The 56,535-nt window shown below is 61.5% G+C and carries 54 protein-coding genes (2 of these 54 running past the window's edge); 23 read left to right on the top strand and 31 right to left on the bottom strand.

From position 1 onward, the window contains the following. Positions 1-5,987 carry the start of a non-ribosomal peptide synthase/polyketide synthase gene (locus ACA065_RS12740; RefSeq protein WP_497694817.1) on the bottom strand. It extends 8,062 nt beyond the left edge of the window, so only the first 5,987 of its 14,049 coding nucleotides appear in the window; it begins with the start codon at positions 5,985-5,987; its stop codon lies off the left edge, out of view. A 209-nt stretch (positions 5,988-6,196) separates the two neighbouring features. On the opposite strand from ACA065_RS12740, the gene ACA065_RS12735 reads away from it, so the two are divergent. Next, entirely contained in the window at positions 6,197-6,448 is a 252-nt protein-coding gene (locus ACA065_RS12735; RefSeq protein WP_177076869.1) for a type II toxin-antitoxin system HicA family toxin, read from the top strand. After that, the gene (locus ACA065_RS12730; protein WP_497694816.1) at positions 6,445-6,810 is read left to right on the top strand and encodes a type II toxin-antitoxin system HicB family antitoxin; all 366 of its coding nucleotides are present in this window, start codon (positions 6,445-6,447) and stop codon (positions 6,808-6,810) included. Before ACA065_RS12735 ends, ACA065_RS12730 begins: the two co-directional genes overlap by 4 nt. Here ACA065_RS12730 and ACA065_RS12725 read toward each other — a convergent pair whose 3' ends face one another. Continuing rightward, positions 6,811-7,983 carry an MFS transporter gene (locus ACA065_RS12725; RefSeq protein ID WP_497694815.1) on the bottom strand — a complete coding sequence of 391 codons (1,173 nt, stop codon included), beginning with the start codon at positions 7,981-7,983 and terminating at the stop codon, positions 6,811-6,813. It abuts the gene before it with no gap. Positions 7,984-8,124: 141 nt separating this feature from the next. Here ACA065_RS12725 and ACA065_RS12720 point away from each other — a divergent pair, with 141 nt between their 5' ends. The 3 genes from ACA065_RS12720 to ACA065_RS12710 all read left to right on the top strand — a co-directional run bounded on the left by ACA065_RS12720 (position 8,125) and on the right by ACA065_RS12710 (position 10,268). After that, positions 8,125-8,733 carry a TetR/AcrR family transcriptional regulator gene (locus tag ACA065_RS12720; RefSeq protein WP_497694814.1) on the top strand — a complete coding sequence of 203 codons (609 nt, stop codon included), beginning with the start codon at positions 8,125-8,127 and terminating at the stop codon, positions 8,731-8,733. 41 nt (positions 8,734-8,774) lie between these two features. After that, positions 8,775-9,740 (top strand): GlxA family transcriptional regulator, encoded by a 966-nt coding sequence (locus ACA065_RS12715; RefSeq protein ID WP_497694813.1) that lies wholly within the window; start codon positions 8,775-8,777, stop codon positions 9,738-9,740. A 216-nt stretch (positions 9,741-9,956) separates the two neighbouring features. Then, positions 9,957-10,268, top strand: a complete 312-nt coding sequence (locus ACA065_RS12710; protein WP_497694812.1) for a hypothetical protein — start codon at positions 9,957-9,959, stop codon at positions 10,266-10,268. On the opposite strand, the gene ACA065_RS12705 is transcribed toward ACA065_RS12710, so the two are convergent. The 11 genes from ACA065_RS12705 to urtA all read right to left on the bottom strand — a co-directional run bounded on the left by ACA065_RS12705 (position 10,269) and on the right by urtA (position 21,051). Beyond that, on the bottom strand, positions 10,269-11,624 hold the full coding sequence (locus tag ACA065_RS12705) for an MATE family efflux transporter (RefSeq protein ID WP_497694811.1): 1,356 nt from the start codon (positions 11,622-11,624) through the stop codon (positions 10,269-10,271). A gap of 25 nt (positions 11,625-11,649) precedes the next feature. Further along, positions 11,650-12,222, bottom strand: a complete 573-nt coding sequence (locus ACA065_RS12700) for a DUF2239 family protein (protein ID WP_497694810.1) — start codon at positions 12,220-12,222, stop codon at positions 11,650-11,652. A 67-nt stretch (positions 12,223-12,289) separates the two neighbouring features. Then, positions 12,290-13,246 (bottom strand): AAA family ATPase, encoded by a 957-nt coding sequence (locus ACA065_RS12695; protein ID WP_497694809.1) that lies wholly within the window; start codon positions 13,244-13,246, stop codon positions 12,290-12,292. Between the two features lie 3 nt (positions 13,247-13,249). Then, a complete protein-coding gene (locus tag ACA065_RS12690; protein WP_497694808.1) occupies positions 13,250-14,293 on the bottom strand; it encodes an aliphatic amidase in 1,044 nt (347 codons plus the stop codon). Positions 14,294-14,308: 15 nt separating this feature from the next. After that, positions 14,309-14,656, bottom strand: coding sequence for an FmdB family zinc ribbon protein (locus ACA065_RS12685; protein ID WP_497694807.1), 348 nt, complete (start codon positions 14,654-14,656; stop codon positions 14,309-14,311). Between the two features lie 2 nt (positions 14,657-14,658). Next, entirely contained in the window at positions 14,659-15,888 is a 1,230-nt protein-coding gene (gene fmdA, locus ACA065_RS12680; RefSeq protein WP_064452754.1) for a formamidase, read from the bottom strand. Positions 15,889-16,106: 218 nt separating this feature from the next. Then, the gene (urtE, locus tag ACA065_RS12675) at positions 16,107-16,796 is read right to left on the bottom strand and encodes an urea ABC transporter ATP-binding subunit UrtE (protein WP_497694806.1); all 690 of its coding nucleotides are present in this window, start codon (positions 16,794-16,796) and stop codon (positions 16,107-16,109) included. A 10-nt stretch (positions 16,797-16,806) separates the two neighbouring features. Beyond that, positions 16,807-17,565, bottom strand: a complete 759-nt coding sequence (gene urtD / locus ACA065_RS12670) for an urea ABC transporter ATP-binding protein UrtD (protein ID WP_025855702.1) — start codon at positions 17,563-17,565, stop codon at positions 16,807-16,809. Continuing rightward, the gene (gene urtC, locus ACA065_RS12665; protein ID WP_497694805.1) at positions 17,562-18,725 is read right to left on the bottom strand and encodes an urea ABC transporter permease subunit UrtC; all 1,164 of its coding nucleotides are present in this window, start codon (positions 18,723-18,725) and stop codon (positions 17,562-17,564) included. The genes urtD and urtC overlap by 4 nt, the downstream gene beginning before the upstream one ends. A gap of 10 nt (positions 18,726-18,735) precedes the next feature. Further along, positions 18,736-19,653, bottom strand: coding sequence for an urea ABC transporter permease subunit UrtB (urtB, locus tag ACA065_RS12660; RefSeq protein WP_497694804.1), 918 nt, complete (start codon positions 19,651-19,653; stop codon positions 18,736-18,738). Between the two features lie 189 nt (positions 19,654-19,842). Next, positions 19,843-21,051, bottom strand: a complete 1,209-nt coding sequence (gene urtA, locus ACA065_RS12655) for an urea ABC transporter substrate-binding protein (RefSeq protein WP_369303273.1) — start codon at positions 21,049-21,051, stop codon at positions 19,843-19,845. Positions 21,052-21,364: 313 nt separating this feature from the next. Between urtA and ACA065_RS12650 the strand changes: the two genes are divergently transcribed. Continuing rightward, positions 21,365-24,748: an ATP-binding protein gene (locus ACA065_RS12650; protein ID WP_497694803.1), complete on the top strand. Its 3,384-nt coding sequence runs from the start codon at positions 21,365-21,367 to the stop codon at positions 24,746-24,748. Next, entirely contained in the window at positions 24,723-25,388 is a 666-nt protein-coding gene (locus ACA065_RS12645; RefSeq protein ID WP_497694802.1) for a response regulator, read from the top strand. The genes ACA065_RS12650 and ACA065_RS12645 overlap by 26 nt, the downstream gene beginning before the upstream one ends. A 282-nt stretch (positions 25,389-25,670) precedes the next feature. Here ACA065_RS12645 and ACA065_RS12640 read toward each other — a convergent pair whose 3' ends face one another. Next, positions 25,671-26,501 (bottom strand): IclR family transcriptional regulator, encoded by an 831-nt coding sequence (locus tag ACA065_RS12640; protein ID WP_497694801.1) that lies wholly within the window; start codon positions 26,499-26,501, stop codon positions 25,671-25,673. 242 nt (positions 26,502-26,743) lie between these two features. Here ACA065_RS12640 and ACA065_RS12635 point away from each other — a divergent pair, with 242 nt between their 5' ends. Genes ACA065_RS12635 through ACA065_RS12605 form a run of 7 tightly spaced genes read left to right on the top strand, consistent with a single transcriptional unit; the run spans position 26,744 to position 33,182 of the window. Next, positions 26,744-27,772, top strand: a complete 1,029-nt coding sequence (locus ACA065_RS12635; RefSeq protein ID WP_497694800.1) for an ABC transporter ATP-binding protein — start codon at positions 26,744-26,746, stop codon at positions 27,770-27,772. Continuing rightward, positions 27,769-28,614 (top strand): ABC transporter permease, encoded by an 846-nt coding sequence (locus tag ACA065_RS12630; RefSeq protein WP_497694799.1) that lies wholly within the window; start codon positions 27,769-27,771, stop codon positions 28,612-28,614. The genes ACA065_RS12635 and ACA065_RS12630 overlap by 4 nt, the downstream gene beginning before the upstream one ends. Before the next feature lie 4 nt (positions 28,615-28,618). Beyond that, the gene (locus ACA065_RS12625) at positions 28,619-29,413 is read left to right on the top strand and encodes an ABC transporter permease (protein WP_016974527.1); all 795 of its coding nucleotides are present in this window, start codon (positions 28,619-28,621) and stop codon (positions 29,411-29,413) included. After that, positions 29,413-29,703, top strand: coding sequence for a (2Fe-2S)-binding protein (locus tag ACA065_RS12620; protein WP_169366978.1), 291 nt, complete (start codon positions 29,413-29,415; stop codon positions 29,701-29,703). Before ACA065_RS12625 ends, ACA065_RS12620 begins: the two co-directional genes overlap by 1 nt. After that, positions 29,700-31,043 (top strand): FAD/NAD(P)-dependent oxidoreductase, encoded by a 1,344-nt coding sequence (locus tag ACA065_RS12615; RefSeq protein WP_497694798.1) that lies wholly within the window; start codon positions 29,700-29,702, stop codon positions 31,041-31,043. The genes ACA065_RS12620 and ACA065_RS12615 overlap by 4 nt, the downstream gene beginning before the upstream one ends. After that, entirely contained in the window at positions 31,040-32,137 is a 1,098-nt protein-coding gene (locus ACA065_RS12610) for an NAD(P)/FAD-dependent oxidoreductase (protein ID WP_497694797.1), read from the top strand. Before ACA065_RS12615 ends, ACA065_RS12610 begins: the two co-directional genes overlap by 4 nt. Before the next feature lie 13 nt (positions 32,138-32,150). Further along, complete coding sequence (locus tag ACA065_RS12605; RefSeq protein ID WP_497694796.1) at positions 32,151-33,182, top strand: ABC transporter substrate-binding protein; 1,032 nt, start codon at positions 32,151-32,153, stop codon at positions 33,180-33,182. Positions 33,183-33,292: 110 nt separating this feature from the next. On the opposite strand, the gene nadE is transcribed toward ACA065_RS12605, so the two are convergent. Genes nadE through ACA065_RS12590 form a run of 3 tightly spaced genes read right to left on the bottom strand, consistent with a single transcriptional unit; the run spans position 33,293 to position 35,983 of the window. Next, the gene (gene nadE, locus ACA065_RS12600; RefSeq protein ID WP_497694795.1) at positions 33,293-34,105 is read right to left on the bottom strand and encodes an NAD(+) synthase; all 813 of its coding nucleotides are present in this window, start codon (positions 34,103-34,105) and stop codon (positions 33,293-33,295) included. Position 34,106: 1 nt separating this feature from the next. Next, a complete protein-coding gene (pncB, locus tag ACA065_RS12595) occupies positions 34,107-35,324 on the bottom strand; it encodes a nicotinate phosphoribosyltransferase (RefSeq protein ID WP_497694794.1) in 1,218 nt (405 codons plus the stop codon). 11 nt (positions 35,325-35,335) lie between these two features. Beyond that, positions 35,336-35,983, bottom strand: a complete 648-nt coding sequence (locus ACA065_RS12590) for a nicotinamidase (RefSeq protein ID WP_497694793.1) — start codon at positions 35,981-35,983, stop codon at positions 35,336-35,338. Positions 35,984-36,129: 146 nt separating this feature from the next. On the opposite strand from ACA065_RS12590, the gene ACA065_RS12585 reads away from it, so the two are divergent. Further along, positions 36,130-36,822, top strand: coding sequence for an NUDIX hydrolase (locus ACA065_RS12585; RefSeq protein ID WP_497694792.1), 693 nt, complete (start codon positions 36,130-36,132; stop codon positions 36,820-36,822). 136 nt (positions 36,823-36,958) lie between these two features. Here the strand turns inward: ACA065_RS12585 and ACA065_RS12580 are convergent, their stop codons facing one another. Continuing rightward, complete coding sequence (locus ACA065_RS12580) at positions 36,959-37,732, bottom strand: L-iditol 2-dehydrogenase (protein ID WP_497694791.1); 774 nt, start codon at positions 37,730-37,732, stop codon at positions 36,959-36,961. A gap of 18 nt (positions 37,733-37,750) precedes the next feature. Continuing rightward, entirely contained in the window at positions 37,751-39,010 is a 1,260-nt protein-coding gene (locus tag ACA065_RS12575) for an ABC transporter substrate-binding protein (protein ID WP_497695337.1), read from the bottom strand. A 261-nt stretch (positions 39,011-39,271) separates the two neighbouring features. Between ACA065_RS12575 and ACA065_RS12570 the strand changes: the two genes are divergently transcribed. The 3 genes from ACA065_RS12570 to ACA065_RS12560 all read left to right on the top strand — a co-directional run bounded on the left by ACA065_RS12570 (position 39,272) and on the right by ACA065_RS12560 (position 42,355). Beyond that, on the top strand, positions 39,272-40,210 hold the full coding sequence (locus ACA065_RS12570) for an AraC family transcriptional regulator (protein ID WP_497694790.1): 939 nt from the start codon (positions 39,272-39,274) through the stop codon (positions 40,208-40,210). A gap of 154 nt (positions 40,211-40,364) precedes the next feature. Beyond that, a complete protein-coding gene (locus ACA065_RS12565) occupies positions 40,365-41,312 on the top strand; it encodes a nucleoside-specific channel-forming protein Tsx (protein WP_497694789.1) in 948 nt (315 codons plus the stop codon). Positions 41,313-41,326: 14 nt separating this feature from the next. Further along, a complete protein-coding gene (locus tag ACA065_RS12560; protein ID WP_497694788.1) occupies positions 41,327-42,355 on the top strand; it encodes a purine-nucleoside phosphorylase in 1,029 nt (342 codons plus the stop codon). A 129-nt stretch (positions 42,356-42,484) separates the two neighbouring features. Here ACA065_RS12560 and ACA065_RS12555 read toward each other — a convergent pair whose 3' ends face one another. From ACA065_RS12555 to ACA065_RS12540, 4 genes are all read right to left on the bottom strand, one after another. After that, positions 42,485-42,820 carry a DUF6124 family protein gene (locus ACA065_RS12555; RefSeq protein WP_497694787.1) on the bottom strand — a complete coding sequence of 112 codons (336 nt, stop codon included), beginning with the start codon at positions 42,818-42,820 and terminating at the stop codon, positions 42,485-42,487. 1,497 nt (positions 42,821-44,317) lie between these two features. After that, positions 44,318-45,277 (bottom strand): quinone oxidoreductase family protein, encoded by a 960-nt coding sequence (locus ACA065_RS12550; RefSeq protein WP_497694786.1) that lies wholly within the window; start codon positions 45,275-45,277, stop codon positions 44,318-44,320. 30 nt (positions 45,278-45,307) lie between these two features. After that, a complete protein-coding gene (locus tag ACA065_RS12545; protein WP_145166095.1) occupies positions 45,308-45,481 on the bottom strand; it encodes a DUF1427 family protein in 174 nt (57 codons plus the stop codon). Positions 45,482-45,570: 89 nt separating this feature from the next. Further along, positions 45,571-46,335 carry an AraC family transcriptional regulator gene (locus ACA065_RS12540; RefSeq protein ID WP_497694785.1) on the bottom strand — a complete coding sequence of 255 codons (765 nt, stop codon included), beginning with the start codon at positions 46,333-46,335 and terminating at the stop codon, positions 45,571-45,573. Positions 46,336-46,454: 119 nt separating this feature from the next. Between ACA065_RS12540 and ACA065_RS12535 the strand changes: the two genes are divergently transcribed. Next, entirely contained in the window at positions 46,455-46,727 is a 273-nt protein-coding gene (locus ACA065_RS12535; RefSeq protein WP_497694784.1) for a hypothetical protein, read from the top strand. 35 nt (positions 46,728-46,762) lie between these two features. Here the strand turns inward: ACA065_RS12535 and ACA065_RS12530 are convergent, their stop codons facing one another. The 3 genes from ACA065_RS12530 to ACA065_RS12520 form a co-directional block, all read right to left on the bottom strand. Further along, positions 46,763-46,933, bottom strand: a complete 171-nt coding sequence (locus ACA065_RS12530; RefSeq protein WP_497694783.1) for a metallothionein — start codon at positions 46,931-46,933, stop codon at positions 46,763-46,765. Positions 46,934-47,020: 87 nt separating this feature from the next. Further along, positions 47,021-47,476, bottom strand: coding sequence for a DMT family transporter (locus ACA065_RS12525; protein ID WP_094952966.1), 456 nt, complete (start codon positions 47,474-47,476; stop codon positions 47,021-47,023). A gap of 4 nt (positions 47,477-47,480) precedes the next feature. Beyond that, on the bottom strand, positions 47,481-47,969 hold the full coding sequence (locus tag ACA065_RS12520; RefSeq protein WP_497694782.1) for a DMT family transporter: 489 nt from the start codon (positions 47,967-47,969) through the stop codon (positions 47,481-47,483). A 117-nt stretch (positions 47,970-48,086) separates the two neighbouring features. Between ACA065_RS12520 and ACA065_RS12515 the strand changes: the two genes are divergently transcribed. Both ACA065_RS12515 and ACA065_RS12510 read left to right on the top strand, forming a co-directional pair. Next, the gene (locus tag ACA065_RS12515) at positions 48,087-49,019 is read left to right on the top strand and encodes a LysR family transcriptional regulator (RefSeq protein WP_497694781.1); all 933 of its coding nucleotides are present in this window, start codon (positions 48,087-48,089) and stop codon (positions 49,017-49,019) included. Between the two features lie 128 nt (positions 49,020-49,147). Further along, complete coding sequence (locus ACA065_RS12510) at positions 49,148-49,402, top strand: type II toxin-antitoxin system Phd/YefM family antitoxin (RefSeq protein WP_497694780.1); 255 nt, start codon at positions 49,148-49,150, stop codon at positions 49,400-49,402. A gap of 14 nt (positions 49,403-49,416) precedes the next feature. Here ACA065_RS12510 and ACA065_RS12505 read toward each other — a convergent pair whose 3' ends face one another. From ACA065_RS12505 to ACA065_RS12495, 3 genes are all read right to left on the bottom strand, one after another. Next, on the bottom strand, positions 49,417-50,736 hold the full coding sequence (locus tag ACA065_RS12505; protein WP_497694779.1) for an Nramp family divalent metal transporter: 1,320 nt from the start codon (positions 50,734-50,736) through the stop codon (positions 49,417-49,419). A gap of 41 nt (positions 50,737-50,777) precedes the next feature. Beyond that, complete coding sequence (locus tag ACA065_RS12500; protein WP_497694778.1) at positions 50,778-52,331, bottom strand: DUF726 domain-containing protein; 1,554 nt, start codon at positions 52,329-52,331, stop codon at positions 50,778-50,780. Between the two features lie 87 nt (positions 52,332-52,418). After that, positions 52,419-53,201: an AraC family transcriptional regulator gene (locus tag ACA065_RS12495; RefSeq protein WP_497694777.1), complete on the bottom strand. Its 783-nt coding sequence runs from the start codon at positions 53,199-53,201 to the stop codon at positions 52,419-52,421. A 99-nt stretch (positions 53,202-53,300) separates the two neighbouring features. Between ACA065_RS12495 and ACA065_RS12490 the strand changes: the two genes are divergently transcribed. After that, positions 53,301-54,173: an EamA family transporter gene (locus ACA065_RS12490; protein ID WP_497694776.1), complete on the top strand. Its 873-nt coding sequence runs from the start codon at positions 53,301-53,303 to the stop codon at positions 54,171-54,173. A gap of 81 nt (positions 54,174-54,254) precedes the next feature. Continuing rightward, positions 54,255-54,656, top strand: coding sequence for a RidA family protein (locus ACA065_RS12485; protein ID WP_497694775.1), 402 nt, complete (start codon positions 54,255-54,257; stop codon positions 54,654-54,656). Here the strand turns inward: ACA065_RS12485 and ACA065_RS12480 are convergent. Both ACA065_RS12480 and ACA065_RS12475 read right to left on the bottom strand, forming a co-directional pair. Continuing rightward, positions 54,646-55,542 (bottom strand): LysR family transcriptional regulator, encoded by an 897-nt coding sequence (locus tag ACA065_RS12480; RefSeq protein ID WP_497694774.1) that lies wholly within the window; start codon positions 55,540-55,542, stop codon positions 54,646-54,648. The genes ACA065_RS12485 and ACA065_RS12480 overlap by 11 nt on opposite strands. Positions 55,543-55,741: 199 nt before the next feature. After that, on the bottom strand, positions 55,742-56,535 hold the final stretch of the coding sequence (locus ACA065_RS12475) for an autotransporter-associated beta strand repeat-containing protein (RefSeq protein ID WP_497694773.1). The gene runs 9,706 nt beyond the window's last position; the window shows 794 of its 10,500 coding nt (coding positions 9,707-10,500); its start codon lies beyond the right edge, outside the window — the gene reads right to left on this strand; the stop codon is at positions 55,742-55,744.

Raw genomic sequence — 56,535 nt, 5'->3', positions numbered from 1 at the left:
TGGGCCTGGGCGGCGATGCGCTCATGCACACGCAGATGATGCGGGCCGGGCCCGGCGGCTTGGCTCAGGGTGAGCACGTCGTGCTGTGCGGCGGCGTCCAGCAGTTGCAGGTTGCCCAGCGGCGCACTGGCGTCCGCCACCAGCTGCACCAACAGGTGACACAGGTTGGCGCCCAGCCGCGTGACCTGTTGCTCACTGAAGTGCGCGCGGTCGTAGCTGAAGTCCAGGCGCAGGCCGGCACCCAGCTCCACGCCCAGGGTCAACGGGTAGTTGGTGCGTTCATGGTTGTGCATCCGGCCGAAGCTCAGGCCTGCGGGCGCGCCTTGCTTCAACGCTTCGGCCACCGGGAAGTTTTCGAACACCAGCAAGGTATCGAACAACGCCGCACCTTGCTGACCGCCCCACGCCTGGATGTCGTAGAGCGGTACGTGTTCATGGTCGCGCAAGCTCAGGTTCAGGGCTTGCAGCTCACTGAGCCAAGTGCTGGCCGACTGAGCCGGTGAAGCCGCGCTGATGATCGGCAAGGTGTTGATGAACAAGCCCAGTTGCTGCTCGATGCCCGGCAACGGCGCCGAACGGCCGGCGACGGTGGCGCCGAACGCCACGCAATCCTGGCCGCTGTAACGCTGCAGCAACAGGCTCCAGGCGCCTTGCAGCACGGTATTGAGCGTGACTTTTTGTTGACGGGCAAATTCGCCGAGGGCCTGGGTAAAGTCGTTGCCCAGCAGCACTTGATGGTCAGCCATACCCTCGCCGTCGACCGGCGTACGCAGTGCTTGCGCCAGTAAGGTCGGCGCTTGCAACGGCGCCAGGGCATTTTTCCAGAACGCCTCGCCCGAAGGCTGCCGTTGCAGCCAGCCCAGGTAATCGCGGAACTGCCCCAGCGGGGCCGGCAAGGCCTGGCCTGCATAGTGGGCAAGCACTTCGCCGAGCAACTGCGCGTTGCTCCAGCCATCCATGAGGATGTGGTGGCTGGTGAACATGAAGTGCCAGGCAGAGCCCGCGCCGCGCACCAGCATCAGCCGAAACAGCGGTGCGGTATTGAGTTCAAAGCCACGTGAACGCTCGGCATCGGCCAGCGCATCGAGGTCGGCATGTAGGTCTTCAATCACTTGCAACTGCACGTCGACCTGACGCTTGATCACCTGATGGGCGCTGTCCAGGCCCAGCCAGTGGAAGCTGCTGCGCAAGATGTCATGGCGGTCCAGCGCCGCTTGCCAGGCACGGCCGAAGGTCAGCAGGTCCAGGCCATCGATGTCCAGGCGCAGTTGGTTGATATAGGCCTGGGCCTCGGGCGCGTACACGGTATGGAACAGCATGCCCTGCTGCATCGGCGACAGCGGGTAGAGGTCAGCGATATCCGGACCCGCTACCGGCAGCGCATCCAGCTGCTGCTGGGTCAGGCGCGCCAACGGGAAGTCCGACGGCGTCACCTGCCCTGCCGGCGTTGCGCAGCAATGCTCGATCACGGCCTTGAGTTCGGTGGTGTAGTCGTCGGCCAGGCGCTGAAGGGTGGCGGCGTTGAACATCTCACGGCTGAAACCCCATTGCAGCGACAACTCACCGCCATACACCTGCCCTTCCACTGTCAGCCAGTTGGCCAACGGCGCTTCAGGGGCCTGGGCCTGGCCGCTGCCCTCGGCTGCCGGAATGAACAGCGCCGCCTCGTTGAACTGGCGGTCGAACTGCCCCAAATAGTTGAAGGTGATACGCGGCGCGGCCAGGCCGGCCAAGGTTTCGCGCGATTGCGGGTTACCCAGGTAGCGCAGCAGGCCGTAGCCCAGGCCCTTGTCCGGGACGGCGCGCAGTTGCTCCTTGACCGACTTGATCGCGGTCGACAGTTCGCCGTCTGCCTGCAAGCGTACTGGGAACAGGCTGGTGAACCAGCCGACGGTACGGCTCAGGTCAACGGCGTCGAACAGGTCTTCACGACCGTGCCCTTCCAGCTGAATCAAGGCGGCTGATTGGCCGCTCCAACGGCTGATCACCCGCGCCAGCGCCGTCAGCAGCAGGTCGTTGACCTGGGTGCGATAGGCCGCCGGGGCGTCCTGCAGCAGTTGGCGGGTGTGCTCGGCGTCGAGGCGTGTTTCGAGTTTGCTGCCCAGGTGGTTTTGCAGGCCGCCCTGAGGGTTGTCGCACGGTAATTCGGCGTCGCTGGACTGGGCCAGCCAGAAAGGAAGCTGATCGTCGAGGGTGTGTGCGTGGGCCTGTAACTGCTGCGCCCAGTGCTGATAGCTGCTGGTCTTGGCCGGCAATGTGGCTTCGCGGTAAGCCTGTTGCAGGTCTTCGAGCAGGATGCGCCAGGACACGCCGTCGACTGCCAGGTGATGCACCACCAGCAGCAGGCGTTGGGTGCCATCGGCCATCTGCACTAACGCTGCGCGCACCAGCGGGCCTTGTTGCAGGTCCAGGCTGCGTTGGGCTTCATCGCACAGCGCGGCCAATTGCGTGTCGTCGGCCGCCTGGGTTTGCCACAGCGCCGACTCGGCGACGGGCGCGCCGTGGGCTTGCTGCCAGATATCGCCCTGCTGCACAAAACGCAGGCGCAACACATCGTGGTGGTTGATCAGTTGCGTCAGCGCCGCCTCCAGGCGCGCAGGCTGCAGCGACTCGCGCGGGGTCAGCAGCAACGACTGGTTCCAATGGTGCCGTGCCGGGATTGCCTGGGCGAAAAAACTTTGCTGCACCGGCGTCAGGATCACCTCACCCATGACCGGTGCTTGATCGATAACCGCCGCCTGTTCAAAGGCGGCTACCAGCGCCAGGCTGCGCACGCTCTGATACTGGAACAGGTCGCGCGGGCTGAGACGAATGCCTGCCTGACGCGCGCGGCTGACCACCTGGATGGAGATGATCGAGTCGCCGCCCAGCTCGAAGAAGTTGTCGTCCAGGCCGACCTGTTCCACGCCGAGCACGTCACTCCAGATCGCCGCCAAGGCCTTTTGCAATTCGCTGGAGGGCGCGACAAACGCTTGTTGCGGAGCCGCATCTGGCAGCGGCAGCGCCTTACGGTCGAGCTTGCCATTGGCGGTGACTGGCAGCTTGGCCAGGTGCACCATATGGGTCGGCACCATGTACTCCGGCAGGCTGCTGAGCAGCCACGCCTTGAGGTCGGTCGGCGCTTCGCCGTCGATCACCAGGTACGCCACCAGTTGCTTGCCGCCCTGCACCAGCACCACCGCTTCACGGACCGAAGGATGTTGCATCAGGCGCGTTTCGATCTCGCCGAGTTCGATGCGCAAGCCGCGCAGCTTCACTTGATGGTCGAGACGACCGAGGTATTCGATCACGCCATCGGCGCGCTGGCACACGCGGTCGCCGGTGCGGTACAAGCGCTCGCCGTGGATAAATGGGCTGGGCACAAAACGCTCGGCCGTCAGCGCCGGGCGGCGGTGGTAACTGCGCGCCAGGCCCGTGCCACCCAGGTACAACTCGCCGGACACGCCCGCAGGCACCGGGTTGAGCTGAGCATCGAGCACGTAGGTGGCAAGGTTGGCGATAGGCCGGCCGATCGGCACGCTGTCGGCGCCTTCATCGACGCAGGTCCAGTGGGTCACGTCGATAGCGGCTTCTGTCGGGCCGTAGAGGTTGAACAAACCCGCCTGTGGCAGCTTGGCGAAGACTTGCAGCTGCGCATCCAATGGCAAGGCCTCACCACTGCACACAATACGTTTGAGGCCGGTGCACGCTTGTACGCCCGACTCATGAATAAACGCCTGCAACATCGACGGTACGAAGTGCAAGGTGGTGATGGCATGGCGGCCAATGGTTTCGATCAGGCGTGCCGGCTCGCGATGTTCGCCAGGCGCGGCGATCACCAGGCGGGCGCCGGTCATCAATGGCCAGAAGAATTCCCATACCGACACGTCAAAACTGAACGGGGTTTTCTGCAGGACCGCATCGCTGGCATCCAACCCATAGGCCCGTTGCATCCAGCACAAGCGGTTGGCCAGCGCACGATGGCTGTTGCCGGCGCCTTTGGGCTTGCCGGTGGAACCTGAGGTGTAGATCACATAAGCCAGGTTGAGCGCGTGGATAGCCACGGCGGGCGATGCACTGCTGTAGGCGTCGAGCCAGGTTGGCGCCTGGTCCAGGGCAATCACCTGGATGCCTTCGGTTGGCAGCAACGCCAGCAGGCTGTGTTGGCTGAGCAGCAACGCGATGCCGCTGTCTTCAATCATGTAGGCCAGGCGTTCCTGCGGGTACTCCGGGTCCAGCGGCACGTAGGCACCGCCCGCCTTGAGAATCGCGAGCAGGCCCACCACCATTTCGACGGAGCGCTCTACGCAGATGCCCACCAGCACATCCGGGCCCACGCCCTGCTCGCGCAACGCATGCGCCAGTTGGTTGGCACGGGCGTCGAGCTGGGCGTAGGTCAACGTGGTGCCACCAAACACCAGGGCTGGCGCGTGCGGCGTGCGTTGCACCTGGTCTTCGATCAGTTGATGGATGCCGCGCTCGGTCGGGTATGCCTCGGCCGTCTGGTTCCAGGCATGGGTCAACACTTGCTGGTCTTCAGCAGCCAGCATCGGCAACTCACCGATGCGCTGTTCGCCATCGGCCACCATGGCCTGCAACAGGCTGATCCAGTGCTCGGCCATACGCGCGATGGAGGGCGCATCAAACAGGTCGTTGGCGTAGGTCAGCGCGGCGTGCAAAGTGCCGGATTTTTCATAGGTATCGAGGGTCAGGTCGAATTGGGTAGTACGGCCCTGCCACTCCACCAAGGACAGCTCCAGGCCGGACGCGGTGCTGACCGAGGCGATGTCCGCCACCACCGGTTGATGGTTGTACATGACTTGGAACAGCGGCGTATGGCTGAGGCTGCGCTCAACCTTCAGGGCTTCCACCAAGCGTTCGAAGGGTAATTCCTGATGGTCCTGGGCACCCAGCGCGTGCTCCTTGATGCCTTGCAGCAGCTCGGCAACGCGGGTCTGCCCGGTCAGTTCGGTGCGCAGCACCTGGGTGTTGACGAAGAAACCGATCAGCCCTTCGACTTCACTGCGGTTACGGTTGGCGATGGGCACGCCGACGCGGATATCGCCCTGGCCGGTGTAGCGATGCAACAGCACGTTGAAGGCGCCCAGCAGCCACATGAACAAGGTGACGTTGTGCTGTTGCGCGCAACTGCGCAGTTGCGCGGCCAGGCCTGAATCAATCGCAAAAGTGTGGCGCGTGCCTTGGTAGCTGGGCATGGCCGGGCGCGAGCGATCCGTCGGCAGTTCCAATACCGGATGCTCATCGCCCAGACGTGCCTGCCAGTATTCCAGCTGCCGAGCCTGTTCCCCTGCTTCCAGCCAGCGGCGCTGCCACAGGGCATAGTCGCTGTACTGGATCGGCAACGCTGGCAATTGCGGCGCCTCGTTGCGCTCATGGGCGTCGTAGCAGCGGATGAACTCGTCGATCAGCACGTTCATCGACCAACCGTCGGAGACGATGTGGTGCAAGGTCAGCAGCAGCACGTGCTCTTGCGCGTCGAGCTTGAGCAATTGCACGCGCAGCAGCGGGCCGTGTTCGAGGTCGAACGGCAGCAGCGATTGACGCGTCGCGGCTTCGTTGACGGCCTGCTCACGCGCAGCGGGGCTCAAGGCACTGAAATCCAGGTGCTCGACGGCCAGCGATGGCTCTACCGCAACTTGAGTCAGGCGCTCATCGACCTGGCGCTGGAACACCGTACGCAAGGTTTCATGCCGCGCCACCAGGCTGGCGAACGCTTGCTCCAGCGCGCGCAGACTGAGTGCACCCTTGAGCCGCACCGCGCCGGGCAGGTTGTAGGCGCCGCTGGCCGGGTCCAATTGCCACAGAAACCACATGCGCTGCTGCGCGTAGGACAGTGCCTGACGGTCCTCGGCCTCCACCCCTGCCGGAATCGGAAACCGGGAAAAATCCACGCCTTCTTTCTGCAGGGCTTGCAGGAACACTTGGCGTTTTTCCAGGGGCAACCCGATAAACCGGCGAGCAAGTTTCAAGGAGTCTTCAGCATTCATTTCTTGGAGTCCGGAGCAATAGGCAGGAAGCACAAAGGCACGTCGTCCCTATAAAACGAACCGGGCGGGGAAAAATTAGCGGGGGATGAAAGGCTTGGAGCGAGCTGTCATCAAGGGTTACATCAATGTCGGGAAAGACACACCAAGACGAGCTAGCATTGACGAACACCACATTTTGCAACTACATTTAGTTACACGCAGGGAACGCCGTGTCCAAAAATGAAAAGCTGCTCGCCAAACTGCTCAACGAGCACATGGCCTTTACCTGGCCTGAGCTCGTAACGCTGCTGCATCGCCTTGGCTACACACAGATTGAAGGGGCTGGAAGCCGGGTCAAGTTCGACATCGGCGACCCCAGTGCAATGATCACCTTGCACAAGCCTCACCCCGGCAACGAACTGAAACACTACATTCGGCGCCAGATCATCGAACAATTGAAATCAGGAGAACTGATTCAGTGAACAACCAACTGAAACACAACGGCTACATCGGCTCCATCGAAGCCAGCCTCGAAGACAACTGCCTGTTTGGCAAAGTGCTGTTTATCAAGGCGCTGGTCAGCTATGAGGGCAAAACTGTTGCGGAGCTCGACGTGGCCTTTCGAGAGGCCGTGGAAGACTATCTCGCTACGTGCCACACCCTGGGGCAAACGCCGGAAAAGCCTTGCAAGGGCTCATTCAACGTACGGGTCGGCCATGACCTGCATCTGGCTGCGGCCCTGGCAGCGACCCGTAAGAAAGTGACGCTCAACGACCTGACACGCCAGGCGTTGAACGAGTTTTTGCAACATCATTGTGCCGAAGCTGTTCCGGCGATCGGTTGATCAGCCTAACTTTCGATAGCCCAGCACGGCCGAGCCCAACACCACCGCACCTGCCACCAACGCCACCCAGAACCCGCTGGTGGCGCCGAAATGGTCGATCATCCAACCGGAGCTGGCGGCGCCAATGGCCACGCCGATGCTCAGGCCGGTGATCAGCCAGGTCATGCCTTCGGTCAGGCGGCTGGGCGGGACGATTTGCTCCACCAGTGCCATGGACACGATCAGCGTCGGGGCGAAGAACAGGCCCGAGATGAAGATCGCCACGGCCAGCCCGGGAATATTGCTTACCAGCAGCAACGGCAAGGTGGTCAACGCCGTCGCTACGCCGCAGAACAGGAATTGTCGGGGCAACGGCGCCTTGAGCTTGAGTGTGCCGAACGCCAACCCCGCCAGGCACGAACCGATGGCGTACACCGACAAAACAATGCTTGCCGCTGCCGGTTGGCCCTGATGCTGGGCAAAAGCGACACTGACCACATCGACCACGCCGACGATCACGCCCATGGCCAGCAGCAGCGTCATCAGGATCAGCACCGAAGGTGAGGCGATCAGCCAGCGGCCGTGGTGGCCCTGATGTTCATGCACCGGCGGCTCAGTCGCGCGTTGCAACACGAAGGTAGTCACGCCCACCGCCAGCAGCAGCGCTGCCACCAAGGGCCCGGCTTCAGGGAACAGCACTACGCTCAGACCGACTGAGATCGGTGGGCCGATGATAAAACACACCTCGTCCAGCACCGACTCAAGGGCAAACGCGGTCTGCAACTTGGGCTGGCCGCGGTACAACTCGGTCCAGCGCGCGCGCACCATGGCCGACATATTGGGCATGCAACCGGCCAGGGCGGCGAACACAAACAACGTCCAATTCGGCGCCTGCAACCGAGTGCACAACAGCAACAGCAACAGCGCCCCACCGCCCATCAGCGCCGCTATCGGCAGCACCCTGCCCTGGCTATAGCGGTCCACTAACCGTGACACCTGCGGCGCGCAAAACGCCGTGGCCAGGGCAAACACCGCGGCCACCGCGCCCGCCAGGCCATAGCCACCATGCACTTGCGACAGCATGGTGATCACACCGATACCCGTCATCGATATCGGCATGCGCGCAAGCATGCCGGCCAGCACAAAAGCCCTGCTACCGGGCGCCTGGAATAACTCGGCGTAAGGGTTTGCCATCCTGCTTGACCTCTTTTTCGGCGCCCTGAAACTTGCTATCTGCAGCGATCAAGGCAAAATACATACGGTGCGTATGTGACAAAGCATGCGCAACATACGCACCGTATGTCAATCACTCAAAATACCCTTGCGAGCCTTATCATGAGCCGAGCCCGTGCCGAAATGATCGAAGACACCCGCGCCCGGCTGATCGCCAGCGCCCGCCAGGCCTTCGCCACGCAAGGCTACGCCCACACGTCGATGGACGACTTTACCGCCCGCGCCGGTTTGACACGGGGCGCGTTGTACCACCACTTTGGTGACAAGAAAGGCCTGTTGGCGGCAGTGGTGGCCCAACTCGACGGCGAGATGGATGCGCGCTTGCAGCTCATCACCGATCAGGCAACCGACCTCTGGGACGGATTCCGCGAACGCTGCCGTGCCTACCTGCGCATGGCACAGGACGCGGAAATTCAGCGCATTGTTTTACAAGATGCACCTGCGGTTCTAGGCGCCACTGAATCAAGCCATCAGCAACACTGTGTGGATTCCCTGGCCGCCGTGCTGGAACACCTGATGCGTGAGCGTATCATCGAACCGGCTGCCAGCCAGGCGCTGGCGCGCCTGATCAATGGCAGCCTGGTCAGTACCGCCTTGTGGATCGCTGCCGATGAAGACCCGGACCAGCGACTGGAAGAAAGCCTGCAAGGGCTGGAACTGTTCCTGCGGGGGCTGAAGCAGCCACCGGCAGCCCTTCCAGGCAAAACCTAAACACTCGAGACAGCCCGCCAGCCCTTTTCCCGGAGCCCATCATGCAGCGCATCGGTTTCATCACCTTTCCCGGCTTCGGCGTCATGAGCTTCGCTGCGCTGTCCGTCTTCGAGAGTGCCAACAGCGCCGTGGGCAAGGCCCATTACGATGTCAGACTGCTCTCCGAACAGGGCGGGCCGGTACACAGCTCCCTGGGCGTGGTGGTGCACACCGAACGCTTTGATCAGACCGCGTTCGACACAGTAATCATCGGCGGCGGCAGTGACCGCGAATTCACCGCGCCGCTACTGGCCTACCTGCGCCACGCCGCCGGCCACACGCGTCGTCTCGCGGCCACCTGCTCCGGTACCTTTTTTCTGGCACAGGCGGGCTTGCTCGACGGCGTACGGGCGACCACCCACTGGTTCTTTGCCGACGAATTTCGCGCGCGCTATCCCAAGGTCCAGCTGAAAGAAGAGCGGTTGTTTGTGATTGACGGGGCAATCTGGACCAGCGCCGGCATGACCGCCGGCATTGATCAGGCATTGGCGATGGTTGAAGCCGATCTGGGGCCAGCAGTCGCCCGCGCCGTGTCGAAAACCTTCATTCTTCAGAGCCGTCGCGTCGCAGGCCAGCCACAACGCTCGGTGCTGCTGGATATGGAACACAAGACCGACCGCATTCAGGCCGCCATGACGTACATGCGCAATAACCTGCATCGCGCCCTGCCGTTGAGTGAACTGGCAGACGCCGCGCACCTGAGCCTGCGCCAGTTCAGCCGCGCGTTTCACGCACAAACCGGGCTTTCACCGGCCAAGGCCGTGGAAAAGCTGCGGATCGAGGTGGCCGTGGCGTTGATCCAGGATGGGCGCCACCCCCTCGACAACATCGCCCGCCAGACCGGGTTTGGCGACAGCGAGCGTATGCGCCGGGCCTTCATTCGCCAATTCGGCGAGCCGCCACGGGTGATACGACGCACGGCGCGAAACCCCGACGATGCGAGCTCAATGTCCAGAAACGAGGGTTAAATGGCCTTTGCCGTTGTTTGAGCTGGCCTAAGCTTGACCTCAGCGACCATCCCCTGAGGAACCCTTATGAAACGTTGTGCACTGGCCGTTGGCGCCCTCTTCTCATTACTTGCTCTCACCCCTGCTTTCGCGACCCCGCAAGAGGACGAAACCCGGGCGTTCTTCACGCGATTTGTCGCAGCGCAAAACGCCCATGACCTCACCCGGATCAGGGCCATGCTCTGGGATTCACCGAAGATGCTCTGGTTTGCCCGGGGCGAAGCCAACTGGGGCCCGGATGCCGTCGTCAGCAAACTCAAGGAGTACTACAAGGGCACCTGGCAGCTGCAACCCGACATGAGCCACTTCAGTGTGGCGATGCTGAACGACGACGTGGCCCAACTGATGGTGCCGGTCGCCTTTACCCGAGGCCATCCAGGCGAGGCCGCTCAGGTGGATACCTTCCTGATCAGCCAGACGTTATTGAAAGGCAAGGACGGCTGGCATGTCGCAAGCATCATGCCGCTGGCCGATACCCACTTCAAATAATCACACCAACCGCTTGATCTGCTTATGCCGCCACACCAGGCGGTAGTAGGCAGTCTGCAGCGCCAGCATCGCCAGGTAGGTCACCGGAAACGCCATCCACACGCCTTCCAGACCGAAGTGCGCGTTGAGCAGGTAGGCCATCGGCAGCTCAACACACAGTACGCAGAAAATCGAGATGGCGACCGGCATCAGCACTACGCCGCTGGCGCGCATGATCCCGCCGACCACCGCCTGGAAGCCGAAGACCAAAACGCTCCACAGCATGATGTGCAGCAGGTGTTCGGCATTCAGTCGCGCCGCATCGTCGGTAATGAACAGCCCCAGCAACCAACGCGACAGCACGTAGCCGAGCACAATCAGGCCGCCGGTCAGGCAGGTGTTGATGACCAGCCCCGTGCGCAGGATCGGCCCGATACGCTCCAGGCGCCCGGCACCAATCGCCTGGGCACCGAGAATCGAGGCGGTGATCGCAATCGACAGCGCCGGGAACTGCACGTAATTGACGATCTGCGTCACCGCGCCATACGCCGCCGTGGCTTGCGAGCCGTGGCTGTTGACCAGCGCGAGGATGACCAATTCCGACAGCGACAGCACCACCATCTGCAAGCCGGTCGGCAGGCCGATACGCAGGACTTTGCCGAGGATCGCGCGGTCCAGGCGCAAGGCGGCGAGCAGCTCACGGTCCGGTGCCATCACGTGGTTTTTGTGGCGCAGGCGCAGTATCAGAAACAGCATCGCCGAGGCGTTGCCCACCAGCCCGGCATACACCGCACTCTGGATGCCCATGGGCGGCAAGCCGATCCAGCCGCGAATCAGTGCCGGGGTCAACAACAGGCCAACCAGGGTCGAAACCATCAGTGCCAGCAACGGTGAAACCGTATCGCTGACGCCGCGCAGCAACTGGGTGTAGAGAATGAAGACCAGCAACAGCGGCATGATCAGCATCATCACCTGGGCGTAACCCACGGCATCGTCGAGCACATCTATCGGGGTGCCCAACGCCTGTAAGGCCGGGCGCGCGAACAGGCTGCCGAGCACGGCCGCGATCAAGCCCACCAGCGCGCCCAACGTCAGGGTCGCGCCGGTGATCACCTTGACCAAGCCGGTTTCCTGGGCGCCCCAGGCCTGGCCGATCAGCACCGAAGCACCGGCGCCAAGGCCGATCACCAGGGCGATAAAGAAAAACACGATGGGAAACATCCCCGACACCGCCGCCAGCGCCTGGGTGCCGAGCATTTGCCCGACATAAATGCCGTTGAGCGTGCCGGAAAAGCTTTGCAGAAAATTCGACAGCACCATCGGTGCCAGAAAAACCAGGTAGATCTGCCACAACGGCCGTTGTTGGGTGACTTGCATGGTGGTTCGAGTCCCGGAATTATTGTTAGACGGGGAAAGCATTGCGCGACAGCCACGCCAGGTAGGCCTGCACGTCGATGGGCCAGTGCGCGATCTTAGTTGCAAAAGCCGCCGCCTCCTCAGCGAACAGCGCACGCGAGGCCTCTTCAAAACCGGGCAAGTCGCCGCCAATGGCACTCATGAAACGATAGCTGGCTTCTTTGGCCTGGCGCGCCTGATCACGTGCCGCATGGGCATTGCGCGCTTCATCCACCAACCGGCGCAAGGCCGCCGAGGCGCCACCGCGCTGTTGGCCCAGCCACTCCCAGTGACGCGGCAGCAGGGTGACTTCCCGCGCGACCACGCCCAGCTTTGGCCGCCCAACCGAAGGGGCTGCAGGCGGTTCTTCATCGATTGGCACTTGTGCAGGTTGCTCAGGCGCATAGCCGCTTGGCCACGGGTAATCGACCTGGGTGCCGGTGGCGTCATCAAAGACCAGAAAGGTGCCCGCCGTCAGGTCCAGAGCTGCCAGGGTAACGGCCACATCCGAATAAGGACCGGCCGCCACGCGCTGGTGACGAACAAAGGCAGTGCACGAGGGCGCTTTTTGCGTAGGCATGATTTATTACCCGGATGTTATTTGTTTTACCCGGGTTATATTAGCCGCAATTTCGGAGCATGCAAGCCTATTGTGGTGAAACGTCCAAGCGCTCACCGCGCATCGCCACGTGCATGCCTTGCACTGTCGGGTCACGCAGCACGCATTCAGCAATCGCCGGTTCCAGCTCGACCCGCAAGCGTCGGCCCAACGCCCGTGCACCGAAGCGTGCATCGTGCTGGCGACACAGCCACGCTCTTGCCGGCTCATCCACACTTAACCAGCGTTGCTGCGCCGCCAAGCGCTGATTGAGCTTGCCCAGCTCAACCTCCAGCAACGCCTCCAGCCAGTGGCTGTCGATGGGTTCGAACATCAAGATGCGGTCGATGCGATTAAGAAACTCCGGCTCGAAATGACCGTGCAGCGCCTCCTCCAACACCGCCGCCTCACCCCGTACAAACACCCGCAACAGCCGGCGCCAGCCCTGGGCGAAACGTTGGCGATGCCGCCGCGCCTGTTGCGCGCCGATATTGCTGGTCATGAAGATCAGGCTGTTGCGAAAGTCCAAGGTGCGCGTACCACCCGCCAAGGTCAGTTGGCCGTTTTCCAGAATGCCCAGCAGGCTGCGCACCACTTCCTGGCTGGCTTTTTCCAGTTCATCGAACAACACGATGCCAGGGCGACTGTAGCTGCCCTGGATCAATTCGCTGTTGAACAGGCTGATGCCCTCCTTGCTGCCCACGTACCCCGGCGGCGCGCCAGTCAGTGCGGCGGCGTAGTGCTCCTGGGCCAAGGTGTGCATGTCGATACGGCAAAACCCGTCAGCGCGGCCATGCAGCGCCTGGGCCAACAGGCGCACCACTTCGGTTTTGCCCACACCGGTCGGCCCCATGAACAGGTTGACGCTCAATGGCCGGTCGCGCTCACCGATGTCCGCCTTGACCACCTTGAGCAAGCCCTCCACCTGGGCCAGCGCCGCCTCCTGGCCAACGATGCGGCTGCGCAATAACGCCATCACCTGCGCCGGTTCAAAGGTAAAACGCATGCCCTACTCCGCCGTTTTTTCTTTACCGCCATGGGGCAGTTGCCCCACCGGGCACTCGGCGACACCCACGGTGCTGCGGGTGATTTTCTCGACATTCTCCTGGGCCTTTTGCGCATCCAACACCCAGGTGCGGTAGAACTCGAACGGGCAGTCGGCCACGCCCTTGTCGCCGTCGCCCGAGGCGTGCAGGCCGGTGTAGCCACGGTGCAGCAACTTGAACAGGTGATTTTGCGACTGGTCATTGGCCCGCGCATCGCGAATCTGCGACACCGACAACTGCGCGTACTGAATGCCCATCTCCTCCTCGCCGCACTCGCCCAGGGTGCGCCCGTCAAAGCCGATGATCGCCGAGTGGCCGAAGTACGAATACACACCGTCGAAACCTGCCGCATTCGCCACCGCCACATAGCAGTTATTCGCCCAGGCCATGCTCTTGGACATTTGCACCTGCTGCTCCTTGGCCGGGTACATATAGCCCTGGCAGCGCACGATCAACTCGGCGCCTTTCATCGCGCAATCACGCCAGATTTCCGGGTAATTACCGTCATCGCAGATGATCAGGCTGATCTTCATGCCCTTGGGCCCGTCGCACACATAGGTGCGATCACCGGGATACCAGCCTTCGATAGGGCACCAGGGAATGCACTTGCGGTAGCGCTGCACGATTTCGCCGAGGTTATTGATCAGCACCAGCGTGTTGTATGGCGCCTTGTGCGGGTGCTCCTCGTGACGCTCGCCGGTCAGCGAGAACACGCCCCAGGTGTTCGCCTGACGGCACGCCGCCGAAAATATCGCGGTCTCGTCGCCTGGAATACTCGCGGCAGTCGCCATCATCTCATCGTGGTCGTACATGATGCCCATGGTGCTGTATTCCGGGAACACCACCAGGTCCATGCCGGGCAGGCCTTGCTTCATGCCGAGAATAATCTCGGCAATCTTCTTCGCGTTGTCGATGACCTCGGCCTTGCTGTGCAGGCGCGGCATCTTGTAGTTCACCACCGCGACACCGACGGTGTCCGGGCTGCTGGAAATGTCGCCATGACGCATAACATCGCTCCTGGTCTAGTGACTGATCATCCACGGCCGAGGCCCGGTTTTGGTTTTGAGGCCCAAGGGGTTGGCCTTGCTCGGTTCGACTTTCCTGGTGGTGCCGCAACAGCTGCAACCCGCCGGGTGCCGGCGATTTTCCTGGTACTCGCCCACCGTCTGCGGCGCATGGGCGCTGCGCTCGTTGCCGGCGATGGCTTTGCGCTGGTTGGTCGACAGCGTTTGCAGTGCCGGGGCCGAGACCATCAGTTGCCCACCCGGCCCTTCGCAGTACGGGCATTGGCTGGGTTCATTGCGCTGGGCAATCGGGCGCAACATAGTGAAAGTGCCGCACGTCTGGCAGGCGTATTCGTAGGTCGGCATGGCTACAGGTCCGGGGCGATGGGCAGGTCGATGCTGCCGTCGAGAAATTTGGTCGGCCCGTTGGCATTGGGGTTGATATCGAACTCGAAGATTTCCGTAGGCAACCACAACGTGGCGCAGGCATTCGGAATATCCACCACGCCGCTGATGTGCCCCTGCACCGGCGCCGAACCGAGCAACGCATAGCCCTGGGCTGGCGAATAGCCGAACTTGGTCAAGTAGTTGATCGCATTGAGGCAGGCCTGGCGGTAGGCGACATTGACGTCCAGGTAGTGCTGCTGGCCCTGTTCGTCCACCGAGATGCCTTCGAAGATCAGGTAATTCTTATAGTTCGGGGTGATCGGGCTTGGCTTGAACACCGGGTTTTTGATCCCGTACTTGGCCATGCCACCCTTGATCAGCTCGACCTTCATGTGCACCCAGCCAGCCATTTCGATGGCGCCGCAAAAGGTGATTTCGCCATCGCCCTGGCTGAAGTGCAGGTCGCCCACCGACAGCCCGGCGCCGTTGACGTAGACCGGGAAGAAAATCTTCGACCCCCGCGACAAATCCTTGATATCGCAGTTACCGCCATGCTCACGCGGCGGCACCGTGCGCGCGCCGGTTGCAGCGGCGTCGTCACGGGCCTGGCCCTTGAGCTTGCCCATATGCGCGGTGGCGGCCAGCGGCGCGTTGGCCAGCGGCGGCACGCGGGTGGGGTTGGTGTCGATCAGTTCCTGCTCGCGGCGGTTCCAGTCGGCGAGCATCACCGGGTCGGGCAGGCAGCCGATCAGGCCGGGGTGGATTAACCCTGCGAAGTTAACCCCTGGAATGTGCCGCGAGCTGGTGAACATGCCCTTGAAATCCCAGATGGCTTTTTGTGCGCTGGGGAAATGGTCAGTGAGAAAGCCGCCGCCGTTCTGGCGCGAGAAGAAGCCGTTGAAGCCCCATTGCGAGTCGGCCTTGGCGCCGATGTCGAGCAGGTCCACCACCAGCAAATCACCCGGTTCGGCGCCGTGCACACCCACCGGGCCCGACAGGTAATGCACGGTGGACAGGTCCACGTCACGCACGTCACTGGCGTCGTCGTTGTTCTTGATCGCGCCGGCGGTCCAGTCGTAGGTTTCCAGGATGAAGTCATCGCCAGGCTTCACCCAGCACGCCATCGGGATATCCGGGTGCCAGCGGTTATGGATATTTTCGTTTTCGGTGACGGGCTGGTTGAGGTCGACTTTGATCAGCGTTTCGGTCATGGACTGGCTCCTGAGCGGATGGTGTGGCGCGTTGAATCCAGTCTCGGCGAGCCGGGGGAAACGGGGAATACGTTGGATGACGTATGAGTTTTTCAGAGCAGACGTAAAACAACTGTGGGAGCGGGCTTGCTCGCGAATGCGGTGTGTCAGTCAACAGCTATGTCGACGGGTACACCGCATTCGCGAGCAAGCCCGCTCCCACATTGGACTGTGTTGTTTTAGACGGACAGGTAACGGCTTATGGTCGCCTCATCCACGCGGTCGCGGGTCTCTTCGATCACGAAGCGGCCCTTCTCGATCACCAGAAAGCGGTCGGCGATTTCCAGGGTGAACGACAGCACTTGCTCCGACACCACGATGGTCAAATCGCGCAGGGTGCGAATCTCTTTCAGCGTGCGCGCAATGTCCTTGATGATCGACGGCTGAATGCCCTCCGTCGGCTCATCGAGCAACAACACCTTGGGGTTCGTCGCCAACGCCCGCGCAATCGCCAACTGCTGTTGCTGCCCACCCGACAGGTTACCGCCCTTGCGCGACTGCATGTCATGCAGCACCGGAAACAGCGCGTACAGATCCTCCGGCACCTTGCCGCGAGCCGACGCCGGCAGCCCGGTCTGGATATTCTCCAGCACCGTCATGCTCGGGAAAATCATGCGTCCCTGGGGCACATAGGCAATCCCGCGCGCCACCCGTTCATGGGTTTCCAGCGCCGACACATCGTGGCCGTCCACACTGACCTGGCCTTTCCACTGCGGCAAAATACCCATCAGGCTCTTGAACAGCGTGGTCTTGCCCATGCCATTGCGGCCCATCACCGCGACGATTTCGCGCTTGGCCACATTCAGCTGCAGATCGTGGAGGATCTGGCTCTGCCCATAACCACAGGACAACTGGTCGATCTTGAACATGCCGGATTCCTCAGTGGCCCAAATACACTTCGATGACTTTAGGGTTGCTTTGCACCGACTCCATGCTGCCCTCGGCCAGCACCTTGCCCTGGTGCAGTACCGTGACTTTGTGGGCGATGCTTTTGACGAATTCCATGTCGTGCTCGATCACCAGCACCGAGCGGCCCTGGCTGATGCGGTTGAGCAACTCGGCAGTTTGCGCGCGCTCGTTGACGCTCATGCCGGCTACCGGCTCGTCAAGCATCAGCAGCTCCGGGTCTTGCATCAGCAGCATGCCGATCTCCAGCCACTGCTTTTGGCCGTGGGACAGCAGGTCGGCCTGTTGTTGCAGCAAGTCGCCGAGGAAAATCTCCCGCGCCACTTCTTCCACCCGCGCGATCACCTGGGCATTGCGCTTAAAGAACAGCGCGCCCCAGACCTTGCGCCCGGCCGGGTAAGACATCTCCAGGTTCTCGAACACCGTGAGGTTTTCGTAGATCGACGGGTTCTGGAACTTGCGCCCCACACCTGCGCGCACGATGTTGTACTCGCGCATCTTGGTCAGTTCCTGGCCGTCGAACTGGATGCTGCCGCTGGTGGCGCGGGTCTTGCCGCAGATCAGGTCGAGCACCGTGGTTTTGCCGGCGCCATTGGGGCCGATCACCACGCGTACTTCGTTGCGGTCGATGTACAGGTTGAGGTTGTCGACTGCCTTGAAGCCGTCGAACGACACGGTGAGGCCTTCGATGGCCAACACCGGTTTTTTCATTTCAAAGCCGACGGCGGTCATGGTTGGGTCTCCAGGATTTTGCTTTTGGCCTTGGCTTTAACCGGCGGGTTCGCCGGGGTTGCGGCGAGGGGTTTGCGTCGCAACAATTTAGCCAACGCCTGGCGCCCATGGCTGTCCCACAACCCGGCCAGGCCATTGGGGAAGTACATGACCACAGCGATAAACAGCCCGCCCATCAAGTACAGCCACAACTCCGGGAAAGATTCGGAAAAGTAGGTCTTGCCATAATTCACCAGCAACGCGCCATACACCGCGCCGAGCAGCGACATACGCCCACCTACTGCGGCAAAAATCACCATCTCGATCGACGGCACGATGCCGACGAACGACGGCGACATAAACCCCACCTGCAAGGCAAACATCGCCCCGCCAATCGCCGAAAACGCGGCGGCCACACAGAACACAAAAATCTTGAAGCTGGCCACGTCATAGCCGGAAAAGCGCACGCGCTCTTCCTTGTCGCGCATCGCCATCAGCAGCCGGCCGAGCTTGGACGCGAGGATAAAGCGGCCGATAAAGATGCAACCGAACAGCAAACCAGCGTTGATGAAGTACAGGATCATCTTCGCGCTATCGGTGCGCAGGTCCCAGCCGAGCAGGGTCTTGAGGTCGGTGATGCCGTTGACGCCACCGGTCAGGCCCTGCTGGCCGACGATCAGCACCGTGAGGATCAGCGCAATCGCCTGGGTGACGATGGAGAAATACACATCGCCCACACGCCTTTTGAACAGCGCCATGCCGATGATAAACGCCAGCAGCACCGGCACCGCGATCACCGCGAATACGGTAAAGCTGAAACTGTGAAACGGCTGCCACAGCCAGGGCAACTCGGTGATCTGGTTCCAGTCCATAAAGTCCGGGATGCCGGGTGTGGACTGGATTTTGGTGCTCTCAGGGTCCGAGGCTTCCAACTTGAGGAACATCGCCATGCAGTAGCCGCCAACGCCAAAGAATACGCCCTGCCCCAGACTGAGAATGCCGCCATAGCCCCAGCACAGCACCAGCCCCACCGCGACGAACGCGTAAGTCAGGTACTTGCCGACCATGTTCAAGCGGAACGCGTCGAGCGTCAGAGGGAACACCACCAGGATCAGCAGTGCCAGCAGCACAATGCCGATCAGGTTTTGCTGGCCGCCCAGCAGCTTATCTAAAGCCTTCATCCGGTCGCCTCTACTTGCGCACTTTGATGGAGAACAGCCCTTGCGGGCGCAGCATCAGGATCAGAATTACCGAGGACAATGTGAGAACCTTGGCCATCGAACCGCTGAGGAAAAACTCCGACAGCGATTGGGTCTGGGCAATCACGAACGCCGAGGCGATGGTGCCGAACAGGCTCTGCGCACCACCGAACACCACCACCAGGAAGGTGTCGACGATGTACTGCGAACCCGCCGTCGGCCCGGTGGAACCGATGGTAGTGAACGCCGCCCCCGCGACCCCGGCCACGCCACAGCCGAGGGCGAATGTCATGCGGTCGACCTTGCGTGTATTGATGCCCACTGCACGGCTCATCAGGCGGTTCTGCACGGTGGCGCGCACCTGCAGGCCCCAGCGTGAGCGGTACAGCATCAGGAAGATCGTCGCCGTCAGTACCAAGGTCAGGCCCATCATGAACAGGCCATTGCGTGGGATTTCGATGGCGTCGGTGAAGTTCACCGAGCCCATCAGCCAGGCTGGCGGTTCGGCACTGACTTCACGCGCGCCGAACACCGAGCGAAAGGTTTGCTGCATCACCAGGGACAACCCCCACGTAGCAAGCAACGTATCCAGCGGCCGCTTGTACAACCGGCTGATCATCGCCCACTCCACCAGCCAGCCGACGGCGCCGGCCACCAGGAATGACAAGGCGATGGCAAAGAAAAAGTAATAGGGTTGAAAGCTCGGCGCAAAGTGCGCGGTGAGGCTGGAACACACGTAAGTGGTGTAGGCGCCGATGGTCAGGAACTCACCGTGGGCCATGTTGATCACGCCCATCTGGCCAAAAATGATCGCCAGCCCCAATGCCATCAGCAACAGCACGCAGAACACGGACAAGCCGTTGAACCCCTGCATCGCCGCGATGGCTCCAAATTCCGATAGCCATTCCATGATGATGGTCTCCTGAGCGGGAGGTGATGAATGAAATGCGCTGTGCTTTTGTTCTGCTTTATGTGGGAGCTGGCTTGCCTGCGATGCTGGCGACTCGGTCTTTCAGTTACACCGAGGTGATGCCAGCGCAGGCAAGCCAGCTCCCACACAAAGCCAGTTCCCACATTCAGATCGATGCCAGACCTGAAGTTACTGGTAGCCTTTAGGGAAAGGATTCGGCTCGATCAGATCCGACTCGTAGATCACCTTGAACTGGCCGTTGGGCTGCACTTCGCCGATGCGCGACTTGCTCCACAGGTGATGGTTCTCGTGGATCTTCACGTAGCCTTCCGGCGCGTTTTTCAGCTCGATGCCTGGGGACGCAGCAACCACTTTATCCACGTCAAAACTGCCGGCCTTCTCCACCGCCGCTTTCCACAACCAGGGGCCTAGGTAGGCGGCCTGGGTCACGTCGCCGATCACTGCGTCCTTGCCGTACTTGGCCTTGAAGGCTTCGACGAAGGCTTTGTTGTTCGGGTTGTCCAGGCTCTGGAAGTACTTCATCGAGGCATAGAAGCCGGCCATGTTTTCGCCGCCGATGCCGAGCAGTTCGTCTTCGGTGACCGACAGGGTCAGCAGGGTTTGTTTGGACGAGTTCACACCTGCCGCATTCAACTGTTTGTAGAACGCCACGTTGGAGCCGCCCACCACCGCCGCGAACACCACGTCAGGCTTTTTCAGCTTGACCTTGTTGATCAGCGAGCCGAACTGGGTGTTGCCCAGCGGGTAATAGTCTTCGCCGACCACCGTGCCGTGCAGCACGTTTTCAATGTGCTTGCGCGCGATCTTCATCGAGGTGCGCGGCCAGATGTAGTCCGAGCCCACCAGGTAGAAGGTCTTGGCGCCCTTGGTCTTGGCGATCCAGTCGAGGCTGGCGAGGATTTGCTGCGTGGCTTCCTGGCCGGTGTAGATCACGTTTTTCGACTGTTCCAGGCCTTCGTAGAAGGTCGGGTAGTAGAGCAAGCCGTTTTCTTTCTCGAAGATCGGCAGCACGGCTTTACGCGAGGCCGAGGTCCAGCAGCCAAATACGGCGGCGACCTTGTCGTTGACCAGCAACTTCTTGGCTTTTTCAGCAAAGGTTGGCCAGTCGGAGGCGCCGTCTTCCTGGATCACCTTGATCTGGCGGCCCAGGATCCCGCCCGACGCGTTGATCTGTTCGATGGCCAGGCGTTCGGCCTGGATCGAACCGGTTTCGGAAATCGCCATGGTGCCGGTGGCCGAGTGCAACTGGCCGACGGTGACTTCGGTGGGGGTCACGGCCAGGCCTTCGTTATCGGCCAGCACGCCCTGGCTGAACAGAGCGGCCGCCAGTAAGGACAAGGCCAACAGCGGTGTGGAGCGGATCAATCGTGGTGCCATGGGGCGACTCCTCTGCAATGAGGGGTTCAGCATGGCGGCAGCGGCCCCGTGCGGGTATACGCAGCCTGACGTAACGGCGTACGTCATTTGACGTATGCCGTTGCGCACCAATGCAGGGCAGGATCGCGTCCGCCCAAACACCACAAGCCCATGTGGGAGCGGGCTTGCTCGCGAAGGCGGTGCATCAGCCACAGATGTCCAAGCTGACCCACCGCATTCGCGAGCAAGCCCGCTCCCACATTTGGATCTGCGGCGCCTGTCAGGGCATGGAACTTGCTCATTCAACCTCGACCCTTCTGCGGAGTCCTCCACCGTGCACCCCACCTCTGGCACCCAGCGCATCGTCAAGATCCGCCGCGACTACAACACCTGGGTCGCCGACGAGACCATGGAAGACTACGCCCTGCGCTACACGCCCAAATCCTTTCGCAAATGGTCGGAACTGCGCATTGCCAACACCGCGCTGGGCGCCGTTTCATTTCTGGCCCTGGAAGCCATCGGCGGCGTGCTGGCCTTGAGTTACGGCTTCACCAACACCTTCTGGGCAATTCTGACCGTCAGCCTGGTGATCTTCCTCACCGGCCTGCCCATCAGCTATTACGCCGCGCGTTACGGCGTAGACATGGACCTGCTGACCCGTGGCGCCGGCTTCGGCTATATCGGCTCGACCATTACCTCGCTGATCTACGCCAGCTTCACCTTTCTGTTTTTCGCCCTGGAAGCGGCGATCATGGCCCTGGCCCTGGAGTTGTATTTCCATATCCCGCTGGCCATCGCCTACGTGATCTGCTCGCTGCTGGTGATTCCGCTGGTGGCCTACGGCGTGACCCTGATCAGCCGCCTGCAATTGTGGACGCAACCGCTCTGGCTGCTGTTGCTGGTGCTGCCCTACGGCTTCGTCTGGTGGAAAAACCCCGACGCCTTCAGCGACTGGACCAGCTTTGTCGGGCGCAGCGGCGACGGCGGCGCGTTCAATCTGTTGGCGTTCTGCGCCGCCTGCACTGTGGCGCTGTCGCTGGTGACGCAAATCGGCGAACAGGTGGACTACTTGCGCTTCCTGCCGGAAAAAACCGCCGCCAACCGCAAGCGTTGGTGGGCCGCCCTGCTCTGCGCCGGGCCCGGCTGGATCATCCCCGGCGCGTTGAAAATGTTCGCCGGGGCGTTCCTGGCGTTTCTCGCCCTGCAACATGAAATCCCCATGGAACGCGCTGCCGAGCCGACTCAGATGTACCTCGTCGCGTTCCGCTATGTGTTCAGCTCGCCGGAATGGGCGCTCGGCGCGATGGTGCTGTTCGTGTTCATCTCGCAGATGAAGATCAACCTGACCAACGCCTACGCCGGCTCCCTGGCCTGGTCGAACTTCTTCGCCCGCGTGACCCACAGCCACCCCGGCCGCGTGGTGTGGCTGGTGTTCAACGTGGCCATCGCGCTGATGCTGATGGAGCTGGGCGTGTTCGATGTGATCGACCAGGTGCTGGGGCTCTACGCCAATATCGCGATTGCCTGGATCGGCACGCTGGTGGCGGATCTGGTGATCAACAAGCCGTTGGGCCTGTCGCCCAAACACATCGAGTTCAAGCGCGCGCACCTCTACGACATCAACCCGGTGGGCGTCGGCTCGATGCTGATTGCCTCGTTGCTGTCGATCCTCGCCCACTTCGGCCTGTTCGGCGCCCTCGCCCAGGCCGCGCCGCCCTTCGTGGCGCTGGGCACGGCGCTGATCATGGCGCCGCTGTTGGCCTGGCTGACCCGCGGCAAGTACTACATCGCGCGCACCAGCGACGTGCAGTTGATTCACCCGGTGGCGCCCGCGACCCACGCGGTGTGCGGGCTGTGCAGCAACCCGTTCGAAACCGCCGACATGGCGTTCTGCCCGGCCTACAGCACGCCGATCTGTTCGCTGTGTTGCTCGCTGGATGCGCGTTGCGGTGACCGTTGCAAGCCCCACGCGCGACTGGTCACGCAGTTCGAAGGTGTATTGCGCTGGCTGCTGCCCAACACCTTGATGCCGCGCCTGCATACGCGGCTGGCGCATTACCTGGGGTTGTTATTGGTGCTGGTGCTGCTGCTCGCAGGCGCGCTGGCGCTGATCTACGTACAGGCCGCCCAGGGGCTGCCGCATTCCGAGACCTTGTATCAGGCGTTCTTCAAGGCCTTCCTCACGCTCTCGGTTTTGGCTGCCGTGCTCGCGTGGTGGGTGGTGCTGACCCGTGAAAGCCGCCGCGTCGCCCAGGAAGAATCCGACCGCCAAACCCTGCTCTTGATGCAGGAAATCGACGCCCACAGCCTCACCGACCAAGCCTTGCAGCAGGCCAAGGAAGCCTCGGAAGCGGCAAACGCCGCCAAAAGCCGCTACGTCACCGGGCTGTCCCACGAGCTGCGCACACCGCTGAACAGCATCCTGGGGTTCACCCAGATCCTGCAGCGCGACACCGCCATGCCCGAGCAACATCAGGATGCCCTGGCGACCATCCTGCGCAGCGGCTCGCACCTGTTGTCACTGATCGATGGCCTGCTCGACGTGGCCAAGATCGAGGCTGGCAAACTGCGCCTGGAACTTACCGAAATCCCCTTCCCCGAGCTGATCCACGACCTCGAACAGATGTTCACCCCGCAAGCCCAGGACAAGGGCTTGCGCTTTCGCCTCGACTGCGTCGGCAAGATCCCGGCGGTGGTGCGCGGTGACGAAAAACGCGTGCGCCAGATCCTGATCAACCTGCTCGGCAACGCGGTCAACTTCACGGACAGCGGCGAGGTGTGCCTGCGGGTCAGCTACATGCGCGAGACCGCCAATTTTGAAATCATCGACACGGGCATCGGCATTGACCCTGGGCAGATCGAGCGGATTTTCCAACCGTTCGAACGCGGCGATCTGATGCGCCAGGACAAAGGCGTGGGCCTGGGGCTGACCATCACACGCATGCTTACCGCGCTGATGGGCGGTGAGTTGCGCGTCACCAGCGAGCTGGACAAAGGCACGTGTTTCCAGGTGCGGCTGTTCCTCTCCCAAGTGCGCGCGCCACAAGCCGTGGTGCATGTGGAGCACGACATCATCGGTTATCACGGTGTGCGCCGGCGCATTCTGGTGGTGGACGACCATGTGGACCATCGCAAGGTGCTCAGCGGCATGCTCACGCCGCTGGGTTTTGAGGTGATCCAGGCCAGCAATGGCCAGGACGCGATTCGCCAGGTCGCGTTGCTGGCGCCGGACTTGATCCTGATGGACCTGTCGATGCCGACCCTGGATGGCTGGGAAACCAGCCGCCTGATCCGCCGCAATGCACTGTCCAGCGCGCCGATCATCGTGATCTCGGCCAACGCTTTTACCGATGACCGTGAACGCAGCATCGCCGCCGCGTGCAACGACTACCTGGCCAAGCCGGTGCGCACGCCGGAACTGCTGGGGCGCCTGCAACTGCACTTGGATTTGCAGTGGTTGCGCCGCACCAAAACCTCCACGCCACCCGCGCCGCCCAGCGTATTGCCCAGCCGTGATGACCTCGCCGCCCTCGCCGAACTCAGCGCCATCGGCTACGTGCGCGGCCTGCATGAAAAACTCGACACCCTCCTGGAACAACGCCCGGACGCCGCGCCTTTCATCAGCAAAGTGCGCGGTCTGCTCAAGGGCTTTCGCCTGGATGAACTCAACCGAACCCTCAAGGAGGCCGAAGATGAATGCTCTCACCCACAGCACTGAACCCGGCGTGGTGCTGATCGTCGATGACACCCCGGACAACCTGGCCATGCTCTCCGATGCCCTCGACGACGCCGGCTACATGGTGCTGGTGGCGCTCGATGGCCTCAGCGCGTTGAACCGTGTGCAACGAAGGCGCCCCGACTTGATTCTGCTGGACGCGATGATGCCGGGGCTGGATGGTTTTGAGACGTGCCGCAGGCTCAAGGCGCAACCGGCCAGCGCGGATATCCCGGTAGTGTTCATGACCGGGCTGACCGACAGCAAGCATGTGGTGCAAGGCTTTGAGGTGGGTGGCAGCGATTACGTGACCAAGCCGATCCAGACCGATGAAGTACTGGCGCGGGTCGCGGCGCATTTGCGCACGTCACGGATTTTGCTCTCGGCGCGGGCGGCGACGCAGCCGAGTGTGTTGACCCTGGAAGACGCGCCGGCACAAAGGCTGCTGTGCGCCAGGTTTCAGCTGACCGAGCGTGAGGTGGAAGTGCTGCGTTGGGTGGCGTGCGGGAAAACCAACCGGGATATTGGCGATATTCTGGGGCTGAGCCCCAGGACGGTGAATAAGCATTTGGAGCATGTGTATGTGAAGCTCGGCGTGGAGACTCGCACGGCCGCCACGTCAGTCGCCTTGGCCGCCATCTGAATGTGTGTGAGGCTTGTGTGGGAGCGGGCTTGCTCGCGAATGCGGTGTATCAGTTGACATACCCTTAGCTGACCCACCGTATTCGCGAGCAAGCCCGCTCCCACAGTTGGATCTCAGCACATCAGGCAGAGGATGTGCTGATCTAAAACCTCAGGCCGTACTCGGTCAATGTGGGAGCTGGCTTGCCTGCGATGGCATCGACTGGTTCTGCCTGATTCACCGAGGTGCCTGCATCGCAGGCAAGCCAGCTCCCACCTGGATTTCCGTCGGCAGACAGACGGGTTATCCACCAAAGGTCTGCGAAGGCCGGCGCAACGTCGGATCAAACGGGTTGATCCTCGGCCCAATTGCCGCCGCCTCACGCTTGAGCAACTCCACCACCATCGGCAATCGGCTCGGCCCCAGCCGATCGCTGATGGTCGCCACACTCAACGCCGCCACCGCGTGCCCATCCCGATTCAGAATCGGCACCGCCAACCCGGCCATGCCTTCGAGCACACCGGTATTGCGCGCCGCGTAGCCCAAGCGCCGCACGTTCTCCACTTCCGAACGCAGCAGCACCTCGTCATACAGGTGAAAATCCTTGAGCCGAGGCAGGTTGTAGCGAATCACCGTCTCACGCTCTTCCTGGGGCAAGAACGCGAGGATCGCCAGGCTGCCCTGCCCCACGCCTAACGCCACACGCCCACCGATATCGCCGGTAAACGTGCGGATTGGATAAGGCCCCTCACTGCGGTCCAGGCAGATCGCATCAAAACCGCTGCGCGCCAGCAGGAACAGCGAATCGCCCAACGACGCACTCAGGCGCAACATGCTCGGGCGCACCAGGTCGCGCAGGTTGCCGGTCTTGCCGGCATTGGCCGCCAGGGCGAAAAACTCCAGGCTCAAGCGGTAGCGCTTGCTGCGCGCATCCTGCTCGACCATGCCCTCGTCCATCAGGCTGCGCAGCAGACGGTGAGTGGTGGGCTGCGACAGGCCGACTTGCTGCGCAAGTTGGGTGACGCGTTCGCCGCCTTCCGGCACCTCGCCCAAGGTACGCAGCAGCGCGAACAAACGAGACACACTGCCTGCACCGACTTCTTTGCCGCTTTCATTCCGCTCAGTGGAATCCATAACACTTAATCTCGGCATAAATTCTGGTGAATGAATAAATATGAAAATAATAGTCCGCTCATTGAAATTCCATCTTCCGCCCATCCTAGTCTTCGTCCTAATCTGCGTCCACAGGGGCGAAATGAACAACAAATGGCAGCCGACTTGAGATCGAGCGCCAACGCACCCGCAACACCTATTTCGCATCTGCCCAAAACAAAAAAGCGCGTTTCGACGCGACTCAAAAAAGGTGGAACGCAGACATGGCATTTCTCCAACTCAACGCCTTGAGCAAACGCTACGGCGCCGTCGATGCGGTAGTCGCAACCGACCTTGCGGTAGAAAAAGGCGAGTTCGTTTCCCTGCTCGGCCCTTCGGGCTGCGGTAAGACCACCACCCTGCAAATGATCGCCGGCTTCGTGGAGGTAAGCGGCGGGCAGATCCTGCTCGACGGCCGCGACATCACCCACGCCAAACCCGCCAGCCGTGGCCTGGGCGTGGTGTTCCAGAGCTACGCGCTGTTCCCGCACATGACTGTTCGCGACAACGTCGCCTTCGGCCTGAAGATGCGCAAAGTGCCGGCCGCCGAGATCACCAGCAAGGTCAAAACCGTGTTGGAGCTGGTGCGCCTGGCCCCCCACGCCGAGCGCTACCCGCGTGAACTCTCCGGTGGCCAGCGCCAGCGTGTAGCCCTGGCCCGCGCACTGGTGATCGAACCGCCGATGCTGCTGCTCGATGAACCGCTGTCCAACCTCGACGCCAACCTGCGCGAAGAGATGCAGTTTGAAATCCGCCGCATCCAGTGCGCCGTGGGCATCACCACCTTGATGGTCACCCACGACCAGGCCGAAGCGCTGTCGATCAGCGACCGCGTAGTGGTGATGCAGGCCGGGCGCGTGACCCAGATCGACGCGCCCTACACACTCTACGAACACCCGCGCACGCGCTTCATCTCGGACTTCGTCGGCAAAGCCAACCTGCTGCCGGGCGACTACGACGAACTCGGCACCCCGCAGGTGCGCCACACCAGCGGCGACGGCGAGCTGACCCTGAGCCTGCGCCCGGAAAAAATCACCTTGGTGGAGGCCGGCACCGGCCGCGTGCAAGGCAAAGTGCTCGACAGCTACTTCTTCGGCAGCCAATGGCTGTACCGCATCCACACCTCGCTCGGCGAAATCACCGTGGTACGCAGCAACGACGGCAGCGCGCCGCTCGGTTGCGGCGCGGCGGTGGGCCTGGACTGGCACGCCGGCCTGCTGCGCGTGCTGGCGGTGGATGAGGTGCGCGCATGAGTCGGGGTTATTTGCTGTCGTTGCCGGCTCTGGCGCTGTTTACCGTGCTGTTGATTCTGCCGCTGGTGATGACGCTGGTGCTGTCGTTCAACGTGTTCGACTATCAAGTCGGCGTGAAGGCGGATGAATGGACCTTGGCGCATTACCTGTCGCTGTTCAGCGATGCGTACTTCTATGAGATTTTCTGGCGCACCTTCTGGATCAGCGCGCTGGTGACTTTGCTGTGTGTGGTGATCGGCGTGCCCGAGGCCTACATCCTCAGCCGCATGGGCACCCCGTGGCGCTCGATATTCCTGATTCTGATCCTTACGCCGTTGTTGATTTCGGTGGTGGTGCGCGCCTTCGGCTGGAGCCTGCTGCTCGGCGCCGACGGGCTGGTCAACCAAGTGATCCAGGCCCTCGGCGGGCGCCCGGTAAAGCTTCTGTACACGCCGTTCGCAGTGATCATCGCGCTGGTGCACGTGATGCTGCCGTTCATGATCATTCCGGTGTGGACCTCGCTGCAAAAGCTCGACCCGTCGGCTGAACAGGCGGCGCTGTCACTGGGCGCGAGCCAGCTCACGGTGATGCGCAAGATCGTGTTGCCGCAGGTCATGCCCGGCGTGTTGTCCGGCACCTTGATTGTGTTCGGCCTGGCGGCCAGCTCGTTTGCGATCCCCGGCCTGCTCGGCGGCCGACGCCTGAAAATGGTCGCCACGGTGGTGTACGACCAGTACCTCTCGGAACTCAACTGGCCCATGGGCGCGACCATCGCGGTGGTGCTGCTGTTGGTCAACCTGCTGATCATGCTGAGCTGGAACCGCATGGTTGAAAGCCGCTACAAAAAGTCCCTGGGGGTTTAAGCGCATGTCCAGAAACGGTCCTTTGGCCCTCGGCTTCCACGGTTTGGTAGTGCTGTTCATGATGGCGCCGCTGGTGGTGGTGTGCCTGGTGGCCTTCACCCCGGAAAACACCTTGAGCCTGCCGACGTCGGGCTTCTCGCTGCGCTGGTTTCGCGCGGTGTTCGAGCGTGCCGACTTTATCCAGGCGTTCTATAACAGCCTGATCCTGGCGTTTACCGCCGCTAGCCTGGCCACGCTGATCGCAGTGCCGGCGGCCTTGGCGATCAGCCGCTATCAATTCCCGGGGCGCAACTTTTTCAGTGCGTTGTTCCTCTCGCCGATCATCATTCCGCACTTGGTGCTGGGCGTGGCGATGCTGCGCTTGTTTGCGCTGATGGGCGTGAATGGCAGCTTCACCTGGCTGATGCTCGCCCACGTGGTGATCATCACCCCGTATGTGCTGCGCCTGGTGCTGGCGGCGGCAATCGGCATTGATCGCAGTGCCGAACAAGCGGCCGAGTCGCTGGGCGCCAGCCGCTTTACGCTGTTTCGCCAGATCACCTTGCCGATGATTTTGCCCGGCGTGGCCGGCGGCTGGTTGCTGGCGTTCATCAACAGTTTCGATGAAGTAACCCTGTCGATCTTCGTCAGCTCGCCGGCCACACAAACCCTGCCAGTGCGCATGTACGTGTATGCCACCGAGTCCATCGACCCGATGATGGCGGCCGTGTCGGCGCTGGTGATTGCGTTGACCGCAGCAACGATGATTCTGCTCGACCGGGTCTACGGCCTGGACCGCGTGCTGGTGGGGAAACATTGATGGCGCTGTTCAAACGATTGGCCGAAACCCAGCGCCCCGCTGTGGCCTTCACCCTCGATGGGCAACCCGCCACGGGTTTGCTCGGCGACACGTTACTGACCGCCGTGCTGACCTGCGCCGAGCACCTGCGCGGCAGCGATTTCAGCGCCGAACGCCGCGCCGGGTTTTGCCTGATGGGCGCTTGCCAGGATTGCTGGGTAAGGCTTGAAGATGGGCGCCGCGTGCGCGCCTGTTCGACGTTATTGGAAGAAGGCCAGGCGATCAGCCGCGATCCGGGGCGCCAAGCATGAAGCCGATTGTGATTGTGGGCGCAGGCCCGGCGGGCATCAGTGCGGCACGCACCCTGCTCGACCATGGCATTAGGCCGTGTCTGGTGGATGAAAGCCTGCGCGGTGGCGGGCAAATTTACCGGCGCCAACCGGCCAACTTCCAGCGCTCGGCCAAGCAGCTGTATGGCTTTGAAGCGAGCAAGGCCGAGGCCGTGCATCGCACGCTGGATGAACTGGCGCCGTTGATCGACTACCGGCCCGAAACCTTGGTGTGGAACGCCGAGGGCGGTCGCCTGGATATGCTCAACGACGGCCGCGCCGAGAGCCTCGAATACGCGCGGATCATCGTCGCCACCGGCGCTACCGACCGTATCCTGCCAGTGCCAGGCTGGACGCTACCCGGTGTCTACAGCCTGGGCGCGGCGCAAATCGCCTTGAAGTATCAGGGTTGCGCTATCGGCGAGCGGGTGGCGTTCTGTGGCAGCGGGCCGTTGTTGTACCTGGTGGCTTATCAATACGCCAAAGCGGGGGCCAAGGTGGTCGCGGTGCTCGACAGTGCGCCGTTCAGCGCGCAGTGCCGCGCCTTGCCGGCGCTGCTTGGGCAACCGGCAACGCTGGCCAAAGGTTTGTATTACCGCGCCTGGCTCACAGCCCATGGCATTCCCGTGCATCAGGGCGCGACACTCACGCAGATCGATGGCGAACAACGGGTGACTGGCATTCGCTGGGGCGAGCACGCACTGCAATGCGATGCCGTGGCCTTCGCCCATGCCTTGCGCAGCGAGACACAACTGGCGGATTTGCTCGGCTGTGAATTTGCCTGGAACAGCTTGAACCGCGCCTGGTTGCCAGAGCGCGACAGCGCTGGGCGCAGCAGCGTCAACGGTGTGTATTTAGCGGGCGATGGAGCCGGGATCATGGGCGCCGATGCTGCGCAAATGGCCGGTGAGCGTGCGGCGTTGGCGGTGTTGGAAGATTCCGGCATTGCCATCGATCATCGCCGCCCTTTGGCGCTGGAGCAAAAGTTGGCGGGTATCCAACGCTTTCGCCAAGGCCTGGAAACCGCTTTCCCGTTCCCCGAACAATGGGCTGCGCAAGCACCGGATGCGTTGATCCTGTGCCGCTGCGAGGAAGTCAGCGTCGGCGATGTGCGCGCGGTGGTGGACGAAGGCCACTGGGAAATCAATCGGGTCAAGGCCCATTGCCGCGTGGCCATGGGCCGTTGCCAGGGCCGCATGTGCGGGCTGGCGGCGGCCGAGATTGTCGCCGAACGCAGTGGCCGCGGGATTGAACAGATCGGCCGCCTGCGTGGCCAGGCACCGATCAAGCCGCTGCCGTTTGGTGTGCAGGTGCAGCCATGATCGACGTGATCGTATTGGGCGGCGGCATCGTCGGCGCTTCGGCGGCCTTGATGCTGGCGCACAAAGGCCAGCGCGTGGCGCTGGTAGAGCGGGATTTTTGTGGCTCGCATTCCAGCGGTGTGAACTACGGCGGCGTGCGCCGTCAGGGTCGGCCATTGCATCAATTGCCGCTGTCGCAGCGCGCCCATCAATTGTGGGCCGACTTGCCGGGGCTGATCGGCATCGATGGCGAGTATGTGCGCTCCGGGCATTTGAAGCTGGCGCGCAGTCACGCGGACTTTGCCGCGCTGCAGACCTATGCCGAACAAACCCGAGGCTTTGGGCTGGGTCTGCAATTGTTGGATCACGCCGAACTGCGCGCACGGTTCCCGTGGGTCGGCGATATCGCGGTCGGCGCTTCGTTGTGCCCTGAAGACGGCCACGCCAACCCGCGCCTGGTCTCGCCCGCCTTCGCTCGTGCAGCGCAGCGTCTCGGCGCCTCGGTTTACGAGCAGGCTGAAGTGATACGAATCGAACATGACGGCCAACAGTTCCAAGTGCACTGCGCCAACGGCTTGCACCTGCAAGCGCCGTGGCTGCTCAACTGTGCCGGCGCCTGGGCCGGGACCGTCGCCGCGCAGTTTGGCGAACCCGTGCCGATGACCTCGGCGCACCCGGCGATGCTGGTGACCGAACCCTTGCCGGTGGTGATGAGCGTGAGTACCGGCGTTGAAGGCGGCGGTATTTACGCCCGCCAGGTCGCCCGCGGCAATTGCATCCTCGGCGGCGGCCGTGGCTTTGCGCTGAGCCCGCTGACGGCGCGTGCGGGGCAAGCGGCGGTGTTGGAGATCCTGCGCAACGCTGGCGAGTTGTACCCCTTTCTCAAAGGTGCCCAGGCCATTCGTACCTGGAGCGGCACCGAAGGTTACTTACCCGATCATGAGCCGGTGATCGGCCCCAGCAGCACCCAACCTGGCCTGCTCCACGGTTTCGGCTTTGCCGGCGCCGGGTTCCAGCTCGGCCCAGCGGTCGGTGAAGCCCTGGCAGAGATCGTCTGCAGCGGGGCCAGCCGCCACCCCATCGAAGCGTTTTCCATCCGTCGTTTCCAAGCCTGAGAGGAAAAACCCCATGCCCACACGTATCGCGCTGTCCAGCTTGACCCTCGCGTTGCTCGCGACCACCGCCCATGCCGCGCCCACGCTGTACCTGGGCATGAACGGCGGCACCATGGAACGGGTGTACGCCGACAAGGTGCTGCCCGCGTTCGAAAAGGCCAATAACGTCAAGGTGGTGATCGTGCCCGGCACCTCGTCGGACATTCTCGCCAAGGTCCAGGCCAACAAAGACAACCCGCAAATGCACGTGATGTTCCTCGACGACGGCATCATGTACCGCGCCATCTCCATGGGCCTGTGCGACAAACTCGCGCCGAGCGCGCCCCTGGAGCAGATTCCGGCCAAAGCCAAGATCAAGGATGAAGCGGTGGCCGTGACCCTGGGCGTCACGGGCCTGGGTTACAACGCCAAGATGTTCAAGGAAAAAGGCTGGGCCGCGCCCACCTCGTGGATGGACTTGGCCGATCCCCGCTTCAAAGACAAGGTGGTGTTCCAGTCCCTGGCCTCCTCCACCTTCGGCCTGCACGGCTTTTTGATGTTCAACCGCATCCAGGGCGGCTCTGAAACAGACGTGGAGCCGGGCTTCAAGGCCTGGCCAAAAACCATTGGCCCCAACGTGCTGGAATACATCGCCAGTTCCGCGAAGATCTCCGAGATGGTGCAAACCGACGAAGCCGCGATCTTCCCCCTGACGCCGACCCAGGTCACCACGCAAAAACTGCTCGGCATTCCGATGGAATATGCGCAACCCAAGGAAGGCGCCGTGGTGCTCAACGTGGCCGAATGCGTGATTGCGCGTAACGACCAGCCGGAACTGGCGCAGAAACTCGCAGCGTTTTTGCTGACCGCGCAAGCCCAGGCGCCGGCATTGGAAGAAGGCGACCAGATTCCGTCCAACCCAACCACGCCGACCACCGATAAAACCCGCGCGCGGGTAGAGGCCATGCAGGGTTACCTGCAGACGGCGATTTCGATTGATTGGGACCAGGTGAACCAGGCGCGGCCGGAGTGGAACGCGCGGTGGAGTCGCTCGATCGAGCGCTGATGATCGTTCCCACGCTCCGCGTGGGAATGCATCCCGTGACGCTCCGCGTCACTCTTGTGATGGTACGCGGAGCGTCCCAGGCGGCGTTCCCACGCTCTGCGTGGAAACGATCACGGGGCAATCGGCAGTGCTCGCTTATGCGCTGTCTTGCTGTAGGCGCCTTCAACAATGGCTCGCACCCGCTCACTCACTGGCTCGCCCATCAGGTACGCGTCGATCTCTGCATAAGAGCAGCCATAGGCATGCTCATCCAACTTACCCGGCGCCAATTCTTCGAGGTCGGCGGTCGGGTGTTTGTGCACCAGGTTCGCGGGGCCGCCGAGCGAAGCAGCCAATAGCCGCACCTGGGTTTTGGTCAGGCCCGACAGCGGTGCCAGGTCGCAGGCGCCGTCGCCGAACTTGGTGAAAAAGCCCATCAACGCTTCGGCGCCATGGTCGGTGCCGACCACCAAACCGCTATGCAGGTTGGCCACGGCGTACTGGGCGATCATCCGCGTGCGCGCCTTGACGTTACCCTTGATGAAATCGACATGGGCGGCGCTGGCTTCGGTTGCGGTGAGGCTGGCCATCAGGCCGTCGACGCTGGCGGCGATGTTCAGGGTGTCGATGTGATCCGGGCTGATGAAATCCAGGGAGGCCTGGGCATCACGTTCATCAGCCTGGGTTTTATACGGCAGGCGCATGGCGATAAAGCGCGCTGCGTAGTCTTCGGCACGCAGTTGCTCCACGGCCAACTGGCACAGACGGCCGGCCGTCAGGGAATCGACGCCGCCACTGATGCCCAGCACCAAGGCCTTGCAGCCAGAGCCGCGCAACGTGCGCTTGATGAAATCGATGCGCTGCTGAATCTCCTGCGGCTCGCCGCCCATGACCAGCTCGCGGTTGATCTTCAGTTCCTGCGCGATACGTTCTTGGGTTTGCATGTCACACCTCCACATTGCCGACATTGAACACCTTCGCGGCGTACTGCAAAAACGAAGCGTCTTCGCAGACGTTCTTGATCGGGTCATCGGAAAACTTCACCACCGGCTCGCCGTGCACCCGCACCAGCTTCATCACGATGCTCAATGGCTCGACACCTTCCACATCGCACGCCAGGCTGGTGCCCATACCGAAACCGAACTTGGCCTTGCCGCGCACGTGCCGCAGGATCGGCAGGCATTTTTCGAAGTTCAGGCCGTCGGAGAACATCAGGTCCTTGGTCATCGGGTCGATGCCCAGTTCTTTATAGCGAGCCAGGACTTTGTCGGCCCAGACGATAGGATCACCGGAGTCCTGGCGCAGACCGTCGTAGAGCTTGGCGAAGTACAGGTCAAAGTCCTTGAGGAAAAAATCGGTGCTGATGCAGTCGGTCAAGGCGATGCCGAGGCGGCCACGGTATTCACGCACCCAGTTTTCCAGCGCGGCGTTCTGGCTCTCGCGCAGACGCCCCAGTTGCTGGTGCACCATCAGCCACTGGTGGGCCATGGTGCCGATCAGCGGCAGGTCGAATTCGTAAGCCAGGTGCGCGTTGCTGGTGCCGATGAACTGGCCGGGGAAGTCGCGACGCATGATATCGATGACTTCGCGCTGAGCCTTGAACGACAGGCGCCGGCGCGTGGAGAAATCAGAAACGCGCAGGTCGGCCAGTTCGTCGCGGCTGAGGTTTTTTTCCAGCCAGTCGAACTTCTGGTAGAGCTTGCGGGTGACGTCTTCGAGGGTCACGTCAGGGTATTTGTCGCGGTTGCGCAACTCGCTGAACAAGGCCAACACCGGCTGTTCGAACATGATGCAGTGCAGCATCGGGCCGACCACGCGGATGTTCAGCTGGCCATCAACTTCGCTGACGTGGATATAGCGCAGGTTGAAGCGGAACAGGCCAAGGAAGCGCTCGTAATCCGGGGTCAGGTATTCGCGAAAGCGTGGGTTGAACAGAAAGCGCAATTCACCTTCGCGCATCTGCAGGCCGGCGAGTTTTTCCAGCTCGTCGCGCAGTTGCGGGATCAGGTGGCCGAGCTTTTCCTTGGCGCGGACAATGAAGTTGTATTCCACGTCAACGTTCGGGTGCTGGTGCAGCACGGCCTGCATCATGGTGAAGGTGTAGTAGTCGGTGTCGAGCAAGCCTTGAATCACCGGGGACTCGTAGTCGTAGGCACTTTCCATGCTGTTTCTCCTTAACGCGTGGCCATCGCGGCCAGTTCTTCGCGGGTGCTGCTGATGACAGCACCGGCCTTGAGCAACTCATTCACCGCCTGTACGCCGCCCTCCTCGCTGATGCCTCGGCAGGCCGGCAGGTGCAGCACCACTTCCAGGCCGGCCTTGAGCAGTTGCAAGGCGGTGGTCTTGACGCAGTAATCCAGGGCCAGGCCACCGACAATCACGCGGCGCACGCCATGGGCGTTCAGGTACTCGATGACGCCCGTGGACAGTTTGTCGTGCAGGTCGTGGTAGCAGGCGCCGTAAGGGTGCAGGTCGGGTTCGACGCCTTTCCAGATGAAGTAGTCGTAGTCATACGGTGTGGGCAATTCGTCCAGCAGCGTAAACCCCTCGGTGCCCGGCACGCAGTGGCTCACCCAGGTGACATCGGCGTGGGCAAGGCCGGTGGGTTGCAGCATCTCGCTGTGCTGCGTAACCACCCACGGAGCATGCGGGGTGTGCGCGTCTTTGCTGCCGACGCGATGGCCGGCCAAACTGGCCATGTAGTTGAGTTCGGCACCGATCTGGTCGCCACCGATCACCGGCAATTCGTTGGGGCACAGGGGCGTGAAGCTCTTCTGGGCGTCGACATCGAATGAAGCAATGGCAGTTTTCGAAAGGGTCATGGTGATTCTCCGGTGGCCTGGAAACAAAAGTACACGTCATGTACTTTCACTGCAAGAAACATTTGGTTATCTATGCTGGAGCACGTACATGACATATTTATTCGATCCGTTAGACTGTGCCCCACCGCTGTTCAGAAGGATGTCACATGCCACTTAGCGCCTACCTCCACACCGTCGACCTGTGCGTGCTGTTCTATTGCCGCGCCTCCGGGGATTTGAAGCTGCTGCTGAACAAGCGCGAAGCCGAGCCCTTTGCCGGGCATTGGGCCTTGCCGGGCGTGGTGGTCAATGGCGGCGTGCAAGATCTGAGCCTCAAGGATGCGGTGGAGCGTTTGCGAGCCAGCGACAAGGTGGGCTTTGAGCTGGCCTGGAGTGAGCAAGTAGGCACGGTGGGTGATGCGTTTCGCGACCCACGTTGCTGGTCGTCGTCCACCTACTACTTGGCGATCGTGGCCGATGCGGTGACGCTGGGTGAGCATCAAGGCTGGTTTGCGCTGAATGCGGTGGCCGATGGCGGTATCAAGTTGCCGTTCGATCACAACCTGATCGTGGCCGCCGTGCAGGAGCGGCTGTTGTCCAAGTCGCTGTACAGCAATGTGCCGCTGATGTTTTTGGGCGATGAGTTCAGCGCGCCGGAAGCGACCACGATCTTTTCCTTGGTGCTGGCTCGGCCGGTGTTGAAGACCAGTATTCGTCAGCGTTTGTTGAAGCTGACTGAGGCAGGGTATTTGCGCGAGACAGGGCGCAAGAAGCAAGGCGATGGCGGCCGGCCCCAGGCGACGGTGGAAAACCTCAAGCCGGGGGAGGTGTATTTTTTTGATCGCAGTTTTGCTGACTGACTCGATATCACCAACAATGAAGATCAAATGTGGGAGCGGGCTTGCTCGCGAAAGCAGTGTGTCAGTCAGCGGATGTGTTAGCTGACCCACCGCATTCGCGAGCAAGCCCGCTCCCACATTTTTGATTTGTGTAAGGCTAGTTCATCCAGTTGCCGCCATCGACGTTGTAGGTTTGGGCGACTACATAGTCGGCGTCTTTCGACGCTAGAAAGACAGCCATCCCGGTCAAATCCTCCGCCGTGCCCATGCGCCCAAACGGCACCTCAGCCCCGACCCGCTTCTTCTTCTCCCCCGGCGGTAACCCCTCATGCTTGGCAAACAGCGCATCCACCCCGTCCCAATGCTCGCCGTCCACCACGCCGGGGGCGATGGCGTTGACGTTGATGCCCTGCTTGATCAGGTTCAACCCCGCCGATTGCGTGAGGCTGATCACCGCTGCCTTGGTCGCGCAATAGATCGCCACCAACGGCTCGCCCCGCCGCCCGGCCTGGCTGGCCATGTTGATGATCTTGCCGCCGTGGCCCTGGCTGATCATCTGCCGGGCGGCGGCTTGCAGGGTAAACAACGTGCCGGCGACATTGATCGAAAACAGCCGTTCATAGCTGTCGCGGGTGATGTCGACAATCGGCGCCAGGTCGAACAGCGCGGCGTTGTTAATCAGAATGTCGAGCTTGCCGGCATGGCCCACCACAGCGGCAATCGCGGCGTCGATGGAGGCTTGGTCGGTGACGTCCATCTCGACGGCATACGCCTGTGGGCCCAGCTCAGCCGCCGTGGCCTGGGCGCGTTGCAGGTTGATGTCGGCGATGGCAACCGTTGCGCCTTCGGCAATGTAGGCCTGGGCAAAGGCGCGGCCGATGCCGCGCGCCGATCCGGTGATCAGCGCGCTCTTACCTTCGAGTCGTTTCATGGGGCTGTCCTGTAGAAATTACTTCGGGTAGCCGGCGCGTTTCATCTCGCGCTCGGTGGTGGACTGAGCTTCGAGCAGCGCCTGATCAACCGTCATGCCGCCCGTGAGCGCCGCCGAGAACAGCTTGCCGACGGAAGTGCCGATGGCCTGGAACTCCGGAATGGTCACGTACTGAATGCCCACGTACGGCACCGGCTTGGCCGAGGGATGCGCGGGGTCAGCGTGCTTCATCATCTCCAGCGTCACCTGGGCAAACGGCGCGGCGTTCAAGTAAGCCTCGTTATAGGTGGACTGGCGGGTGCCGGGCGGTACGTTGGTAATGCCTTCTTTATCGGCGACCAGTTGGATGTAATCCTTGGACGTTGCCCACGTGATGAACGCCTTGGCGGCGTCTTTGTGCTTGGAGGTCGCCGGAATCGCCAGGGACCAGGCATAGAGCCAGGAAGAGCCTTTGTCGGTGACTTCGGTGGGGGCCGCAGCAAAACCCACGTCGTCGGCGACCTTGCTTTGGCTCTTGTCGGTGGTGAAGGAGCCGGCAACGCTGGCATCCACCCAGATCGCGCATTTGCCGCTGTTGAACAGCGCCAGGGTTTCGTTGAAGCCGTTGCTGGAGACGCCGGGCGGGCCGTAGTTCTTCAGGGTATTGACGTAATAGTTGGCGGCCGCCGTCCACTCAGGGCTGGTCAATTCAGGCTTCCACTGCTCATCGAACCAGCGCGCGCCGAAGGCGTTGGCCATGGTGCTCAGCAACGCGATGTTCTCACCCCAACCGGCCTTGCCGCGCAGGCACATGCCGTATTGGCCTTTGTCTTTGGCGGTGAGTTTGGCGGCGAATTCACCGAGCTGGGTCCAGGTCGGGTGCGCGGGCATGCTCAAGCCGGCCTGTTTGAACAGGTCGGTGCGGTAGTAGGTCACGGTGCTTTCGCCGTAAAACGGCAAGGCGTACAGGGTGTTGTTGACCGACAGGCCCTGGCGCACCGCCGGGAAAATGTCCTCGGCGTCGTAGTCAGCAGGCAATTGAGTCAGTGGTTCCAGCCAGTGCTTGGCGCCCCATAACGGCGTCTCGTAGGTGCCGATGGTGAGCACGTCGAACTGGCCGCCCTGGGTGGCGATATCGGTAGTGAGGCGCTGGCGCAGCACGTTTTCTTCAAGTACCACCCAATTGAGCTTGATGTCCGGGTGCTGCGCCTCGAACACCTTGGACAGGCGCTGCATGCGGATCATGTCGCTGTTGTTGACTGTGGCGATGGTGACGGTGTCGGCGGCGTAGCTGGGCATGGCCAAGGCCAGGCCAGACAGCAGAAACAGGGCTTGCGGGAGCTTTAACATGGCGGTTTCCACCTGTTGTTTTTGTTGTTGAGTGCCGATTACAGCAGCTTGGCCAAGCCCTCACAAACGACTGGCGCATGCTCGGCTGATACTTTTTTAACCTGATCTTTGGGATCAAAAAAGTATCAGTGCCAGGCGAAACCGGGGGTAGCGCACCTGTTGCCAACGGGCGTATTTTGCAGTGATTCCATAAATAAAAGAGGCATCACCATGCCCATCAGCCGCGCCCAGCTGTTCGAGCACCGCCCCGCCGAACTCGAAGTCATCCTGCCCGAGCCAGACCACTGCTTCCGCTGGTTCGAACATGACTACCCTTACGACCTGGCGCGCTGGAACCACCACCCCGAGTTCGAAATACACCTGATCCGCCAAGGCAGTGGCAAGTTGGTGGCGGGCGACTATATCGGCGCATTCAGCGCCGGGCATGTCGCGCTGATCGGCCCGGATTTGCCCCACGACTGGATCGGCGAGCTGGCTCCCGGCGAATACCTGACCGGGCGCGACGTGGTGCTGCAATTCGACGGCGCCGCCCTCCTCGCCCTGCGCAAAACTTTGCCGGAACTCGGCGACCTGCAACCACTGTTCGAGCACGCCCGACGCGGCCTGCAATTTCGCGGCGACACCGCCGTACAGGCCGCGCGCTTGATGGAAGACATCGGCAACGCCCACGGCCTGCAACGGCTGATCCTGTTCCTGCAACTGCTCGACACCCTCAAAAACGCCCCGGCGCCGCATGTGCAGGCACTGGCCAGCGCCTGCTACGCCCCAACCTTGGACGCGCGCAGCGCCGAGCGCATCAACAAAGCCTTTGATTACCTGATGCGCGAGCTGACGGGCGACCTGCGCCTGTCGGTCATCGCGCAACAGCTGGAGATGAGTGAACCGGGCTTCTCACGCTTCTTCAAGCGCAACACCGGCCACGGGTTTATCGACCTGATGCGCAAGTTCCGCGTACAGCGCGCCTGCCGGCTGCTGCTGCAAAGCGATATGTCGGTGGCGGATATCTGCTTTGAAGTGGGCTACGCCAACCTGTCCAACTTCAACCGACATTTTCGAATCGAGATGAACCAAACGCCCAGCGAGTATCGGCGCGAAACGGCGATGCATTTGTTTAACCGCATCGAGAAATTGACACCCAGTCATTTCTGATCAAAAGGTCGATTAATTCCTGTTTTTTCCATTTCATTCAAGCCATTGAGCAAAGTTGGTACAGCCTGTGCAAACGTTTGCGGAACGAACTTGGTAGGCAAGTTCTCCATTACCCGAGGAATCGGGTCAAACCGCGTACGAATAGGGATTTTCCATGCACCCCACCTCAAGGCGTCCTGCTTCCTTTGGTGTTTCCCTGCTACTGGCCGCCGTTACGGGAGTACTCAGTGCACCCATTTTGGCGCAGGAAAAACCTGCCGATGACTCAGCACAGGGCGAAACCTTGGCCCCCGAAGCCAGCCCGACGAAAAAAGGCGCGTACCTGTCGCAATGGTTCAACCAGGACCTGACGCTGATCGGCAGCAAAGACATCAGCTTCGGCCCTAAACCGCAGGATGACGTTTACCTGGAATACGAATACTTCGGCCGTAAAGGCCCGTTCGAGTTGTACGGCTATATCGACGTGCCGAAGATTCTAGGCATCGGTAACAGTAATGACAAAGGCGCATGGGACCATGGCTCACCGGTCTTTATGGAACACGAACCGCGTATCTCCATCGACTATTTGGCCGGTCGCAGCCTGGCCATCGGGCCGTTCAAGGAATGGTATGTGGCGTTTGACTGGATCTACGACCACGGCAGCAACAAGGCCAACCGCGCCAACACCTTGTACAGCGGCCTGGGCACCGACATCGACACGCACTCGCGGGTTAACCTGTCGGCCAACTTCTATGGGCGCTACCAGTGGGAAAACTATGGCGCGAGCAATGAATACCAGTGGGACGGCTATCGCGCACAAATGAAGTACATCGTGCCCCTCGGCAAGTTCGATAACGGCGCTTCGCTGACCTACATCGGCTTTACCAACTACGATTTCGGCTCGGACCTGCACAAGGACAACCCGGCGCGCACCGCCAATTCCGTGGTGGCCACCAACGTGCTGCTGTACTCGTTCACCCACCTGCGTTTTACCCTGGTCGGCCGTTACTTTCATAACGGCGGCAACTGGGAAGATGGCAGCGAGCTGAATTTCGGCGAAGGCAACTTCCGCGCCCGCTCGGATGGCTGGGGCTACTACGCCGGCGTCGGCTACCAATTCTGATCAAGGAGTATTAGATGAAAGTGTTTACTCGTCTCTCGCTGGCCATTGGCCTGGCGTTTTTGCCCCATGTAGTGCTGGCGGATACGCCGGCGCCGATCAAGCCTAAAGTGATGCTGATCACCATGTTCGCCCCCGAGGCGCAAACCTGGATCGACCGCCTGGAACTCAAGCAGGAAGTGCGCGTGCCCGGCCTCTCCGCCGAATACCCGGTGATCCGCTGCAACACCCAGGACGTGTGCCTGCTGGTCACCGGCATGGGCCAGACCAACGCCGCCGCGTCCACCCTGGCCCTCGCCTTGTCGCCCAAGTTTGATTTGCGCCAGAGCTACTTTTTGATCGCCGGGATCGCCGGCATCAGCCCAAAACACGGCACCATCGGCACCGCCGCCTGGGCGCATTACCTGGTGGAATTCGGCACCCAGTGGGAACTCGATTCGCGCGATGCGCCTAAAGACTGGCCGACCGGTTACATCGGCATCAACACCAAAGGCCCCAACGAAAAACCGCCGTTGGACTACAAGACCGAAGTATTTGAGCTCAACCCCAAGCTGCAAGCCAAGGCCTTTGCCCTGTCGCACAAGGTTGAGCTGAGCGAAAGCAAGGAGTCCAGCGCCTGGCGCAAACACTACCCTGCCGCCCCGGCCAACCAGCCGCCGCAGGTCACCCGCTGCGACACCCTGGCGGGCAACACCTGGTTCTCCGGCACGCGCCTGAGCGAGCGCGCCGAGGTCTGGACCAAGCTGCTCACCGACAACAAAGGCGAGTACTGCACCACCCAGCAGGAAGACAACTCCACCTATGAAGCCCTGCTGCGCGCCAGCCGCGAAGGTTTGGTGGATATCCAGCGCCTGGCGGTGGTGCGTGCAGGCTCGGATTTCGACCGGCCGTACCCTGGCTACAGCGAGGTGGACAACCTGCTGAAATACGCCGACCAAGGCGGGTTTGTGCCGGCGCTGGAGAACCTGTATCGCACGGGTAACCCGCTGGTACAGGCAATCCTCAAAAACTGGTCCGCCTGGGAAAAAGGCGTCCCAGAAGCCTAGTAAAGATCAAACGGTGGGAGCGGGCTTGCTCGCGAATGCGGTGTTCCAGTCAACCTTTCTGTGACTGACCCACCGCTTTCGCGAGCAAGCCCGCTCCCACATTTTTGACTGTGTTAAGGCTCGCGATCGTTAATTCGTCGGATGGGCCACGTTCAGGGCCTTATCCACCAATAGCTGCACCCCTTCCAGCATTCGGCAGATGCCCAACGCAACATTACGTTGCGACCCTTCGATTTCAAACGCCATATGGTTGGCAATCTCGCTGATGGACGCCAAGTCCTGGGAAGCATTGACCAGCAAGGTTTCCGTGCCCAGATCGGCGCGCACGGTGAAGAGCCCATCGGTGGGTTCGGGGATGGGTTTTCCGGGGTTGAGGTAGTGGTTGATCGCGCGGTAGGCCACTTCGTGCAGGGTGCTGGTATCGAAGTCTTGTTGGCTTGGGGGATTTGGGCTGTCTTTGATCATGGTGGAACTCCTGGTAGTGGAGCTGCCATCACTCGCGGTCAAACGAAGTGGGGTGGCAGCTGAACGCGGGTTGACCGACCGGAACCAGGGATCCGGCATACCCGAAGGTATCCCGCGCACAGCTGCCGCGACACGATACATCAAGCGTAGAAAAAACGCCTGATATAGGTCTTGGGTGCTGTAGCGCACTGGTTTAGTCGGACGGTCAAATCCGATCGCTGAATGGTCAGCGACGGCAGTGAGGTTAGTCAGCGCCCTTCCGAGCGACAACCTGAAACCTTTGTGGGAAACGTCCGAGTCAAACCAGTTCCCAAAGCCTGATGAAGATCAAAATGTGGGAGCGGGCTTGCCCGCGATGGCGGCCTATCAGTTAAAAATTGTTGGCTGACCTACCGCTATCGCAGCATAGGTATCTACACATCTTTTTTACGAATTTAGTGCTGTGGTGGTTGCGGGGGGGCGCTGGGTACATATCCGTTGTTTGGGTGATGGCGGATATTGGTTCCGCTCTTACAGCGGGTCACTTTTGGAAAAGAGCCCCAAAAGTAACCAAAAGGGCTCTTGCCCCACCACTCGGCACCTCGCTCACGCTTCGGTGTGCCCTCACTCCGGCTTTGGAGCGGGGGCCGCCGCGATGGGCCATCCATGGCCCAGCGCGGCTAAACCGGCGTCCTGCCGGTTTACCCCCGCTCCAAAGCCTGCGTTCGGCCAGCGTGGTTTAACGGGGCGCCTAAGATCAAAATCAAGATCAAGATCAAGATCAAGATCAAAAGCAAGAGCACGGCGGCCTGGCAGCCGACCTGTTTACTGAAGCTGTTCTCGGTCTAATTGTGGGAGCGGGCTTGCTCGCGAATGCGGTGTGTCAGTCAGCTTATTTGTAACTGACACACCCCATTCGCGAGCAAGCCCGCTCCCACATTTTGGAGCTCAGTACATCAGGTAGATGTGTGTACTCGGTCAAAGGTGGGAGCTGGCTTGCCTGCGATGGCCTCAACTGGTTATGCCTGATGTACCGAGTTGCCTGCATCGCAGGCAAGCCAGCTCCCACAGAAAAGCAGCTCTGCTTCTGATCTGTTTTTGCTGTGCTGTTGCCCTGCTTTTGCTTCAACCACTCAGGTCGGCTACTAGGCCGCCGTGCTGTAGATTTTGATCTGTTTTTGATTTTGATCTGACAGGCCCCGTTAACCACGATGGCCGCAAGTAGGCACGGTGGAGCGGGTAAACCGGCAGGGATGCCGGTTTAGCCGCGCTGGGCCATGGATGGCCCATCGCGGCGACCCGCGGAAACGGGCCGGAGTGCGGGCATGCCGAGCCTAAGCGAGGCACCGAGTGGTGGGGCAAAGACCTTTTGGTTACTTTTGGGGCGTTTGCCAAAAGTGACTCGCTGTAAGAGCGAAACCATAGGTGGCCGTTACCGCAGCAACGGATATGTACTCAATCTACCCAAACCGAGGTAATGCCATCGCAGGCAAGCCAGCACACACATTGGCGAGTGAGTTAAGGCAGGAAGATGATCTTGTCCGCACTGCCCTTGTTCACTTCTTCGTAACACTGCACCCCATCCGCCAACGCCACTTCGCGCAGCCCCGTCGGCAGCGGCAACGACCCTTCATCAAAAAAGCGCCCAAACTGCTCCAGCATCACCGCGCACTGCTCGCAGTTGTAGAGCAGTGAGTTGATCCCCACCACCGAACCGCCTTTGCGATACAGGGCCAGGGCCGGCAGTTGCACATGCCCATCCACCGGCGCGGCGATGATTGCGATGCGGCCGAACGGGGCCAAACCGGCGACAGCCGCCGGCAACCAGAAACCGGTGGTGTCAAAGATCACATCCGCGCCGCCCTTGAACACGGCATTGACCTGCGCACCCAATTCTTCGGGCTTGCCCAGCGTGATCGCGTCAAACCCTTGAGCCTGCAGCACCTCAACCTGATCAGCCTTGCGCACCGCCGCCAGCACCTGCGCACCGCGGATCTTCGCCAACGCCAACGCCGCGCTGCCCACGGCGCCATTCGCACCGATTACCAGCAACCGTGTGCCTTTAGCGACACCGCTACGTTCCAGCGCATCCCACGCGGTGGTGTACGGCACGCCAAGGCTGGCGGCCTGGGCGAAACTCAAATGAGTGGGCTTATGCGCCACACCCTTGGCCGACACGGTGAGGTATTGGGCATGGGAACCGTCGGCGAAAAAACCGAGGTCGCGCCCCGTGCCCCACACCTCTTGACCGACCAGTTCCTGCGGCCCCTCTACCACGATGCCAGCGAAGTCCCGGCCAGGAATACGCGGCAATGTGGTGTAGGGAAAACGGCCAAGCACGTTTTTAACATCGCTGGGGTTCAGGCCGGCCGCTTTGATCTGGACCAGTACTTCACCGGCAGCCGGCACCGGCTTGGCGACGTCAATGAAACTCAGGGCGGCGAGGTCGCCGGTGGCAGAAAATTGCAGTGCTTTCATGACCAATATCCATCGAAAGGGAAAAGGGAATCAGGACAACCAACCGCTGACCCACTCGCGCCCCATGGGCCAGAGCTTCTCGCCGAGCAACATGCCCATCAGACCCACCAGCGCGATGGCGGGCGGCGCGGGCGAGCGGAAGTCCAAGGCACCGTAGATCACGCCGACAAACAGGCCGATGGCGAGGGAAATCAGGTAGTTCATGGGGGCGGCGCCTTGTAGGTTGATGCGCTCAGTGTAGTGAGCCCATTCCTGAAGCATCGGCCAAGTGCTTCAGGATTTCGGCCAAACCCTCAGCCCGTGTATTGCGACGGCGCCACACCCAGTTCACGGCGGAACATGTCGCTGAAGCTGCTCGGCGAATAGCCCAAAGACCGCGCAATACCACTCACCGACTGGCCCTGGATCAGCTCCGCCACCGCCGTGGCCAGTTGCACTTGGCGGCGCCATTGCGCAAAGCCCATGCCCAGGTTGCTCTGAAACAGCCGCGCCAGGGTGCGCACGCTGGCACCCGCCGCCTCGGCGTGTTGCTCGAAAGGGGTCGCTAGCGAGGGCGACGCCATCACGGCCTGGCAGGCGTTGATCAAGCGGCGGTCCGCGTCCACCGGCATGGCGATGCGGATCTGCGAACGGCGCGCCCGCTGCAATTCCAACAGGGCCAGGCCGACCACGGCGTCGTAGTAAGCCGTATCGCCGTTATCGCCCTGATCGACCAGCGTCACGATCAGCTCGCGCAACAGCCCGCCCACTTCAATTACCTGTACCTGGCTGTCCAGCGTCGCCGCCAAGGCCGGGCGCAGGTAGATATTGCGCATCTGCAAGTCGGAAACCACGCGAATGCCGTGCTCCACGCCCGGCGGCAGCCACACTGCACGTTGCGGCGGCACTACCAAGGCTTCCCGAGGGGTTTCGACCCACATCACGCCGCTCATGGCATACAGCAGCTGCCCCCAGTCGTGGCTATGCGGTTCTACATACAACCCACGCGGGTAGGTGCGCGCCAGGGGTTGCACGGGCACGGCGTGATCACTGAGGTCGGGAGGCGCAGCCAGGGCCATGAGCGATACATCATCAAGGGTGAACGGCCATGGTAATGATGGCCGCCCGACAATCCGAGTGAATTTTTACCGCCCATTAAGATCATTTGCTTACACCATGAGGGTTGGGAGCACTCACAATGGACTTTTCAGAACCGGTCAATGGCAAGGCGCGCATTGACTACACCCAGGACACACTCTTTGGGCCGATGGCCAAACATGTTGAGTGCCACGTGAGCGTACAACGCACGCCTGAGCGCACCGTATTGCGGGTATTCCAGCCGCTGCCGGACGATCTGCACGCCGCGCAAACCGTGGTGTTTGCCCTGGAGGGGCGACGCACCAGCGCAGTGGTCAAAGGTCGCCAGCGTATGGCGGACCACAGCGTCAGGTTTGAACTCAAACCCCAATAAAAAGAGGCCGGAAAACCGGCCTCCCGCTCACACGCTTAACCGTGAGCCGACTTATCGCACTCACAGCCCGTTGGCGCCGCACACGGCTCACCATGGGCATGGTGCTCGGCACAGCCCTGGCAGCAGTAGCCTTTGCCTTCCTTCATTACCGCGTCGGCGCCCAGTACACATTTGCAGTGTGGGCAAGCACAGGTTGTATCTGGCATGGTCAGACTCCTTTTCATGGTCGTCCAGGTGCTGCGAACGCAACACCTTAAACAATGACTCCCGGCAAGGCGCCAAGGTTCAGCCCATTAATCGGCCTGACGGGTATTGCTGCGATACATGAACACCAGCGCCAAGGCCAGACAGAGCATCGCCACGATGCGGCTGCCCGACAGCTCGATGGCCGGGTTACCGAGCCAGCCGAAGTTGTCGATCAGCATGCCCATGCCCAGTTGCCCGACAATCACCGCCACGGTCGCCACCGCCGTACCGACGATGGGCACCGCGCCGACCATGACCATCATGTACACCACGCCGAACAACGCGCCGGTCAATTGCCACTTCGGCACGTCCAGCAGGCTGACGGCCTGGGCCGGTTCAAAGAAGAAAATCAGCAGCGCAGTAGTGATCGCACCCACCGCAAAGGTCAACAAGCTGCTGCGCAGCACGCCCACCGCCTGGCCCAAGCGGCCGTTGATGGCAGCCTGCACACTCAGCACCGCACCTGCAGCGATCACCAGTACCAATAACAGAATCAGATTCATCGCCTTACCCTCGTGCAATCAAAACCAGTGCCGCCACAATCAACGCCAACGCTGTCCAGCGCTCACCGTTGACGCGCTTGCGCGCGGTGCCGAACCAGCCGAAATGGTCGATCAGCACGCTCTTGCCCACCTGGCCCGACAGAATCGCGATCATGGTCATGGCGATACCGATATGCGGCGTGGCCAAGGTCAGCACCACTACGTACATCGGCCCCAGGAACCCGCCGATCAACTGCCAGCGCGGCAAGTCAGTCAGCGCCGGGCCCTTTTGCGGGCCGCTGAACAGCAACAGCAGAAACAGGATCGCCGTGCCCACGCCAAAGATGCTCAAGGTCGCCCACAGGTGCCCCACCTGCACGCCCAGCGGCCCGAGCAAACCGGCCTCCACCGACAGGCCCATGCCCGCCAGAATCACTAGGGGCAACAACAACAGCCGTAGAAGGTTTTTTTTCGGCGTGGCCTGGGCCACACCCTCAATCGAACGTGCCTGCATACATCACCTGCGCTTCAAGAAGTGAACATGGCGCGCATTATCCGGTGGTCGTGCTGTGCGATAAATGGGAGCATGCGGATAACACCTTTGCGCATTACGCACAGCTTGGAGGCCATGATGCAGGGCTTGAATGAATTGAGTTTCAAGGCGTTACGCCTGTTTGTCGCGGTGCTCGATCACGGCAGCTTTTCTGAAGTGGCGCGCCGTGAAAGCCTGGCGCCCTCCTCCATTTCGCGGCAGATCCAGCTGATGGAGCAGGCGCTCGGCCAACAGTTGCTGTACCGTCACACCCGCGCCGTCAGCCCCACTGAGGCCGGGCGCCTGCTCGGGCATCATGCGCGGTTGATGCTGGAACAACTGGAGACAGCGGGTCAGGCGTTGCAGGAACAGGAAAGCGAACCCAGCGGCCTGGTACGCATCAATGCGCCGATGGTGTTCGGCCAGCGTCACCTGTCACCCTGGCTGGGCGAGTTGTGCCGCCGCTACCCGAAACTGCAACTGGATATCCAGCAAACCGACACCTACGTCGACCCGCTGCAAGATGGCACCGACCTGCTGTTTCGTATCGGCGTGCTCAACGACTCCGGCATGCAGGCACGCATCTTCGCGCCCCAGCGCTTTCGCATCGCCGCCAGCCCCGCCTATCTGGCCCGGCATGGCACACCGCGTCACCCCGATGAGCTGGCTAACCACCAGTGCCTGGCCTACAAAGGCATCACCGGCCAGCAACGCTGGTTCTTCCGCCGCGACCAGGGCGACTGGACGCCCTACAGCGTCAAAGGCCCGATCACCGGCAACCACGCCGACACCCTCACCCACGCGGCCGAGCAAGGCTTGGGGCTGGTGGTGTTTCCGTCCTGGTTGATTGGCGAAGGCTTGCGTGCGGGCACCTTGCAGGCGGTGCTCACCGAGTACGACGTGGCAACCACGCTGGAGCCACAGCAGATTGCGGCGTTGTGGCCAGGCAGCCGGCGGCTGTCGCTGAAGGTGCGCACGGTGATTGATTATTTCGTCGAGTGTTTTGGCGCGGTGCCGTATTGGGATCGGTGAGCTGGCTCGGGGTTACGCGGTAAAAATTCCTCGTCGAAAAAGTAGGCCCATTCTGATTTTACGGGCCACCATTCCCGGGCACAGTACGCTGCGCCAGACTCTGGTTACTTCCGCACAGGAGAGACGCCATGAAGGCACCGCGCACCGCAATCACCGTTTCGTCAGACCAAGCCAACGCTGATCGTTCAGAGCGGGTTCATCAGGCCAGTACCGGCCAAACCATCATTATTACCAAGAATGGATGTGCACTGGCCCGGCGTGTGCCGGCCGCGCAATCCCACGGGAAGCGACTCGGCTCAATGAGAGGAAAATGGGTTATTGCGGACGACTTTGATGCGCCACTACCTGACGACTTGCTGAACGCATTTGAGGCAGGCCTATGAACAGTCAACTCTGATCAAAACAACCACTGCCCAATCAACCACGCGTTCGCCCCACTGATCACCGCAAACAGAAACCACGCCAATAGCCGTGTAGGCAAGCGGTTAACAAACGGCCCCATCAGTTGCTTGTCATCGGTCATGCGGATCAGCGGGTACAGCGCAAACGGCAACTGCAGGCTGAGCACCACCTGGCTGAGAATCAGCAACTTGCCGATAGCATCGTCGCCCATCAGCCACACCCCGAGGAACGCCGGGATCAGTGCCAGGCCACGGGTGATCAGGCGGCGCTGCCAGCAGGGAATACGCAGGTTGAGGTAACCCTCCATGATCACTTGCCCCGCGATAGTGCCGGTGAAGGTCGAACTCTGCCCGGAGGCCAGCAACGCCACACCAAACAGGATACTCGCGAACGCCCCGCCCACCAGTGGGTCAAGCAGGTGGTAGGCGTCCTGGATCTCGACCACGTCGGTGTGGCCGGTCTTGTAGAACGCGGCAGCGGCCAGTACCAGGATCGCAGCGTTGACCAGCAAGGCCAGGGCCAGGGAGCCGATGGTGTCGATACGCGCCAGTTTGACCGCGTCCTGTTTGCTGGCGAGGTCTTTGCCGATCAGCCGGGTTTGCACAATGGAGGTGTGCAGGTAGAGGTTGTGCGGCATGACGGTAGCGCCGAGGATGCCGATGGCCAGGTACAACGGCGCAGCATCGCTGATGGCCGACAGTGACGGGGTGAAACCGCTCAATACGTCTGGCCAGTAGGGTTTAATCAGCACCAGTTCGATAAAGAAGCACACGCCGATGGTTGCGACCAGCGCCAGCATTATCGCTTCGAGGCGACGGAAACCGCGGTTTTGCAGGGCCAGTATCAACAGCGTGTCGAACGCGGTAATGACGATGCCGGTGGTCAGCGACACACCGAGCAGCAGGTGAAACGCCAGGGCGCAGCCGAGCACTTCAGCAAGGTCGGTGGCAATAATCGAGATTTCCGCCAACACCCACTGCGTGCGCGCAGAGCGTTTGCTGTAGCGCTCACGGCACAGTTGCGCCAAGTCTTTGCCGGTGGCGATGCCCAGCCGTGAGCACAGGCACTGCACCGCCATGCCTGCCAGGCTGGCCAGCAGCACCACGAACAAAAGGTTGTAGCCGTAGCGAGAACCGGCCTCGATGGCTGTCGCCCAGTTGCCGGGGTCCATGTAGCCGATGGAGATCAGCAGGCCGGGGCCGGCGAACATCAGTGCCCGTTTGAAAAACGAAGCCTTGGGGTCAACGAGCACGGAGCCGGCTACTTCCGGCGGGCAGAACGGGGCGGTAGCGATTTTCGGCAGGCTGAATTTCACGCGGTATCCCAGGCAAACACACAAGTCAGAGCCGCAGCTTATCAGTCCGACGCGACCGTGCGCATCACCGTCTCCCGAGGCAGGTCAAACGCGTCCACGACCTGCACCACCAGGTCCAGCTCCTGGTTCAGCGCCTCGCGCTCCATGCGCTGGCGAATCATGCCGACCATCAACACCGATAACGTGGTAATCGAGTAAGCCGGGCCAGAAAACGCCCGCACACCCGTGACCAGCAACATCGCCGCCGCCAATGCCTGGCCCACCACCGGAATCGCCGTGGCGGCGCCGCGCCGCACGATAAACCCGGTCAACCCCGCTAACGCCGTGCCACTCAAGGCGGTGGTGGCTGAGCGGCCAATGTCGATGCGGTTGAACAAGCCCTGCTCTTTTTGCGCGGCAGCCTTGAGTTCGGCGTCGAAGGCCTGGCGGTCGGCGCGGCTGAGTTTGTCTTTGTATTGCTCGATCAGTTTCTCGGCGACCTGGGCTTCGATGTCCGCCAGTAAAACGGTTTCCAGCGGTTCATCGAACTTGATCCCCAGCCGCTGCGCCACATCTTCGGCGATCTGGCGATAACTCACGCCATGGCCACGGGCAATGTTCATGAAGCTGTCACCGCCCATGCGCTGCAGTTCGATGGCCAGTTTCAACGGTTCGCGCACAGTGGCATCGATAGACGCGCTGCGCTTTTGCGCCATCAACTCGGCCAGAAACTTCAGCTCGTCCGGCCGTGCCTGCACCAACGCGGGGAACAGCTCCACGTCCTCTTCGGCAAAGCGCACTTCAGTGCTGCGCTGATCGGCGCGGATCATGCCGCGCCGTTCCTGCAACAGGTCGGTGTATTGCACCACCGTTTTCAACTGCGGCCAATAAGCCGCATGGTCGAAGGTAGTCAGGTGCACATTGGTGACCTTGGCCTTGAGTGCCGGCGTGACCTCAATCGCGTAGCGACCAATACAACGCTCGGTGTCGGGTTTCATGGCCAGCGCCCAGTCCTTGCTGGAATGGCAGTTGATCACCCGCCCGTTGAGCGGCGCCGACACTTGATCCCACGGGCTGGACGTACAGATCGCCCCGCCCATCAGCAACAAGTTGTTCAAGGGCAGCTCGCGCGCCACCTCGGGGCTGGCCAGTACACTCTTGACCACGATGCGCACGCCGAGGGAATGGCCGATCAGGTTGATGCGCCGCACCGTCAGCGACTCGGCGTGCAGGTAGCTGGCCAGCTCCGGCAACAAGGTCTTGGCCACTTCATCGACACGCGCCTCGACACTTTTGTAATGGTCGAGGAAATAGGCAATCGCCTTGCCCACGCCCACCGTCGCCGCACCCAGGCCGCCACCGCCGAGCATCGAGGTCATCACATCCTTGAACGGCGCAAACAGGTTTTCCAGAAAGTGCCCGGCCGGCCAGAACAGCATCAGGTTGGTCGAGCCTTCGATGCTCGCCAATTGTTGCTTGAAATTGCCCAGTTGCTGGCGGTTGAAGAACGCCGAGTAACCGTGAACGTAGAGATTGAGCACATCCCCCTGAGGCTCGCCGCACAGTACAAACGTGGGCTTGCGGGTGCGGTGCATTTCATCCCACTGGTGTTGCATGGGCCGGTGACTCCTGGTGACGATGGACGGCGATAGTAACAAAGCGTGGCGTTGGGGAAGGTGAATCCTGACCGACGTGTGCCATTTTCAGAACAGTGACGCCGCCCTGGATTTGGCCAGGTAGCGCGCCGGGGAATCCCCCAGGTTGCGCCGAAACACCGAGGTAAAGGCGCTGGAACTGCTGAAACCCAGCGCGAACGCCACCTCGGTGATCGACGCACCGTGGCTGAGCCGCGCGGTCGCTTCCAGCAAGCAGACCTGCTGGCGCCAGGCCACGAATGTCATGCCGGTGCTGTCGTGGAAATGACGCGTGAAGGTACGTCGACTCATGTTCGACCACTCAGCCATTTCATCGAGGGAGACGGCTTGCGTAGGTGCGTCCAGAAACCGCTGGCAAGCACGCGCCAGACGCGGCTCGCCGGGTAACGGCGCACTGAGGGGCAATGCCGGCAGCGTGCCAATTTCATCGATCAGCAGCGTCAAGACGCAGTGCTGCCGCACACTGGCCACTGCCGTGGGTTCGATGGCCAGCGCCGCTTCCAGCAAGTGCCTGAGCAAGGGCGACACCTCGAATACCTGGCAACCAGCCCCCAGCCCTGCCCGCTCGGCCGCTTGAGCATCGAGGTAGGTATTGAGCATGACCACATCGCCGCGCATGTGCATTTCATGGGGCACACCACCCGGCACCCAGATCGCACGCTGCGGGGGCACTACCCAATTGCCCAGGTCGGTAAACATTTTCAGTGCGCCGGTGGCGGCGTAGGCAAATTGGCCGCGCGGGTGGGTATGCCGCGCGAACACAGTGCCAGAGGGGTATTCGCGCAAAGTGACCAGCGCTTCGGGGTCGTTGTTATCAAAGGTCGGCATCATGGCCCGATATTGTCAAAATACGACCTGGCATGGCAAGCGGGCCATTACTTTACGCCCTAGTATTCACGCCTTTGAAGACGCTGGCTCAAAGGAACGTCCATGCAGAAGAAACATCTGGCGCTTGCCCTATTGGTCACGTTGGTCTGGGGGCTGAATTTTCCCATCACCAAACTGGGCCTGCGCTCAATCGACCCGTTTGCGCTCACCGGCATTCGCTTTGCCCTCGCCGCCTTGCCACTGGTGTTCTTCATCAGGCGCCCCGCCGTCAAATTCCGCTACGTGGCCGCTTACGGCGTGATCTTCGGGCTGGGCATGTGGGGCGTGATCAACTATGGCATTCATATCGGCGTCAGCCCGGGGATCGCCTCGCTGATCATTCAACTCAGCGTGTTTTTCACGCTTGGCTGGGGCTACCTGCTGTTCAAGGAAAAGATCCGTGCTGCGCAGTGGGTTGGCGCTGTTCTCGCGTTGATCGGCCTGGCAGGGATCATCGCCAACCAGACAGGCGAGCACGCGGTACTTGGGGTTTTGTTCATTGTGTTCAGTGCCCTGGCATGGAGTGTCGGCAACGTGATCATCAAGGCATCAGGGGTGAAGGAAATCTTCTCGTTCATGGTGTGGGCCAGCCTGTTTCCGCCGATCCCACTGTTCCTCATGGCGTGGTGGCTGCACGGCAACGCCACCTTTGCACGCTTGCCCGACAGCCTCGACCTGACCGTCGTGTTGTCGATCCTGTTTCAGGTTTACCTGGCCACACACTTTGCCTACTGGGGTTGGAATTCGCTGCTCAAGGCATACCCCGTATCGAGCGTGGCGCCACTGTCGCTGCTGATTCCGGTATTCGCCATTGCCAGTTCGATGCTGATGTTGGACGAGCACGTGTCCATACCCAACCTGATCGCGATGGCTGTGATTATTCTCGGCTTGGCAATCGGGCTTTATCGCAAGCGAATTGTGCAGATTGATGGATAGTCATGGCATAAACCCGGGGTTTTGTTCGCGCATTCGCTCCACTAGCCTTCGCCGGGTCTTGTACTGAACCGAGGAAGCACCATGAGCAAGCCCGAATTTTTCGTCACCCCAGGCTACGGCGATTACATGCGCGAACACCTGCACTATTCCCAGGCGGTGAAAATCGGTAATCGCGTGGAGACCTCAGGCCAGGGCGGCTGGGACGATGAGTTCCAGATCCCCAGCGACCTTGGCGAAGAAATCGCCCAGGCCTTCCATAACCTGGAGCGCACCTTGGCCACCGCAGGCGCGGGTTGGGAGCATGTGATTCACGTCAACTCCTACCATGTCGGCGGCTTCCCTGCGGCGGTCAACGAGGCGATGGTCAAGCAGTACCGCCGGTACATGCCCGACCATGCGCCTGTCTGGACACAAGTCGGCGTCGAGGCCCTGGGCTTGCCGACCATGCGCGTAGAGATCCGCGTGACGGCGATTATTCCCTGACACCGAAGGTACGTATCACCCACTCGGTAAACACCTTGAGCCGGGCGCTTTGATGGCGGTTCGGTGGGTAGAGGATATGCAACGGCGTGGCCGGGCGTGACCAGTCTGGCAACACGTTGATCAGTTGGCCGCTGTCGAGGTAGTACTGCACGATGGATTTAAAGTGCTGCCCGACACCCAGCCCGGCGATCAGCATTTCCTTGAGCCCGTTGCCTTCATTGGTGGAAAAGGCGCAGTCGTTGACTTCGACACGCTGCCCGTTTTTTTCAAAAATCAGCGGCTCCGGCTTGCCCGAGCCGGTAAAGAAATAGCCGGCTTTGAGGTGGTTGTTCTGCAGGTCTTCGGGCGACTTCGGCAAGCCCCTGCGCTGCACATAACTGGGCGCTGCGCAGGTCAGGTATTCAAGGTCGGCCACCTTGCGCCCGATCATCGCCATGTCGTCCAACTTGCCGGCACGAATCACACAATCGACGCCCTCCCCGACGATATTCACCGCACGGTCGCTGATGCCCAAGGCGATGGTGATATCGGGATACTCACGATGGAAATCCACCAGCGCCGGAATCAACAGGCAGTTGGCAAATGACGCCGGCGCATCGACCCGCAGGTGCCCGCCCGGCTTGAGGATTTGCCCGCGCGCGGCGCTGTCCACCTCATCCAGCTCAGCCACCAGGCGCCGGGCATGGCCATAGTATTCCAGCCCTTCAAGCGTCGGCGCCAAGGCGCGAGTGGTGCGATGCATCAGCTTGATGCCCAGGTGTTGCTCAAGGTCGGTGATCAGTTTGCTGACCGTGGAGCGCGGCAGCGCCAACTGGTCGGACGCACGGCTGAATGAACCGGTGTCGACAACACGGACAAAGGCGCGCATGGCGAGGAGTTGGTTCACGGGCGTGGCCTATTGAGCGGGGGAAGAGGTGTATTGTCCATGAACCTAAATAATGCGGATAGAACAACGACAACCCTCATTCAGCTTGGTATACCCGTGGAGAGCGGGCTCGCCACAAAGAGCCTGCAGCTGCGTTGGTCATCAAAAACCAGCGCAAAAAAAACCGCCCTTTCGGGCGGTTAAAGGTGCTCGGCCTTGATCAGAAACCGAGGGAGAAACTGATCGTCATCGCGTGGTCCTTGTCATTACGCGACAACTGCCCCGAATAGCCCAGGCCCAGCTTGCCGTTCTGGCTGATCTGGTAATCCACACCCGCTTCCACCACCGCGCTGTCCTTGGCGATCGGCACACCTTGGGTGCTGAACGAAGCGCCGCCGTTGATAAAGCTCAGGTCGGCATCAGGCTTGGTGTCACCGAACGCGTGACGCCAGCCCAGGCTGCCGCGCGGGGTGATTTTCGAGCCGTTGCCCAAGGTGATGGTCTGGCCGATGCGCACGCCCAAGGTCGAGAAGGTCACGTCCTGGTCGGCATCGCCGCGCAGGGCTGCCGAACCGCCTTTTTCCTTGATTGTGTCGCTGTCGTAGTTGACGTAGGCCAGGCCGGCGAAAGGCTCCAGGGCTACGCCGCCGGTTTCAATCGTGTAACCCACTTCACCGAAGACTTGCGCACTGCGTGCCTTGTAGTCGGCTTTGAGGCGTTGGCCTTCACCGCCCACCGCCACGTCGCGTTTGCTTTCGATGTCATGCCAGCTGTACGCCACGCCCATGCGTGCGGCGAAGGCTTCTTGCTGATACGCGGTGTAGGCCATCAAGTGGTAGCTGTCGACGTCGGCGCTGGAGCTGCGGCGCTTGGCGTCCAGGTCGCTGCGGGTGTAGCCGGCGGCCACGCCGACGCGCCAGGCGTCATCCACTTGTTTATCGGTGCCGAGCAGGAAGCCGCCGAGGTTGCGGTCCAGCTTGGCGGTGTTGCTGTCACCGCCCATGTGGCCCCAGG

This window comes from Pseudomonas sp. LBUM1640 (assembly GCF_059716225.1).
The sequence above is the reverse complement of the archived record's forward strand: the minus strand, read 5'-3'. Positions and strand labels throughout refer to the sequence as shown.

Excerpts from the sequence above, each read along its gene's own strand:
- ACA065_RS12700 (WP_497694810.1), bottom strand. The coding sequence starts at position 12,222 with ATGCCTACGCAAAAAGCGCCCTCGTGCACTGCCTTTGTTCGTCACCAG.
- ACA065_RS12555 (WP_497694787.1), bottom strand. The coding sequence starts at position 42,820 with ATGATCAAAGACAGCCCAAATCCCCCAAGCCAACAAGACTTCGATACC.
- urtC (WP_497694805.1), bottom strand. The coding sequence starts at position 18,725 with ATGAAGGCTTTAGATAAGCTGCTGGGCGGCCAGCAAAACCTGATCGGC.
- ACA065_RS12615 (WP_497694798.1), top strand. The coding sequence starts at position 29,700 with ATGAAGCCGATTGTGATTGTGGGCGCAGGCCCGGCGGGCATCAGTGCG.
- urtB (WP_497694804.1), bottom strand. The coding sequence starts at position 19,653 with ATGGAATGGCTATCGGAATTTGGAGCCATCGCGGCGATGCAGGGGTTC.
- ACA065_RS12685 (WP_497694807.1), bottom strand. The coding sequence starts at position 14,656 with ATGCCGACCTACGAATACGCCTGCCAGACGTGCGGCACTTTCACTATG.
- ACA065_RS12485 (WP_497694775.1), top strand. The coding sequence starts at position 54,255 with ATGAGCAAGCCCGAATTTTTCGTCACCCCAGGCTACGGCGATTACATG.
- urtD (WP_025855702.1), bottom strand. The coding sequence starts at position 17,565 with ATGACCGCCGTCGGCTTTGAAATGAAAAAACCGGTGTTGGCCATCGAA.
- ACA065_RS12560 (WP_497694788.1), top strand. The coding sequence starts at position 41,327 with ATGAAAGTGTTTACTCGTCTCTCGCTGGCCATTGGCCTGGCGTTTTTG.
- ACA065_RS12590 (WP_497694793.1), bottom strand. The coding sequence starts at position 35,983 with ATGACCCTTTCGAAAACTGCCATTGCTTCATTCGATGTCGACGCCCAG.
- urtE (WP_497694806.1), bottom strand. The coding sequence starts at position 16,796 with ATGTTCAAGATCGACCAGTTGTCCTGTGGTTATGGGCAGAGCCAGATC.
- ACA065_RS12565 (WP_497694789.1), top strand. The coding sequence starts at position 40,365 with ATGCACCCCACCTCAAGGCGTCCTGCTTCCTTTGGTGTTTCCCTGCTA.
- ACA065_RS12515 (WP_497694781.1), top strand. The coding sequence starts at position 48,087 with ATGCAGGGCTTGAATGAATTGAGTTTCAAGGCGTTACGCCTGTTTGTC.
- ACA065_RS12630 (WP_497694799.1), top strand. The coding sequence starts at position 27,769 with ATGAGTCGGGGTTATTTGCTGTCGTTGCCGGCTCTGGCGCTGTTTACC.
- ACA065_RS12525 (WP_094952966.1), bottom strand. The coding sequence starts at position 47,476 with ATGAATCTGATTCTGTTATTGGTACTGGTGATCGCTGCAGGTGCGGTG.
- ACA065_RS12705 (WP_497694811.1), bottom strand. The coding sequence starts at position 11,624 with ATGCAAGTCACCCAACAACGGCCGTTGTGGCAGATCTACCTGGTTTTT.
- nadE (WP_497694795.1), bottom strand. The coding sequence starts at position 34,105 with ATGCAAACCCAAGAACGTATCGCGCAGGAACTGAAGATCAACCGCGAG.
- ACA065_RS12695 (WP_497694809.1), bottom strand. The coding sequence starts at position 13,246 with ATGCGTTTTACCTTTGAACCGGCGCAGGTGATGGCGTTATTGCGCAGC.
- ACA065_RS12545 (WP_145166095.1), bottom strand. The coding sequence starts at position 45,481 with ATGAACTACCTGATTTCCCTCGCCATCGGCCTGTTTGTCGGCGTGATC.
- ACA065_RS12495 (WP_497694777.1), bottom strand. The coding sequence starts at position 53,201 with ATGATGCCGACCTTTGATAACAACGACCCCGAAGCGCTGGTCACTTTG.
- ACA065_RS12610 (WP_497694797.1), top strand. The coding sequence starts at position 31,040 with ATGATCGACGTGATCGTATTGGGCGGCGGCATCGTCGGCGCTTCGGCG.
- ACA065_RS12500 (WP_497694778.1), bottom strand. The coding sequence starts at position 52,331 with ATGCAACACCAGTGGGATGAAATGCACCGCACCCGCAAGCCCACGTTT.
- ACA065_RS12535 (WP_497694784.1), top strand. The coding sequence starts at position 46,455 with ATGGACTTTTCAGAACCGGTCAATGGCAAGGCGCGCATTGACTACACC.
- urtA (WP_369303273.1), bottom strand. The coding sequence starts at position 21,051 with ATGGCACCACGATTGATCCGCTCCACACCGCTGTTGGCCTTGTCCTTA.
- ACA065_RS12645 (WP_497694802.1), top strand. The coding sequence starts at position 24,723 with ATGAATGCTCTCACCCACAGCACTGAACCCGGCGTGGTGCTGATCGTC.
- ACA065_RS12725 (WP_497694815.1), bottom strand. The coding sequence starts at position 7,983 with ATGGCAAACCCTTACGCCGAGTTATTCCAGGCGCCCGGTAGCAGGGCT.
- pncB (WP_497694794.1), bottom strand. The coding sequence starts at position 35,324 with ATGGAAAGTGCCTACGACTACGAGTCCCCGGTGATTCAAGGCTTGCTC.
- ACA065_RS12540 (WP_497694785.1), bottom strand. The coding sequence starts at position 46,335 with ATGGCCCTGGCTGCGCCTCCCGACCTCAGTGATCACGCCGTGCCCGTG.
- fmdA (WP_064452754.1), bottom strand. The coding sequence starts at position 15,888 with ATGACCGAAACGCTGATCAAAGTCGACCTCAACCAGCCCGTCACCGAA.
- ACA065_RS12640 (WP_497694801.1), bottom strand. The coding sequence starts at position 26,501 with ATGGATTCCACTGAGCGGAATGAAAGCGGCAAAGAAGTCGGTGCAGGC.
- ACA065_RS12620 (WP_169366978.1), top strand. The coding sequence starts at position 29,413 with ATGGCGCTGTTCAAACGATTGGCCGAAACCCAGCGCCCCGCTGTGGCC.
- ACA065_RS12575 (WP_497695337.1), bottom strand. The coding sequence starts at position 39,010 with ATGCCCAGCTACGCCGCCGACACCGTCACCATCGCCACAGTCAACAAC.
- ACA065_RS12585 (WP_497694792.1), top strand. The coding sequence starts at position 36,130 with ATGCCACTTAGCGCCTACCTCCACACCGTCGACCTGTGCGTGCTGTTC.
- ACA065_RS12490 (WP_497694776.1), top strand. The coding sequence starts at position 53,301 with ATGCAGAAGAAACATCTGGCGCTTGCCCTATTGGTCACGTTGGTCTGG.
- ACA065_RS12580 (WP_497694791.1), bottom strand. The coding sequence starts at position 37,732 with ATGAAACGACTCGAAGGTAAGAGCGCGCTGATCACCGGATCGGCGCGC.
- ACA065_RS12720 (WP_497694814.1), top strand. The coding sequence starts at position 8,125 with ATGAGCCGAGCCCGTGCCGAAATGATCGAAGACACCCGCGCCCGGCTG.
- ACA065_RS12625 (WP_016974527.1), top strand. The coding sequence starts at position 28,619 with ATGTCCAGAAACGGTCCTTTGGCCCTCGGCTTCCACGGTTTGGTAGTG.
- ACA065_RS12710 (WP_497694812.1), top strand. The coding sequence starts at position 9,957 with ATGCTCTGGGATTCACCGAAGATGCTCTGGTTTGCCCGGGGCGAAGCC.
- ACA065_RS12550 (WP_497694786.1), bottom strand. The coding sequence starts at position 45,277 with ATGAAAGCACTGCAATTTTCTGCCACCGGCGACCTCGCCGCCCTGAGT.
- ACA065_RS12520 (WP_497694782.1), bottom strand. The coding sequence starts at position 47,969 with ATGCAGGCACGTTCGATTGAGGGTGTGGCCCAGGCCACGCCGAAAAAA.
- ACA065_RS12605 (WP_497694796.1), top strand. The coding sequence starts at position 32,151 with ATGCCCACACGTATCGCGCTGTCCAGCTTGACCCTCGCGTTGCTCGCG.
- ACA065_RS12530 (WP_497694783.1), bottom strand. The coding sequence starts at position 46,933 with ATGCCAGATACAACCTGTGCTTGCCCACACTGCAAATGTGTACTGGGC.
- ACA065_RS12690 (WP_497694808.1), bottom strand. The coding sequence starts at position 14,293 with ATGCGTCATGGCGACATTTCCAGCAGCCCGGACACCGTCGGTGTCGCG.
- ACA065_RS12510 (WP_497694780.1), top strand. The coding sequence starts at position 49,148 with ATGAAGGCACCGCGCACCGCAATCACCGTTTCGTCAGACCAAGCCAAC.
- ACA065_RS12715 (WP_497694813.1), top strand. The coding sequence starts at position 8,775 with ATGCAGCGCATCGGTTTCATCACCTTTCCCGGCTTCGGCGTCATGAGC.
- ACA065_RS12570 (WP_497694790.1), top strand. The coding sequence starts at position 39,272 with ATGCCCATCAGCCGCGCCCAGCTGTTCGAGCACCGCCCCGCCGAACTC.
- ACA065_RS12635 (WP_497694800.1), top strand. The coding sequence starts at position 26,744 with ATGGCATTTCTCCAACTCAACGCCTTGAGCAAACGCTACGGCGCCGTC.